Below are 55,761 nucleotides of genomic sequence, written 5' to 3'. Positions count from 1 at the left end.
CGGGCGACGATCGTCGTTGCGGGGGCCGCGATTGCCAAAGCTCGGGCGGGAGTCGTCGCCGCGTGGTTTGGACGGGCGCCGTTCGTCGCTGCGAGGGCCGCGATCGCCGAAGCTCGGGCGCGAGTCGTCACCGCGCGGTTTGAACGGGCGACGTTCTTCACCACGCGGACCGCGATCACCGAAGCTCGGGCGGGAGTCGTCGCCGCGTGGCTTCGATGGGCGTCGTTCTTCGCTGCGCGGACCGCGATCGCCGAAGCTCGGACGCGAATCCTCGCCGCGCGGTTTGAACGCGCGACGTTCGTCGCCACGCGGACCGCGATCACCGAAACTCGGGCGCGAGTCATCGCCGCGCGGTTTGAACGGGCGTCGCTCGTCACCACGCGGACCGCGATCGCCGAAACTCGGACGCGAATCATCGCCGCGCGGTTTGAACGGACGGCGCTCATCATCACGCGGACCGCGATCACCAAAACTCGGGCGCGAATCATCGCCACGCGGCTTGAAGGGGCGACGTTCTTCGCCACGCGGACCGCGATTGCCAAAGCTCGGGCGCGCATCACCGCCACGCGGACCGCGATCACCAAAACTCGGGCGCGAATCATCGCCGCGCGGTTTGAACGGCCGTCGCTCATCACCACGCGGACCGCGATCGCCGAAACTCGGACGCGAATCGTCACCGCGCGGCTTGAACGGACGACGTTCTTCACCACGCGGACCGCGATCACCAAAACTCGGACGCGAATCGTCACCGCGCGGCTTGAACGGACGTCGCTCGTCACCACGCGAGCCACGATCGCCAAAGCCCGAACGCGATTCCTCACCGCGCGGCTTAAACGACCCGCGCTCTCCCGACGCATCGCCACGTTTCGCCGATGTCGCCCGCGCTTCCGCAGGCTTTCCGCGCTTGACCAGCGCCTGCTCCGGCGCAGTCTCGCGCACGGTCTTGCGTCCGGTGGAACTGCCGGAACGGACCGGCGATCGCGTCGTCGATGTCGGACGCGGATGTTTGGCTGTCAATTTGACGCGCATAAAGTCTCAGGCTGCGATCGCGCGCAGCAGTTCGGTTTCGACCTGGATCTGGGTACGGTTGGACGAAAGGCTTTTGCCGTCGAGCAAGAACACGTCTTCGACACGTTCGCCGAGCGTGTTGATACGCGCCGCCTGCACGCCGATCCGGTGTTGCGCCAGAACGCGCGCGATCGAATAAAGAAGGCCCTGCCGGTCGTTCGCCGACACGGACAGGATGTAGTACTGGCCACGCTCGTCGGGACGCAAGTCCACGCGCGGCGTGATCGGAAAAGTGCGGACGAGCCGCGATACGCGGCCCTTCGACGGCTCCGGCAAGATGCTTTCGTTCGTCAGCCGTCCGCTCAATTGTTGTTCGACGAGATTGGCGATATCGCGATAACTTCCATCATGGTCCGGATGCGCCACGAGAAAGTTGTCGAGCGCGTAGCCGTGACGCGTCGTGGTAATGCGCGCATCGAGCACGGACAGGCCGTTCTTGTCGAAATAAGCGCAGATGCCCGCAAACAAATCGGGTCGGTCCTTCACGTACACGAGCACTTGCAGCGCCGCGCCGATCGGCGAGGGCCGCGCACGCACGATAGGCTGTTCGCTCTCGACATGCCGATACAACACGCGCGTCTGCCACGCGATATCGGCGGGGTCGTGCCGCAGGAAATAGCCGACGTCGAGTTGCTCCCACAGCCTGCGCTGCGCGCCTTCCGGCACCGTTTCCAGCCGCAGGAGCGCAAGCGCCGATTCCTGTCGCGATTTCAGTTCCGAATGCGCGTCCGGCTGCGCGCCGCCGAGCACCGCGAGCGTCGCGCGGAACAGGTCCTCGAGCAGCTTGCCTTTCCAGTTGTTCCAGACCTTCGGGCTCGTGCCGCGAATGTCGGCAACGGTCAACAGATACAGCGCGGTCAGCCGCCGCTCGGTGCCGACGATCGACGCGAACTGCTTGATGACCTCGGGATCGCTCGTGTCCTGCTTCTGCGCGACGTGACTCATCGTCAGATGCTGCTGCACGAGCCACACGACCAGTTCCGTGTCTTCACCGCCGATGTCGTGCTCGCGGCAGAAGCGGCGGGCATCGACCATGCCGAGCGTCGAATGATCGCCGCCGCGGCCCTTCGCGATATCGTGAAACAGCGCGGCGACGTAGAGAACCCACGGGCGCTCGAAGTTGCCCATCAACTGGCTGCAGAACGGATATTCGTGCGCGTGTTCGGCAATCGCGAACCGGCGCAGATTGCGCAGCACCATCAGGATGTGCTGATCGACCGTGTAGACGTGATACAGGTCGTGCTGCATCTGGCCGACGATGCGCCGGAAGTTGATCAGATAGCGACCGAGCACGCTCGTCTGGTTCATGAGCCGCAGCGCATGCGTGATGCCTTCGGGTTGCTTCAGGATCTCCATGAACAGCCGCCGGTTCTCGGGATCGCGCCGCCAGTTGCGGTTCATCAGCTCGCGCGCGTTGTAGATCGCGCGCAGCGTGCGCGCCGACAGGCCCTTCACGCCGCGCGTCTGTTCGTACAACAAGAAGGCTTCGAGAATGGCGTGCGGCTCACGCTCGAAGACATCGTCGTCGGCGATTTCGAGCATGCCTTGCTTCTCGACGAACCGGTCGGAGAGCACGCGCGTGATGCCCGATGTCGATGGGAAAAGCTGCGCCTCGACGTTCTGAATGAGAATGGTCGCAAGCTGGGTGACCGCCTTGGCCGCCCAGTAGTAGCGGCGCATCATCTGCTCGCTGGCGCGCTTGGCGGCCGTCGCCTTGAAGCCGAAGCTCTCGGCAAGCGGCGTCTGCAAATCGAAAACGAGGATGTCCTGCCGGCGTTTCGCGACCACATGCAGGCGCGCGCGCAAGGTCTTGAGGAACGCTTCGTTGCGGCGCAGTTCGCGCGCTTCGCGTTCGGTGATGAGACCGCGCGCGTCAAGTTCGCGCCAGCTCGAGCCGAAGCCCGCCGCCCGCGTGATCCAGAGAATCAGCTGCAGGTCGCGCAGCCCGCCCGGGCTTTCCTTGATGTTCGGCTCGAGGCTGTACGGCGTATCCTGAAACTTGGCGTGACGCTGCCGCATCTCCAGCACCTTCGCCTGGAAGAATGCGCGCGGATCGAGCGTCTGCCGGTATTTGTCCGAGAAGCGCTGAAAGAGCCGCGTGTCGCCGCAGATGCGCCGCGCTTCGAGCAGGGACGTGAGCACGGTGACATCGTTGCCCGCCTCGGCGATGCATTGCCCCACCGACCGCACGCTGCTGCCGATATCCAGCCCCAAATCCCACGCCATGCCGATGAACCGTTCGACGCGCGCGTTCAGCGCGGCGTTGTCGGTGTGCGCAGGGGCATCGGGCAGCAGCACGAGGATATCGACGTCGGAATAGGGCGCCAGCTCCCCGCGCCCGTAGCCGCCGACCGCGACGAGCGCCGCGTCCGCCGGCATCTCGCAAGCCGACCAGGCGCCTTTGAGGGCGTCGTCGGTGATGCGGGCCAGCGCGTGCATCAGCGGTTCGACTGTCGTCGCAATCTTGAAGCGTTCGATGAGCGCGGCCTTCGCCGTCTTATAGGCGGTGCGCAGCGTTTCGCAGGGCGTGGCGGCGGCGACGGGAACGCTCATGGGTCGATATGATCGGCGTGAAAGAGGAGGCGATTGCGAGGAACAGCGGCAATCAGGCCGTGGCCGCGATGAGTTGCGACGGCGCCTGCGTTCCCGCCGATACCGTCAGCACTTCATAACCCGTCGGCGTGACGAGCACCGTGTGCTCCCATTGCGCCGACAGGCTGCGATCGCGTGTCTTGACGGTCCACTGGTCGGGCATCGTGCGGATATCGCGGCGGCCGGCATTGATCATCGGCTCGACGGTGAAGATCATGCCCGCCTGCAACTCGATGCCCGTGCCCGGACGCCCATAGTGCAGCACTTGCGGCTCTTCGTGAAACACCTGGCCGATGCCGTGGCCGCAATATTCGCGCACGACGCTGTAGCCTTGCGCCTCCGCGTGCTTCTGGATGGCGTGCCCGATGTCGCCGAGATGCGCGCCCGGCCGCACCTGGTCGATGCCGAGCCACATGCAGTCGAACGTCGTCTGCACGAGGCGTTTCGCGAGAATCGACCCTTCACCGACGATGAACATGCGGCTCGTATCGCCGAAATAGCCGTTCTTGATGACGGTGATGTCGATATTGAGCGCATCGCCGTTCTTCAACACCTTCTCGCTCGGGATGCCGTGGCAGATTACGTCGTTGACCGAAATGCACGTAGCCTTCGGATACGGCGGATAACCCGGCGGCTGATAATTGAGCGGGGCGGGAACCGTGCCTTGTTCGTTCACCATGAAGTCATGGCACAGGCGGTCGAGTTCCTCGGTGGTCACGCCCGGGACGATATGCGGCGTGATGAAATCGAGCACTTCGCTGGCGAGCCGGCAGGCGACGCGCATCTGCGCGATATCGTGATCGTTTTTCAGCGTAATGGACATGGGTTGGCTCGTGATGCGCGGATTGCGTGAAGGGCGGGCGGAAGCCGCCAAACCGGCATTATCGCACCTTTGAGATAAGGACCGCAGGGCCATCGGGCGGGGCGCGGCCTGCCTGCCGGGGCGGTGACGAGGCGCGAGCGGGCTTCGCGCGGCTTGAGCCCCGTAATCCTCACATGCTATACTCACGGGCTAAGTCTCGGTCTGTGTCATTCCTGCTTGTCGGCAGGCGATTGACCTGAACCGAAGACTTGGAAGCGTCGGTTGTGGCCGGTACACGGTCATTCACAAACAGCCGACGTTTTTTGAAACTCAAGCCGGCGCACCCAGGGTGTCTCGCGCGTCCAGAGAGGCGCGGGATGCGGCAGCCGGCTTAAGACCCAACCCTCGCGGAGAATTTTCATGGCAGTCACGATGCGTCAAATGCTGGAAGCCGGTGTCCACTTCGGTCACCAAACGCGCTTCTGGAACCCGAAGATGGCCCCCTATATCTTCGGTCATCGCAACAAGATTCACATCATCAACCTCGAAAAGACCCTGCCGCTCTACAACGATGCGCTGAAGTACGTGCGCCAGTTGGCAGCGAACCGCGGCACGATTCTTTTCGTCGGCACGAAGCGCCAGTCGCGCGACACCATCGCGCAAGAAGCAGCGCGCGCTGGCATGCCTTTCGTCAACGCCCGCTGGCTCGGCGGCATGCTGACCAACTTCAAGACGCTGAAGGTTTCGATCAAGCGCCTGAAGGACATGGAAGCGGCCGTGGAATCGGGTGAAACCGAGCGCATGAGCAAGAAGGAAGCGCTTCTGTTCGAACGCGAAATCGCCAAGCTGCAAAAGTCGATCGGCGGCGTGAAGGACATGGGCGGCATTCCTGACGCAATCTTCGTCATCGACGTCGGTTACCACAAGATTGCCGTGACGGAAGCGAAGAAGCTCGGCATCCCGGTCATCGCCGTGGTCGACACGAACCACTCGCCGGAAGGCATCGACTACGTCATCCCGGGTAACGACGACGCGTCGAAGGCTGTTGCGCTGTACGCGGAAGGCGTGGCCGACGCAATCCTCGAAGGCCGTGCAAACGCGGTGAACGACGTCGTTCAGGCCGTGCGCAGCGGCGAAGGCGACGAGTTCGTCGAGGTCAACGCAGAGGCGTAATCGAGCCCTGTGGCCGGTACAAAAGGGGGCTTTGCGAAAGGCCCCTTTTTTTTAAGCCGGCGCGATCCTGAAACACCTCAGCCGTGGGCGCTTTCTGCCGGCGGCACGTATCAAACAGACTCAAGGAGCGAATGATGGCGGCAATTACCGCAAGCATGGTGGCAGAACTGCGCGCGAAGACCGATGCGCCGATGATGGAATGCAAGAAGGCGCTGACGGAAGCCGACGGCGACATGGCGCGCGCCGAAGAGCTGCTGCGCGTGAAGCTCGGCAACAAGGCGAGCAAGGCGGCATCGCGCGTGACGGCCGAAGGCATCGTCGTCGCGCACGTCGAAGGCGGCGTGGGCGCGCTCGTCGAACTGAACTGCGAAACCGACTTCGTCGCGAAGAACGACGATTTCATGGCGTTCGCCAAGGGCATCGCGGCACTGGTCGCGAAGAGCAACCCGGCTGACGTGGCCGCGCTGTCGGCGCTGCCGCTGGAAAGCACGACGGTCGACGCGGTGCGTCTCGCGCTGGTCGGCAAGATCGGTGAAAACCTGTCGATCCGCCGCTTCGTGCGCTTCGAGACCGCGAACAAGCTGGCCGCGTACCTGCACGGCACGCGCATCGGCGTGCTGGTCGAATTCACCGGCGCCGACGAGCAAGTCGGCAAGGACGTCGCCATGCACGTCGCCGCAATGAAGCCGGTCTCGCTGTCGTCGGACGAAGTGCCGGCCGATCTGATCGCGAAGGAACGCAGCATCGCCGAGCAGAAGGCAGCGGAATCGGGCAAGCCGGCTGAAATCGTCGCGAAGATGGTCGACGGTTCGATTCAGAAGTACCTGAAGGAAGTGTCGCTGCTGAACCAGCCGTTCGTGAAGAACGACAAGCAGACGATCGAGCAGATGCTGAAGGCAGCCAACGCGTCGGTGCAGAAGTTCGCGCTGTTCGTGGTGGGCGAGGGCATCGAGAAGCGTCAGGACGACTTCGCGGCTGAAGTCGCTGCGCAAGTCGCGGCGGCCAAGCAGGGCTAATTACTGGCCCGTGGCGCGCGTCGTCGAACGGCGATGCGCGCCGTGCATCACCCGTAGTACCGGCGGCGATTTGTCGCCACATCGAAATTTTGCGATCCGTTCGCAGCGAGGCGGGCGCGGCAAGTTCGGGTTTTCCCGTATGCGCCGCGCCCGTCGACGCGATGCGGGCCGCTTGCGGTAAGTAATGTTTCACCCCTACAGTTCTACGTTGTTGCAACCCTCCTCGGCGCGATCGGAACCTCATATGCCCACAGCCTACAAACGCGTACTCCTCAAACTCTCCGGCGAAGCCCTCATGGGCGACGATGCCTTCGGCATCAATCGCGCAACGATCGAAAGGATGGTGGCGGACGTCGCTGAAGTGGTGCGGTTGGGAACACAGCTGGCCGTCGTGATCGGCGGCGGCAACATTTTCCGCGGCGTCGCGGGCGGTGCAGCCGGCATGGACCGTGCGACGGCCGATTACATGGGCATGCTCGCCACGATGATGAACGCACTCGCGCTGCAGGACGCCATGCGCCACGCGGGCATCGAGGCGCGCGTGCAATCGGCGCTGCGCATGGATCAGGTGGTCGAGCCGTACATCCGGCCGCGTGCGATTCGCCAGCTGGAAGAGGGCAAGGTCGTGATCTTCGCGGCCGGCACGGGCAACCCGTTTTTCACGACGGATACCGCCGCCGCGCTGCGCGGCTCGGAAATCGGCGCCGAAGTGGTGTTGAAGGCGACGAAGGTCGATGGCGTATACTCCGCCGACCCGAAGAAGGATCCGAGCGCCACGCGCTACAGCACGATCAGCTTCGACGAGGCGATCGGCCGCAATCTGCAGGTCATGGACGCCACCGCATTCGCGCTGTGCCGCGACCAGAAGCTGCCGATCCGCGTGTTCTCGATCACGAAGCCGGGCGCGCTGAAGCGCATCGTGCAGGGCGACGACGAAGGTACGCTCGTCCACGTGTAAACTCTTGCGTAACCGGGCGCCGCCCGCACCCGGCGTGAATCGCGCCGGAAGATCGCGAAGGCGTCTGCATTACCAGTAAACCAAGGTTTGGAGGTTCAAATGAGTGTGGCTGACATTAAAAAGGGCGTCGACCAGAAGATGCAGCGGTCGATCGAAGCATTCAAGGCCGATCTCGCCAAGATTCGAACGGGCCGCGCGCACACCGGCCTGCTCGACCACATCCAGGTCGACTACTACGGCTCGAACGTGCCCATCTCGCAAGTCGCGAACATGACGCTCGTCGATGCCCGCACGATCGGCGTGCAGCCGTGGGAAAAGAAGATGGTGCCGGTCGTCGAGAAGGCGATCCGCGAATCGGATCTGGGCCTGAATCCGGCGACGCAGGGCGACCTGATCCGCGTGCCGATGCCCGCGCTGACCGAAGAGCGCCGTCGCGAACTGACGAAAGTCGTCAAGAGCGAAGGCGAGTCCGCGAAGATCGCCGTGCGCAATCTGCGCCGCGACGCGAACGAGCAACTCAAGAAGCTCGTGAAGGACAAGGAAATCTCGGAAGACGACGAGCGCCGCGCAAGCGACGACGTCCAAAAGTTCACCGACAAGTTCGTCGCCGAAATCGACAAGCTCGTTCAGACGAAAGAAGCCGAAATCATGACGGTGTGAGGCCGTAGCCGGTCCTGCCAGCTCGTGTCCTCATGACTCAGGGCTGGCGTTTCACCCCCGTCGATAACAAGATTCAGCGGCCATGACCTATACCAGCTCTACCGTTCGCGTGCCCGATGTCGCGGCTGTCCCGCGCCACGTCGCGATCATCATGGACGGCAATGGCCGTTGGGCGACCGAACGGCGTCTGCCGCGCGTCGCCGGTCACACGCGCGGCGTCGATGCGGTGCGCGCCACCGTCGAAAGCTGCGCGCGGCGCGGCGTCGAATTCGTCACGCTGTTCGCATTCAGTTCGGAAAACTGGCGCCGTCCCACCGACGAAGTCTCTTTCCTGATGCGCCTGTTCGTCACCGCGCTCGAGCGCGAGATCGGCAAGCTGCACGCGAACGGCATTCGTCTGCGCGTGGTCGGCGATGTCTCCATGTTCGACGACCGCATCCGCGCGCTCATCCAGCGCGCCGAGACCAAGACCGCACGCAATACGCGCCTCACGCTGACCATCGCTGCGAATTACGGCGGACGGTGGGACATCATGGAGGCGACGAAGAAGCTCATCGCGCAGTCGCTCGAACAAGGCGCTCCGGCGCGCGTCGACGACGAATCGTTCGCCGAACATCTCGCGATGGCCTATGCGCCCGAACCGGATCTCTTTATCCGCACGGGCGGCGAGCAGCGCATCAGCAACTTTCTGCTGTGGCAACTCGCGTACACCGAGTTCTATTTCACCGATATTTACTGGCCCGACTTCGATGCCGCCGCGCTGGACCGCGCGATCGCATCGTATGGCGGCCGTGAGCGCCGCTTCGGACGCACGAGCGCGCAACTCGCTTCCCAATCGCAGAAGGCCGACACCCTTTCATGCTAAAGACCCGTGTCATCACGGCAATCGTCCTGCTTGCGGTCCTCGTGCCGGTTACGTTGTTCGCGCCCATCGGGGCGTTTGCGGCGCTCATCGGCTTCGTCGTCGTGTTTGCGGCGTGGGAGTGGGGCCGCCTCTTGAAGCTCAACGGCGCCGGTCCGGTCGCGTATGCGCTCGTCGCGGGACTCGCGCTCATTTTCAGCGCCTACGTCGTCGTTCCGAAACCGCTCTTTCAGATGGCCGCGATCTTCTGGGTGCTGGCGGGGCCGTATGCGCTGATCCGCAAGCCGGTCCTGGCGGCCGGCGCGTGGCGCGGGTTTCTGCTGTTCGCGGGAATCGTCGTGTTCGTCGCCTGCTGGCATGCGGTCGTTCAGGCGCGCATGCAGGGCGTGGCGTTCGTGCTATCGCTTCTCCTAGTCGTCTGGCTGGCCGACATAGGCGCATACTTCGCCGGAAAAGCACTGGGCCGTCATAAACTCGCACCGTCGATCAGCCCCGGCAAAACCTCGGAAGGCGCACTCGGCGGCTGGGTCGCCGTGATGGCGATCGGGTCCATCGCCGCCGCGACCGGCGTCTACGCACCGACGCTGTTCACGGCTTTCGTCGCACATCTCGGCTGGGTCCGCGCGCTCGCCGCGCTGACCGTGCTCGTCGCGTTCAGCGTCGTCGGCGATCTGTTCGAATCGCTGCTGAAGCGTCAGGCGGGCGTCAAGGATTCGAGCGGGCTGCTGCCGGGTCACGGCGGCGTTCTCGATCGTATCGACGCACTGTTGCCTGTATTGCCGATTGCCTTGCTCATGCTGGGCTGATTGGCCAGAGAAGATTCCATGCAAAAACGTCTTACATTGCTCGGCTCCACGGGCTCGATCGGCGACAGCACGCTCGACGTCGTCGCGCGGCATCCGGACCGGTTCTCGGTCTATGCGCTCACCGCTCACCGCAACGGCGACAAACTCGTCGCCCAATGCCTGCGCTTTCAGCCGGAAGTCGCCGTCGTCGGCGATGCCGACACGGCTTCGCGCGTCGCTGCCGCGTTGCGCGCGGCGGGCAGCAAAACCGAGGTGACGCACGGCCCCGACGCGCTGGTGGACGTCGCTCGCGCCGCGCAATGCGATACGGTCGTCGCGGCGATCGTCGGTGCGGCGGGCCTTGCGCCCACGCTGGCCGCAGCGCGCGCCGGCAAGCGCATCCTGCTCGCGAACAAGGAAGCGCTCGTCATGTCCGGCCAGATTTTCATGGACGCGGTGCGCGACAACGGCGCGATCCTGCTGCCGGTCGACAGCGAGCACAACGCCGTGTTCCAGTGCCTGCCCGTTTGCACGGACAGCGAGGCGCAACTGCATGGCGGGGTGTCGAAGATCATTCTGACCGCGTCGGGCGGGCCGTTCCGCACCCGCGAACCCGCGACGCTCGTCGATGTCACGCCCGACGAAGCCTGCAAGCATCCGAACTGGGCGATGGGCCGCAAGATCTCCGTCGATTCCGCGACGATGATGAACAAGGGCCTCGAAGTGATCGAAGCGCACTGGCTCTTCAATTTGCCGGGCTCGCGCATCGAAGTGCTGATTCATCCGCAGAGTGTGATCCATTCGATGGTGTCCTACGCGGACGGCTCGGTGCTCGCCCAACTCGGCAATCCCGACATGCGTACGCCGATCGCGCATGCGCTCGCGTATCCGGAGCGCGTCGATTCCGGCGTCGCGCCGCTCGACCTGGCGCAGATCGCGTCGCTCACGTTCGAAAAGCCCGACTTCGCGCGCTTCCCGTGCCTTGCGCTCGCCATCGACGCGCTCGAGGCGGGCGGCATCGCCAGCGCGGCGTTGAACGCGGCGAACGAAATCGCCGTGGAAGCGTTCCTGGCGCGCCGTATCGGCTTCATGGCGATCAGCGGCGTGGTCGAGCGGGTGCTGAGCGCGCTGCCGAACGCCAGCGCCGCGTCGCTCGACGACGTGCTCGCCGCCGATGCGGACGCGCGCCGTCTCGCGTCCGGCTTCGTCGAAGCGCTCACCGCGCGCGCGCCGGGCGCCGAACCCATCGCCCATTGAGGCCGTCATGAACTTCCTGACCGAAATCGTCGCCTTCGTCGTCGCGATTGGCGTGCTCGTCGTCGTCCACGAATTCGGTCACTACAGCGTCGCACGAATGTGCGGCGTCAAGGTGCTGCGTTTCTCGGTCGGCTTCGGCAAGCCGCTGGTGCGCTGGGTCAGCAAGAAGACCGGCGTCGAATGGACCATTTCCGCGCTGCCGCTCGGCGGCTACGTGAAGATGCTGGACGAGCGGGAAACCGAAGGCAGCATTCCGTCGGAAGACCTGCCGCGCGCGTTCAACCGTCAGCCGGTGCTGAAGCGCATCGCGATCGTCGCGGCGGGGCCGATCGCGAACTTCCTGCTGGCCATCGCGTTGTTTGCGGCTGTGTTCGCGGGCGGCGTCACCGAGCCGCGGGCCATCGTCGCCACGCCGGCGTCCGGTACGGCGGCCGCCCGCGCCGGCTTCGAGGGCGGCGAGCAGATCCTTTCGATGCGCAATTCGCAGGGCGGCGACACGCAGGCGATTCGTTCGTGGTCCGATCTGCGCTGGAAACTGCTCGATGCGTCGTTCGATCATCGGCGGATCGTGCTGACGGCGAAGACTCACGAAGGCACGTTCGATTTTCCGCTGACCGTCACAGGCATCACGGAAGCAGACGCCGAGCAGGACTTCATGGACAAGCTCGGCTTCACGCCGGGCGGCGGCACGCTGACGGTGGCGGGCGTGGAGGCGGGCAGCGCGGCGCAGAAGAGCGGGCTCGTCGCCGGCGACAAACTGCGCGCCATCGACGGCCGCCCGGTCGACAATGCGACGCGCTTCATCGACTACGTGAAGGCGCATGGCGGCAAGTCTGTCGCGCTCGTCATCGAGCGCGGCGACGGCAGCCAGACCAAGCGCGATACGGTGCAGATCGTGCCGGACGTCAAACGCGATGCATCGACGGGGCGGGACATCGGCCGCATCGGCGCTGCGCTCGCCAATCAGTTGCCGACCGTCGACGTGCGCTATGGTCCGGTCGAAAGCCTTCGTCTCGGCGTGAACCGCACGTGGGACATCAGTGTCTATTCGCTGCGCATGTTCGGGCGGATGATCGTCGGCGAAGCGTCGCTCAAGAACCTGTCGGGGCCGGTGACCATTGCGGACTACGCCGGCAAGAGCGCGCGTCTCGGCGCGACGGCATTTATTTCTTTCCTTGCCCTCGTAAGCATCAGCCTCGGTGTGTTGAACTTGTTACCGATTCCCGTTTTGGACGGTGGGCATCTGTTATATTATTTGGTTGAAGCCGTTACCGGCAAGGCGGTGTCCGATCGCTGGCAGCTGGTTCTGCAACGGGCGGGCCTCGTCTGCATCGTCGCTCTGTCGATGATCGCGCTGTTCAACGACCTGACTCGCCTCATCCGTTTTTGATCCACTTTGATAATCTCTGGCGTCGCGACACGAGCGACCGCCGGAACGAATGCAGCTTTAAATACTGGGGAAGCACGTTGTTCAAACCTCATCGCTTTGTTCCTAAGTCGGCTGTGGCCGCGGCGCTCGCCGCAACGGGCATGGCGGCACACGCCACCACGCCGTTCGTCGTCCAGGATATCCGTATCGAAGGTCTCCAACGGATCGAGCCGGGCTCCGTATTTGCCTATTTGCCGATCAAGCAAGGCGACACGTTCTCTGACGACAAGGCCTCCGAAGCGATTCGCGCGCTGTACGCAACGGGCTTCTTCAACGACGTGCAGATCGCCACTGAGGGCAACGTGGTGGTCGTGCAGGTGCAGGAACGTCCGGCCATCTCGAACATCGAGTTCTCCGGTCTGCATGAGTTCGACAAGGACACCATCACCAAGGCGCTGCGCTCGGTCGGTTTGTCGCAGGGCCGCTCGTACGACAAGTCGCTGCTCGACAAGGCCGAGCAGGAACTGAAGCGCCAATATCTGACGCGCGGCTATTACGCGGCGGAAGTCACCACGACGGTCACGCCGGTCGACCGCAATCGCGTGTCGATTCTCTTCTCGGTGGCCGAAGGCCCGAGCGCGAAGATTCGCCAGATCAACTTCGTCGGCAACAAGGCGGTCAGCTCGGGCACGCTGCTCGGCGAAATGCAGCTGTCCACGCCGAACTGGTTCTCGTGGTACACGAAGAGCGATCTTTACGCGAAGGAAAAGCTGACCGGCGACCTCGAAAACGTCCGCTCTTACTATCTGAATCACGGTTACCTCGAGTTCAGCATCGATTCCACGCAGGTGTCGATCTCGCCGGACAAGAAAGACATGTACCTGACGGTCGCCGTGCATGAAGGCGAGCCGTACAAGGTCAGCAGCGTGAAGCTGTCGGGCAATCTGCTCGACCGTGAAGCGGAACTGAACAAGCTGATCACGGTGAAGCCGGGGCAGCTGTTCTCGGCAGAAAAGCTTCAGGCCACCACGAAGGCGATCGTCGACAAGCTCGGCGAATATGGTTACGCGTTCGCGCAGGTCAACGCGCAGCCGGAAATCGACCAGGCGCATCACACCGTTGCGCTGACGCTGAACGTCGAGCCGAGCCGCCGCGTTTACGTGCGGCGTGTGAATATCGTTGGCAATACGCGCACTCGCGACGAAGTGGTGCGCCGCGAAATGCGCCAGCTCGAAAGCTCGTGGTTCGACTCGAGCCGCCTCGCGCTGTCGAAGGACCGCGTCAATCGTCTCGGCTACTTCACGGACGTGGACGTCACCACGACGCCCGTCGAAGGCACGAACGACCAGGTCGATGTCGACGTCAAGGTGGCCGAAAAGCCGACCGGCGCAATCACGCTGGGCGCGGGCTTCTCGTCGACGGACAAGGTCGTGCTCTCGGCGGGCGTCTCGCAGGACAACGTGTTCGGCTCGGGCACCAGCCTCGCGGTCAACGTGAACACCGCGAAGACCTACCGCACGCTGACGGTCACGCAGGTCGATCCGTACTTTACGATCGACGGCATCAAGCGCATTACCGACGCGTACTACCGCACGTATCAGCCGCTTTACTACTCGACGGATTCGAGCTTCAAGATCGTGACGATGGGCGCGGACACGAAGTTCGGCATCCCGTTCTCCGAGCAGGACACGGTGTTCTTCGGCGTCGGCGCTGAACAGAATACGATGGACGTCGATTCGTCCACGCCGCAGTCGTACATCAACTACGTGAAGGAATTCGGCCGGGTAGTGAACAACTATCCGCTGACGATCGGCTGGTCGCGCGACAATCGCGACAGCGCGCTCGTGCCTAGCCGCGGCTACTATTTGCAGTCCAATGCGGAATACGGCACGCCGCTCGGCAACACGACGTACGCGAAGTTCGACGCGCAGTTCCAGTATTACTACTCGTTCGCACGCGGCTTCGTGCTCGGCTTCAACTTGCAGGGCGGCTACGGCAAGGGCCTGCAACGGCAGACGTACCCGATCTTCAAGAACTACTATGCGGGTGGTATCGGCTCGGTGCGCGGCTACTCGCCTAGCTCGCTGGGCCCGCGCGACACCAAGACGAACGACCCGATCGGCGGGTCGCGCATGGCGGTCGGCAATATCGAGTTGACGTTCCCGCTGCCGGGCACGGGCTATGACCGCACGCTGCGCGTCTTCACCTTCCTCGACGCCGGTAACGTCTGGGGCGATCCGAACCAGGGTGGCACGAGCGGCGGCGCGAACGGTCTGCGCTACGGTTACGGTGTGGGTCTTGCATGGATTTCGCCGATCGGCCCGCTCAAGCTGAGCCTCGGCTTCCCGCTGCAGAAACACGATGGCGACCAGTATCAGAAGTTCCAGTTCCAGATCGGTACGGCCTTCTAAGCGCCTGCACCAGGCTGCGAACGCGGACTTCATTCATTTCGACGTAACGTGAGGAACACTTTGCGAACCGGTAAGCTCTCGAAACATATGGCGCTGGCGCTTGCGTTGTCGATGTTTCTCGGCCTCGGTGCGGTCGCGAAAGCGGACGCGCAGGAAGCGCGCATCGCTGCGGTCAACTCCGACCGCATCCTGCGCGAGTCGTCGGCGGCGAAGGCGGCCCAGTCCAAGCTGGAGCAGGAATTCTCCAAGCGCGACAAGGCTTTGCAGGACATGGCGCAGCGGCTCAAGTCGATGTCGGACAACATCGACAAGAACGGCCCGTCCATGGCCCCGACCGACCGCGCAGCGCGTCAGCGCGATCTCGCACAGCTCGACGCGGACTTCCAGCGCAAACAGCGCGAATTCCGCGAAGACCTGAACCAGCGCCGCAACGAGGAACTCGCGGCGGTGCTGGATCGCGCGAACAAGGTCATCAAGCAGATTGCGGAACAACAGCACTACGATCTGATCGTGCAGGAAGCGGTGTACGTGAGTCCGCGTATCGACATCACGGATCAGGTGCTGAAGGCGCTCGCGGCGGCGAGCCAGAGCGGCGGCACGAGCTCGAACTGACGAGGAGTCTTCACACGCATGGCATCAGGCATGGCGATCACGCTCGACGAACTGGTCAGGCGCTTTGGCGGCGAGGTGGTGGGTGAAGGCGCGTATCGCGTCGAAGGCCTCGCACCGCTCGACAAGGCAGGCCCGGCGCAACTCGCGTTTCTAGCGAATCAGAAATACCTGCCGCAGGTCGAGTCGACCCGCGCGGGCGCGGTCCTCATTTCGCGGGCGGATCTGGACAAACTCACGGCGCCGCGTGAAGGCAGCAATTTCATCGTGACGCCGAATCCTTACGCGTACTTTGCGCGCGTGGCGCAGGCGTTTATCGAACTGTCGGCGCCGAAGGCGAAGCCGGGCGTGCATCCGAGCGCGTACGTCGATCCGGCCGCCAAGGTCGCGGCGAGCGCGGTGATCGGGCCGCACGCGACGGTAGAGGCGGGCGCGGTCGTCGGCGAACGCGCCAGGCTGGATGCCGGCGTGTCCATCGGCGCGGGCGTTACGCTCGGCGACGACGTCCATCTGTATCCGAACGTCACGGTCTATCATGGTTGCAGGCTCGGCGCGCGCGTGATCGTGCATGCCGGCGCGGTGATCGGCGCGGATGGTTTCGGTTTCGCGCCCGATTTCGTCGGCGAGGGCGATGCGCGCACCGGAAGCTGGGTGAAGATCCCGCAAGTCGGCGCGGTGCAAATCGGCGACGACGCGGAAATCGGCGCGAACACGACGATCGATCGCGGCGCAATGGCCGATACCGTCATCGAAGAATGCGTGAAGATCGACAACCTCGTGCAGATCGGCCATAACTGCCGCATCGGCGCTTATACGGTCATCGCGGGTTGCGCGGGCATCGCGGGCAGCACGAACATCGGCAAGCATTGCATGATCGGTGGGGCAGTGGGAATCGCGGGTCACGTGACGCTGGCGGATTACGTGATCGTCACGGCGCAATCGGGTGTATCGAAGTCTCTGACGAAGCCCGGCATGTACACGAGCGCGTTTCCGGCCGTCAGCCACGCGGACTGGAACAAGAGCGCCGCGCTGGTACGCAATCTGGACAAGCTGCGCGACCGGATCAAGGCACTGGAAACGGCGCTGGCCGACAAGAAAAACGGCGAGGCCTGAACGCCCGGCAGCATCGAGTTGCAACCGAATGGCTGTTCGAACCGAACGGCCCTGGAAGCACGAATTCAAAGCGGGCGTCTGACGCCCGCAGTCACTACCGCGCGGGACACGCGCGCGAGCAGAACGACCATGAGCACAGAAAAAATCAACCTCGACATCCACAAGATCCTCACGCTGCTGCCGCATCGGTATCCGATCCTGCTCGTGGATCGCGTGCTCGAACTCGAGCCGCACAAGAGCATCAAAGCGTTGAAGAACGTGACAATCAACGAGCCGTTTTTTCAGGGACATTTCCCGACGCGGCCCGTGATGCCCGGCGTGCTGATTCTCGAAGCACTCGCGCAAACCGCCGCGCTGCTGACGTTTGCCGAAGAGCCGCACGACCCGTCGACGACGCTGTACTACTTCGTCGGCATCGACGGCGCGCGCTTCAAGCGTGTGGTGGAGCCGGGCGATCAACTGATTCTGAACGTCAACTTCGAGCGGTACATGCGAGGCATCTGGAAGTTCAAGGCGCGCGCCGAAGTGGATGGCGTGACCGCCGCCGAAGCGGAACTCATGTGTACCGTGAAGAACACGGACGCCAGCGCATAAGCGGCGCAGGCGTAGGAAACGCAGCACGTTCGCAACACGGCGTGGCGACACACAGCATTCAGAGGCGAGGCGCATGACCACCATTCACCCCACCGCGATCATCGAGCCGGGCGCTCAAATCGACGATTCCGTCGAGATCGGGCCGTACGCGATCGTCGGCGCGCACGTCGTCATCGGCGCGGGCACGACCATCGGTTCGCACAGCGTGATCGAAGGTCACACGACGATCGGGCGCGACAACCGCATCGGACATTACGCGTCGATCGGCGGGCGGCCGCAGGACATGAAGTACAGGGACGAGCCGACTCGTCTCGAGATCGGCGACCGCAACACCATCCGTGAATTCACGACGCTGCATACGGGCACGGTGCAGGACCAGGGCCTGACGTCCATCGGCGACGATTGCTGGATCATGGCTTACGTTCACGTCGGCCACGACTGCCGGCTGGGCAACAGCGTCATCATGTCGAGCAACGCGCAACTGGCGGGGCACGTGACGGTCGGCGATCACGCGATCGTCGGCGGCATGTCGGGCGTGCATCAGTTCGTGCGCATCGGCGCGCATTCGATGCTGGGCGGCGCTTCCGCGCTCGTGCAGGACGTGCCGCCGTTCGTGATCGCCGCCGGCAACAAGGCAGAGCCGCACGGCATCAACGTCGAAGGCTTGCGCCGGCGCGGTTTCACGCCCGAGGCGATTTCCGCGCTGCGCACCGCATACCGGATCGTCTACAAGAGCGGCCTGTCGCTCGAAGACGCGAAGGCGCAGCTTCGCGACCTGAGCGTGGCGGGTGGCGAAGGCGACGCGCCCGTGAAAGCCTTCACCGACTTCATCGCGGCGTCGCAGCGCGGCATCATCCGCTGAACGCGCATTTCGATGACGTTGATCACCACTGCCCCGCGCATCGCGATGGTCGCGGGCGAACCCTCCGGCGATCTGCTCGCGGCATCGCTGCTGAAAGGTCTGCAAGCCCGCCTGCCCGCTGACACGCGCTATAGCGGCATCGGCGGGCCGCGCATGACATCGGCGGGCTTCGAGGCGCACTGGCCGATGGACAAGCTGACCGTGCGCGGCTACGTCGAAGCGCTGCGGCACATCCCCGAGATTCTCGGCATTCGCAACGAACTGAAGCGCCAGTTGCTGGCGGAGCCGCCGTCGATGTTCATCGGCGTCGACGCGCCCGACTTCAACTTTGGCCTCGAGCAGCCGCTGCGCGAGGCGGGCATTCCGACCGTGCACTTCGTGTGTCCGTCCATCTGGGCGTGGCGCGGCGGGCGCATCAAGAAGATCGTGAAGGCCGTCGATCACATGCTGTGCGTGTTTCCGTTCGAGACCGCGTTGCTGCAAAAAGCGGGCGTCGCATCGACTTACGTCGGCCATCCGCTTGCCGACGACATTCCGCTCGAACCGGATGTCGCGGGCGCGCGCCGTGAACTGGGTATCGCGGAAGGCGGTCCGGTGATCGCCGTATTGCCCGGCAGCCGGCGCTCGGAAATCGCGCTGATCGGGCCGACGTTTTTCGATGCCATGGAGCTGATGCAGCTTCGCGAACCGGGCGTGCGCTTCCTGATGCCCGCGGCGAACCCGGCGCTGCGTGAATTGCTGCAGCCGCTCGTGGACGCGCATCCGCATCTGTCGCTCACCATCACCGATGGCCGCGCGCAAACCGCGATGACCGCCGCCGACGCCATCCTCGTCAAAAGCGGGACCGTGACGCTGGAAGCGGCGCTGCTCAAGAAGCCGATGGTCATCTCGTACAAGGTGCCGTGGCTCACGGGCCAGATCATGAAGCGGCAGGGCTATCTGCCCTATGTCGGCTTGCCCAACATTCTGGCGGGGCGCTTCGTCGTGCCGGAAATCCTGCAGCATTTCGCGACGCCCGAAGCGCTCGCCGAGGCGACGTTGAAACAGTTGAACGACGACGCGAACCGCCGTACCCTGACCGAAATTTTCACCGACATGCACATCGCGCTGCGCCAGAATACGTCGCAGCGAGCGGCCGAAGCGGTCGCGCGGGTGCTGGAAACACGAGGGGCGCGGTAATGGCGCGTCAGGCCAGTCAACAGAAGGTGCAAAACGGGCTCGATTTTAGCTCGCCGCTGGACATCATCTGCGGCGTCGATGAAGCCGGGCGCGGCCCGCTGGCGGGGCCGGTCGTGGCGGCGGCGGTGATCTTCGACCCTGCCAGGCCGCGCATCAACGGCCTCGACGATTCCAAGGCGCTGAGCGCGAAGAAGCGCGAAGAGTTGTACGAGAAGATCGTAGATCGCGCGCTGGCTTACTGCATTGCATCCGCAAGCGTCGAGGAAATCGACACCATCAACATCCTGCACGCGACCATGCTCGCGATGAAGCGCGCCGTCGAAGGGCTGGCCGTCGCGCCGACGCTCGTGAAGATCGACGGCAACCGCTGCCCGACGCTGTCGATCCGTAGTGAAGCTGTAATTGGCGGCGACGCGCTCATCAAACAAATCTCGGCCGCGTCGATACTCGCGAAAGTCACGCGTGACCGCATGCTGGTCGAACTGCACGAGACGTATCCCGTGTACGGTTTCGCCACGCATTCGGGCTACGGCACGCCACAGCATCTAAAGGCGCTGCGCGAGCATGGGCCGTGCGAGCATCATCGCCGGTCGTTTGCGCCGGTGCGGGAAGCGCACACCTTGTTCTTCGGCTCCGTGCTGCCGGACATCGCGCCCGAGGTGCTGCACGCGGCCGAGACGCTCGGCGGCGACTCGGACGCGCTCGCGTTCTGACCGCCGACCGCACCGAACCAACGTGAAATCCATCACTTCGCGGGACAACCCGCTCTACAAGCGCCTGAAGGCGCTCGCCGGATCGACCGCGCAGCAGCGGCGAAGCGGCCACGCACTGCTCGAAGGGCTGCATCTCGCAGCCGCTTATTTGGATACCGCCGGTCAGCCGGAAACCTGCGTCGTCACGGAAGGCGCGCTGACGCATGCCGAAGCGCGCGAGATCGTCGCGCGCATCGAGGAAAGGCGTGTGGTCGTCTTGCCCGATGCGCTCTTCGGCCAGCTATCGAGCGTCGTGCACGGAGTCGGCATGCTGCTGCTGGTGGAGAAGATCGGCGCGGCGCTGCCCAACCGCGTGAGCGAAACGTGCGTGGTTCTCGACGGCGTTCAGGACGCGGGCAATGTCGGCTCCATTCTGCGCAGCGCGGCGGCGGCAGGCGTCACGCGCGTGTTCTGCGCGCCGGGGACGGCGTATGCATGGTCGTCGAAGGTGCTGCGCTCGGGGATGGGCGCGCACTTTCTGCTCGATATCTTCGAGGACGTCGAACCGTCCGATCTCATCGCGCGCCTGAACGTGCCGGTGACCATCACCGATTCGCACGGCGCCGTGGCCATCTACGATTGCGATCTCTCGTCGCCGCTTGCGTGGGTCTTCGGAAACGAAGGCGCGGGCGTGTCGCAGGTCTGGCGCGATGCCGTGACGCATCGCGTGACCATCCCGCAACCGGGCGGCATGGAATCGCTCAATGTGGCGGCTGCGGCGGCAATCTGTCTGTTCGAGCAGTGCCGCCAGCAGCGCGCCTGATCGCCTGATCAGTAGTAGGAAGGCCGCTCCGGCTTGATTTCCTGCAGGATCGTCGTGGCGATTTCCTCGATGGACTTGTGGGTCGACGACAGCCACTTCACGCCCTCGCGCTTCATCATGCTTTCCGCTTCGTTGATTTCGTAGCGGCAATTCTCCAGCGCGGCGTACTTGCTGCCCGGCCGCCGCTCGTTGCGGATTTCGGCCAGGCGCTGCGGGTCGATGGACAGCCCGAACATCTTTTCCCGATGATCCAGCAGCGGCGTCGGCAGCTTGCCGCGCTCGAAGTCTTCCGGAATCAGCGGGTAGTTCGCCGCCTTCACGCCGTATTGCATCGCCAGATAGAGGCTCGTCGGCGTCTTGCCGCTGCGCGACACGCCGACCAGAATCACATCGGCTTCGGTGAGATTGCGATTCGACTGCCCGTCGTCGTGAGCGAGCGAGAAGTTGATCGCCTCGATCCGATTCTTGTATTCCTCGGTATCGGCGTTCTGGTGGACGCGGCCCATCGCGTGCGTCGACTTGATCTCCAGCTCGTGCTCGAGCGGCTCGATGAAGGTCTGGAACATGTCCAGCACGAGCGCATTGCAGCGCTTGACGATCTCATTGGACGCGCTGTCGACGAGCGTCGTGAAGACGATCGGCCGGCGGCCGTCGAGCGATACGGCCTCGTTGATCTTCTCGACGGTCGCATGCGCCTTGTCGATGGAATCGACGAACGGCACGCGCACGAGCCGGAATTTTTGGTCGAACTGGGCGAGGATCGAATGCGCGAAGGTTTCGGCAGTGATCCCGGTACCGTCGGAAACGATGAATACGGAGGGCGGCATCGGCGGGTGATCAGAAGGGAACGTGTTGCATTGAACGTGCTCAAACGGTAACGCCGGCGACGCGGCGCGGGTGCAAGCCGCTGTGTTACATTGAGCGGCCCGTGCATGTGCGCAGGCGAACCAAGAGGCGTGAAACACCTCGATTTTGCCGTGGAATTACTGTCCCTGCTAAGACAAATTCGATAATCGACACGGTAGAATAGCGGCAACCTGTTCGATAAGCAATTGCGGACAATTTGAGTCGGATTTTGGTCGAATCGCGGTCATTTCGTGGAATTTGCGGCAGAAAACCACGTTTTAGAGCACATTCGGACGGCCGCTTCTCTTTGCCCCGTGCGTGGTCCGCACGAGCGCATGTCTTTCGCGAAGGCTTATCAAACAGGTTGTACGAGATGCGGCGGTGCTTCCAATGAGCGCCGCCGCATGTGAGCCCACTCGTGCGATCGTGAATTCCATCCACCTTAGGGGCTTGTATGACTAACGCAGTCAATGTTGCGAACGATGTCGCAAAGGATCAGGCGTATGTAGTTCCATTCGAGCAGTTGCGAATGACCGACGTGGAAATCGTCGGTGGCAAGAATGCGTCGCTCGGCGAAATGATCAGCCAGCTTTCCGAAGCCGGTGTCAGCGTGCCGACGGGCTTTGCCACGACCGCGCTCGCATTCCGCGACTTCCTCCAGCACAACGACCTGACCGATCGCATCGCCAAACGTCTCGAGACGTTCGACGTCGACGACGTGAAGGCGCTTGCCGAAGCGGGCAAGGAAATCCGCCAGTGGATCGTCGACGCGCCGATGCAGCCGCGTCTCGAAGACGAAATCCGCCGTCAATTCGAAGTCCTGCAAAAGGGCTCGCCCGAAGAGCTTTCGTTCGCCGTGCGTTCGTCCGCGACCGCCGAGGACTTGCCCGACGCATCGTTCGCGGGCCAGCAGGAAAGCTATCTGAACGTGGTCGGCATCGAAGACGTGCTCGATCGCATGAAGCACGTTTTCGCGTCGCTCTATAACGACCGCGCCATCTCCTATCGCGTCCACAAGGGTTTCACTCACGCCGAAGTCGCGCTGTCGGCGGGCGTGCAGCGCATGGTCCGCTCGGACGTCGGCGCGGCTGGCGTCATGTTCACGATCGACACCGAGTCGGGCTTCAAGGACACCGTCTTCATCACGTCGAGCTACGGCCTCGGCGAGACCGTCGTGCAGGGCGCGGTGAATCCGGACGAATTCCACGTTTTCAAGACCACGCTCGCGCAGGGCAAATATCCGATCATCCGCCGGTCCATCGGCTCGAAGCTCGTCAAGATGGAATTCACGCAGCCGGGCGAGCCGGGCCGCGTGAAGACCGTCGACGTCGCGCACGAGCAGCGCAACCGCTTCTCCATTTCGGACGAAGACGTGATCGAGCTCGCGAAGTATGCGGTGATCATCGAGAAGCACTACCAGCGTCCGATGGACATCGAGTGGGGCAAGGACGGCCGCGACGGCAAGCTGTTCATTCTGCAGGCGCGCCCGGAAACGGTGAAGAGCCAGGCTGCGGGCAAGGCCGAGATGCGCTTCAAGCTCAAGGGCCAGTCGAACGTCATCGCCACGGGCCGCGCAATCGGCCAGAAGATCGGCGCGGGCCCCGTGCGCGTGATCCACGATCCGTCGGAGATGGAACGCGTGCAGCCGGGCGACGTGCTCGTCGCGGACATGACCGACCCGAACTGGGAACCGGTGATGAAGCGCGCAGCGGCCATCGTCACGAATCGCGGCGGCCGCACGTGTCACGCGGCGATCATCGCGCGTGAGCTGGGCGTGCCGGCGGTGGTCGGCTGCGGCGACGCCACCGACCTCCTGAAGGACGGCGCGCTCGTCACGGTGTCGTGCGCGGAAGGCGACGAAGGCAAGATCTACGACGGCCTGCTCGAAACCGAAGTGACCGAAGTCCAGCGCGGCGAACTGCCGAAGATTCCGGTCAAGATCATGATGAACGTCGGCAATCCGCAACTCGCGTTCGACTTCGCGCAGTTGCCGAATGCGGGCGTCGGCCTCGCGCGGCTTGAGTTCATCATCAACAACAACATCGGCGTACACCCGAAGGCGATTCTGGAGTACCCGAATATCGACGCCGACCTGAAGAAGGCAGTCGAAAGCGTGGCGCGCGGTCATGCGTCGCCGCGTGCGTTCTACGTCGACAAGCTGACGGAAGGCATCGCGACGATCGCGGCGGCGTTCTATCCGAAGCCCGTCATCGTGCGTCTGTCGGACTTCAAGTCGAACGAGTACAAGAAGCTGATCGGCGGTTCGCGCTACGAGCCGGACGAAGAGAATCCGATGCTCGGTTTCCGTGGCGCGTCGCGGTATATCGCGGAAGACTTCGCCGAGGCGTTCCACATGGAATGCATCGCGCTGAAGAAGGTCCGCGAAGAGATGGGCCTCGACAACGTCCAGATCATGGTTCCGTTCGTGCGGACGCTGAAGCAGGCGGATCGTGTGGTCGAACTGCTGAAGAAATTCGGTCTGGAGCGCGGCGTCAACGACCTCAAGCTCGTGATGATGTGCGAAGTGCCGTCCAACGCAATCCTCGCTGAAGAGTTCCTGCAACGCTTCGACGGCTTCTCAATCGGCTCGAACGATTTGACGCAGTTGACGCTGGGTCTCGACCGCGACTCCGGCATGGAACTGCTCGCCGCCGATTTCGACGAGCGCGACCCGGCAGTGCAGTTCATGCTGAAGCGCGCCATCGAGACGTGTCTGCGGCTGAACAAGTACGTCGGCATCTGCGGTCAGGGTCCGTCGGATCATCCGGATCTCGCCGAGTGGCTGGCGAAGCAGGGCATCGAATCGATGTCGCTGAACCCGGACACGATCATCGACACATGGCAGCAGTTGGCGAAGACCTTGTCAAAATGAGTCGTAACCGCGCCTTTCCGCTTGCTTACGGATAAGTGCGGCATGCTATAAAAAACACCCCGGACCTTTTCGTCCGGGGTGTTTTCGTTTGGAGACTGGCATGGCGTTGAATGGACTGATCTGGTGGATCGCGGCGGGCGTGTTGATCGTCACGGAGTTGTTCACCGGCACGTTCTATCTGCTGATGATCGCGCTGGGGCTGCTGGCGGGAGGCATCGCGTTCGCCGTGGGGCTTGAGTTGCACGTGCAGCTGGGCGTCGCGGCGCTCGTGGCGTTGGTGGCGGTCGTCCTGCTGCGGCGTTCGCGCTTCGGAAGCTGGAAGCGGCGCGACGCTTCACGCGATACAGCCGTCAACCTCGACATCGGCGCGACAGTGGAAGTCGCGCAATGGCATGACCGCCGCGCCCGGGCGATGTATCGCGGGGCGGAGTGGGACGTCGAACTGGCGCCGGGCGAGTCCGAAGGCGCTCGCTTGTACTGCATCACGGCGCTGGAGGGCAGCCGGCTCGTCGTCGCGGCCAAGCGATGAACACCGTTTTATCGACAAGAATTGAAGGAGCCACACCATGATTTTCGCTGCCATCCTGCTGGTGATCGCCATCGTGATCGTTGTAAACACGGTCAAGATCGTTCCACAGCAGCACGCCTGGGTGCTCGAGCGGCTGGGCCGCTATCACGCGACGCTCACGCCGGGTCTCAATATCGTGCTGCCGTTCGTCGATCGCATCGCGTACAAGCACATTCTCAAGGAGATTCCGCTCGACGTGCCGAGTCAGGTCTGCATCACGCGCGACAACACGCAGCTTCAGGTGGATGGCGTGCTGTACTTTCAGGTCACCGATCCGATGAAGGCGTCGTATGGATCGTCCAACTTCGTGATCGCCATCACGCAGCTTTCGCAAACGACGCTGCGCTCGGTCATCGGCAAGCTCGAACTGGACAAGACCTTCGAGGAACGCGAGTACATCAATCACAGCATCGTGAATGCGCTCGATGAAGCCGCGTCGAACTGGGGCGTGAAAGTGCTGCGCTACGAGATCTAGGACCTGACGCCGCCGAAGGAGATTCTCCACGCGATGCAGGCGCAGATTACCGCCGAGCGCGAGAAGCGCGCGCTGATCGCGGCATCGGAAGGACGCAAGCAGGAGCAGATCAATCTCGCGTCGGGTGCGCGCGAAGCCGCGATTCAGAAGTCCGAGGGCGAGCGTCAGGCGGCGATCAATCAGGCGCAGGGAGAAGCGTCGGCCATTCTTGCGGTCGCCGAAGCGAACGCGCAGGCCATCGAGAAGATCGGCGCGGCGATTCAGACGGCGGGCGGCATGGAGGCCGTGAACCTCAAGGTGGCGGAGCAATATGTCGGGGCGTTCGCGAACATCGCGAAGACGGGCAACACGTTGATCGTGCCCGGCAACATGTCGGACATGAGTTCGATGATTGCGTCGGCGCTGGCGATCGTGAAGGGCGAGGGCGGCGGCCTTATTCGAAATAACTGAAGGAGCCTAAAAGCAATCGGGGCGCTCGACAGCGCCCCGATCTGTATTACCGCGCTGCCGTTCGCATCAGACGGGCGCGTTCGCGTTCCCAGTCGCGCTTCTTTTCGGTTTCACGCTTGTCGTGCAGCTTCTTGCCCTTGGCCAGGCCGATCTCGCATTTGACGCGGCCTTCCTTGTAATGGAAGTTGAGCGGCACGAGCGTGTGACCGCGCTGCTCGACCTTGCCGATGAGCTTGTCGATCTGCTCGCGATGCAGCAGCAGCTTGCGGGTGCGCACCGGATCGAGATTCGCAAACTTCGAAGCTTCGGGCAGCGGGCTGATGTGCGTGCCGATCAGGAACAGTTCGCCGTTCTTGATGACGACATAGCCTTCCTTGATCTGCCCGCGGCCCGCGCGCAGCGCCTTGACTTCCCAGCCTTCGAGCACGAGACCGGCCTCGTAGCGTTCTTCGATGAAGTAATCGAAGAACGCTTTTCTGTTGTCAATGATGCTCATGAATGGAAAGTGCCCAACTCGTTTAAAATCACGATTTTAGCAGCGCGCCGCCTGACAGACGAAGCCGTCTTCGCGGGCCGCATTCGCCGCCACCCCAACAAGCCACCCGCTGCGCCCTTATGGCCGACGTCCAGAAAACCGTGTTGATCCGTCATTCGGCGGAAGAAATGTTCGACCTCGTCACCGATGTCGCCGACTACCCGAACTTCCTGCCGTGGTGCGGCGGCGTCGAGATTGGACGCCAGGACGAGAACGGCATGGAGGCAAAGATCGACATCAGCTTCAAGGGCATCAAGCAGCACTTCGCAACGCGCAATGTGCAGAAACGCCCGACGCACATTGATATGGAGTTCCTGAGCGGCCCTTTCAAGAAGTTCACGGGCTACTGGCGCTTCACGCCGTTGCGCGCGGACGCATGCAAGATCGAATTCGCGCTGCACTACGAGTTCTCGAACCTGATTCTCGAGAAGCTCATCGGGCCGGTGTTCAGCCATATCGCGAACACCTTCGTGGACTCCTTCGTCAAACGCGCGGACCAGCGCTACGGCAAGAAATGAACCTGCGTATCGATGTTTGCTACGGCTTGCCCGGCGGCGACAGCTTCTATGCGCACGTCGATATCGGCGACGGCGCGACGCTGCGCGAGGCGATCGAGGCGAGCGGCGTGCTGAAGCAACACCCGGAAATCGATCTGGGGACGCAGAAGGTCGGCGTGTTCGGCAAGCTGAAGCCGCTGGACGCCACGCTCGCGGATCTGGATCGCGTGGAGATTTATCGGCCGCTCAAGGTCGATCCGAAAACCGCGCGCCAGCGCCGCGTCGACAAGGCGCGCAAGTCGGGATCGATCGAAGGCCGCAAATGGCAGTCGAAGGATTCGCGCTGATCGACCGCCGCTTCAATGCGCCGGCGCTTCCTTGGGCGCGGCAGCCGGCTCGACGCTATGTTGCCGCACCGACCAGCTCACGCCCGCGACCAGCAGCACGATAGCCAGCAACTCCGGCACACGCGGCCACCGGCCGTCGTAGATAAAAGCGTAGAGCAGCGCGAACAGCGTTTCGAACACGATCATCTGGCCGGACAGCGTCAGCGGCAGGCGTTTCGCTGCCGCGTTCCACAGCATGTTGCCGAGCCACGAACCCCCCGTCGCGAGCGCGAAGCATACGATCCAGAACACATGCCAGCGCGTATCCGGCACGCTTGCCTGAACCGTGCCCGCGGGCAGCATCCACATGACCGCGCCGAGCATCGCCCCGAGCAGCCCCGTCACGATGCCCCACAGCACGGACCATTCGTTGCCGTCGAAGTGATGATTTGCCTGCAGATAGCGCGCGTTGACGACCGCATACCACGTCCACGAAGCCAGCGCGCCGACTGCGCACGCAAGCCCGGCGAGGCGCGTCAGCACGCTCGTGGCTGGCGCGTCGGTGTGATGGAGAAGCACGTCGCTGAAGACGTCGAGGTTGATGCACGCGATGCCCGTAACCACCAGCGCAAGCGGTGCGACGAGGCGCTTCAGTTCGATCGCGCCGTGATCGCGCCGTCCGGCGAGCGTGACCGTCACCGGCAAAATCCCGACGATCAGCGACGACGGCGCCACGCCCACGAGTTGCACCGCGGTCGCGAGCAGCATGTAGTAGAGCAGGTTGCCGACGAGCGCGAGCTTGACGAGGGCGATGAGATCGGCCCGCGTCAGCTTGGCGAGCAGCCGCCGCGCGAACGGCAGCGCAACGGCGAGCGACACCGCGCCGTACATCAGGTAGCGCCCGACGCTCAGCGTCAGCGGTGAAAAGTCCGGCAACAGGCGCGGCGCGAGAAAAATGAAACCCCAGATGGCCCCTGCCAGCATTCCGTACATCACACCGCGCTGCATTGCCCGACTCCCTGCCTTGATCCGATCGACGGCGCAGGTTAGCACGCACCCCCGGCGCGGCGTCTTGTCGAAAGCTGCACCGCGACGCCCCGCATCGAGGCCCGATCTTTGCAGGGGAATCACGTAAGCTGCTGTCCAGACAGTGAAAACCCGGGGAACTATCGGTATAATCTGCTTTTGCGCCCATAGGATTTGCCATGCGTCTGATCCAGAAAGCACTCACGTTCGATGACGTGCTCCTCGTGCCCGCGTTCTCCAGCGTTCTCCCGCGCGACACCAGCCTGAAATCCCAGCTGACTCGCAACATTTCCCTGAATATGCCCCTCGTGTCCGCAGCCATGGACACGGTCACCGAAGGCCGGCTCGCCATCGCAATGGCGCAGATGGGCGGCATCGGCATCGTCCACAAGAATCTGACCGCGAAAGAACAGGCGCGCGAAGTCGCGAAGGTCAAGCGTTTCGAATCCGGCGTCGTCCGCGATCCGATTACCGTGCCGCCGCAAATGCGCGTGCGCGACGTGATCGCGCTGACGCAGCAGCATGGCATCTCCGGCTTCCCGGTGGTGGAGGGCGCGCAACTCATCGGCATCGTCACGAACCGCGACCTGCGTTTCGAAGAGCGGCTGGACGAGCCGGTGCGCAACATCATGACGCCGCGCGAGCGTCTCGTGACGGTCAAGGAAGGCACGTCGCTCGCCGAAGCCAAGGCGCTGATGCACAGCCATCGCCTCGAGCGCGTGCTCGTGGTCAACGACGCATTCGAGCTGCGCGGCCTGATGACGGTCAAGGACATCACCAAGCAGACCGAAAACCCGGACGCGTGCAAGGACGAAGACGGCAAGCTGCGCGTCGGCGCGGCCGTGGGCGTGGGTCCGGACAACGAAGAGCGCGTCGATCTGCTCGCGCAGGCGGGCGTCGATGTCATCGTGGTCGATACCGCGCACGGTCACAGCCAGGGCGTGCTCGAGCGCGTGCGCTGGGTGAAGCAGAACTATCCGCGCGTGCAGGTCATCGGCGGCAACATCGCGACGGCGGCGGCGGCCAAGGCGCTCGTCGAATACGGCGCGGATGCGGTGAAGGTCGGCATCGGGCCGGGCTCCATCTGCACGACGCGAATCGTCGCGGGCGTGGGCGTGCCGCAAATCACGGCCATCGCGAACGTGTCGGAAGCCCTGCGCGGCAGCGGCGTGCCGGTCATCGCGGATGGCGGCGTGCGCTTCTCGGGCGACGTCTCGAAGGCGCTCGCGGCAGGCGCGAACGTCGTGATGATGGGCAGCATGCTCGCAGGCACCGAAGAATCGCCGGGCGACGTGTTCCTGTTCCAGGGCCGCCAGTACAAGGCGTATCGCGGCATGGGCTCGGTCGGCGCGATGAAGGACGGCGCGGCGGACCGCTACTTCCAGGACAACTCGGCAAACATCGACAAGCTCGTGCCGGAAGGCATCGAAGGCCGCGTGGCCTACAAGGGCTCGGTGAACGCCATCCTGTTCCAGGTCGTCGGCGGCGTGCGCGCGAGCATGGGTTATTGCGGCTGCCGCACCATCGCGGAATTGCACGAGAAGGCAGAGTTCGTGCAGATCACGGCGGCCGGCATGCGTGAATCGCACGTGCATGACGTGCAGATCACGAAGGAAGCGCCGAATTATCACGTCGATTAATGCGCAGGCTCATTCGTCGGTGAGTGCGTCGATAACCCTGGTGGACCCATCATGAAACCGTTGCTGCGCGCCGTGCTGGTCGTCAATGCCCTGATTTTCGTGGTGTTCGGCGTGCTGTTCCTGCTGACGCCCTGGGCCGGTCTTTTCGATGCGCTGCAACTCGGCGCGATGCGCGTCGAACCCGCGTTCGCCGGGCAGTTGCTGGGCGTCGCGCTGATCGGGTTCGCGTGGCTGTCGCTGCACGCGGCGATCGACGGCGCGTTGACCGCGGCGGCCGCGAAGGCGTCGGGCCATGTGGAGTGGCTCTCGGGCGTCATCGCGCTGGTCTGGCTCCTCGGACTGCGTACGCCCCAGGTCGACGGCTTCGGCCAGGTGAGCGCGGCGCTCATCGGCATCGTGCTCGTCGTGTTGGGGCTCGGCAGTGTGCGGCTGGCGTCGGCGGTGCGGCGGCGCGAACGTGCGGCGGCGGTCGGCGCGGCATCGGCGGAACGCGCGGAGAAGAAGGCCGCGCAAACGCGTGATGCAACGCGTCCGCCTGTCGTCACCGTCCCGACGCCGCCGGATACCGCGGCTCGCCCGATGGCACGCGCTCCCGACGTCACCGCAATCGATCCGGTCACCGGCCGCACGGTCGATCCGGCGGGCCGTCCCGTGGATGCCGCCGCGCCAGCTTCGGCCACGCGCATGCGAACCGAGGCCGGCATGGTCGATCCGGTGACGGGCCGCACGCTCGATCCGCAGACGGGCCGCGAGATCGATCCGGTCACGGGAAAGCGCATTGATCCGGTCATCAGCGGGGAAATCGATCCGGCCACGGGCCGGCGCGTCGATCCGCTGACGGGGCGCGTCGTTCCCGATCCGGCGAGCGGAGCACCGCGCTGAACGCGCGCACGCACAGACTCACGGCGCGGACGGCCAGGCTGTCGAATCGACGCGCGCAAGCAGGAAACACAAGTACGGTCGGCCTTCGCGCCGGCCGTCGATTTATTGGCGACGAGCCGCGCGAACGCACGGCTCGTCGGCACACACCTCATTCGTTCACTTAGCCTTTGCCCGCAGCCATGCACGACAAAATCCTGATTCTCGATTTCGGCTCTCAAGTCACCCAGCTGATCGCCCGGCGCATCCGCGAGTCGCATGTCTATTCGGAGATTCATCCGTACGACGTCGACGAAACCTTCATCCGCGAGTTCGCGCCGAAGGGCATCATCCTGTCGGGCGGGCCGAACTCGGTCACCGAGGCGAAGTCGCCGCGTGCGCCGCAGATCGTCTTCGACCTCGGCGTGCCGGTGCTCGGCATCTGCTACGGCATGCAGACGATGGCCGACCAGCTCGGCGGCAAGGTCGAACTCGGCAAGGTGCGCGAATTCGGCTATGCGGAAGTGCAGGCGCTGAACCACACGGGCTTTCTGGAAGGCATCGAAGACTTCAAGAGCGCTGAAGGCGAGGCGATGCTCAAGGTCTGGATGAGCCACGGCGACAAGGTCGCGGACCTCCCGGCCGGCTTCAAGCTGATGGCGTCGACGCCCGCATGCCCGATTGCCGCGATGGCCGACGACGATCGCCGCTTCTACGGCGTGCAGTGGCATCCGGAAGTCACGCATACCGTGCAGGGCCGCGCGATGCTCGACCGCTTCGTGCTCGAACTGTGCGGTGCGCGGGCCGATTGGGAGATGGGCCATTACATCGACGAAGCCGTCGAGAAGATTCGCGCGCAAGTCGGCAATGAGCACGTGATTCTCGGTTTGTCGGGCGGCGTGGATTCGTCGGTGGCGGCGGCGCTGCTGCATCGCGCGATCGGCGATCAGCTGACGTGCGTGTTCGTGGATCACGGCCTGCTGCGTCAGAACGAAGCCGAGCAGGTGATGTCGACGTTTGCGGATCACCTGGGCGTGAAGGTCATTCACGTCGATGCCAGCGAAGCGTTCCTGCAGAAGCTCGCCGGCGTCACCGATCCGGAAGCGAAGCGCAAGATCATCGGCGCGGAGTTCGTCGAAGTGTTCCATGCGGAGTCCGAGAAGCTGACCGATGCGAAGTGGCTCGCGCAGGGCACGATCTATCCGGACGTCATCGAATCGGCGGGCAAGGGCAAGAAGGGCGCGCATACGATCAAGAGTCACCACAACGTCGGTGGCTTGCCCGAGACGCTCAATCTGAAGCTGCTCGAGCCGCTGCGTGAGCTTTTCAAGGACGAAGTGCGCGAACTGGGCGTGAAGCTCGGACTGCCGCCGGCGATGGTGTATCGCCATCCGTTCCCCGGCCCGGGTCTCGGCGTGCGCATTCTCGGCGAAGTGAAGCGCGAGTTCGCGGACCTGCTCCGTCGTGCGGATGCGATTTTCATCGAGACGCTGCGCACTACCATCGATCCGGAGACGGGCAAGTCGTGGTACGACCTGACGAGCCAGGCCTTCGCGGTGTTCCTGCCGGTGAAGAGCGTCGGCGTGATGGGCGACGGGCGGACTTATGAGTACGTCGTCGCGCTGCGCGCGGTGCAGACGCTGGACTTCATGACGGCGCATTGGGCGCATCTGCCGCACGAATTGCTCGGGAATGTGAGCAATCGGATCATCAATGAGGTGCGGGGCGTGAATCGCGTCGTTTATGACATTTCGGGGAAGCCGCCGGCGACGATCGAGTGGGAGTGAATTGGCGTCCTTCGAGGACTATCGTCAGCTATCGAGAAACTGACGTAACGCATTGATTTAAAATGACGCTGCGAGCTTGAATCGTACCCAATGGACTACGCGCAACTTCGCTCGCTGTTGACTCCGCTCATCATGGCGTTAAAGGACGTCGGCACGCATACCACGCTGCCGACGCTTTGCGAGGCATTGGGGTTGCCCGTGCCCGCCACTGACGGTTCCAAGCGTGACCGCATGACCTCCAGCTTCGAGGCGGCCGCCGACGCTGATCTGCCTACGGTTGCACGCAAGCTGTTGGTTCGCCATCCACCCGATGCCACGACGCGCAACCAGCTTCAGGACATTCTCTGGGGTGACAGCGGGTGTCCGCCGATCCCGAAGCGATATCGGCGCGAGGTTGCTCGAAGACTCAACAGCCAAGAGCTGTATGGGGATGCTCGGAGGTTCGATGACCTTCTGGAGCGGTTGTGGATCTTGGATGCCGATGACTGGCTTAGCTTGCTGGGCGGCAAGCCCAGCGGGTTGCGCGCGGACATTCAGCAGCACGTCCATCGGAATCCGGAGGACTGGCCTGCTGAAACGCTGTTCGACCAGTTGGGCGCCTATGATGCGTCCGATCGGCGCTTTGCGCTGTTTCTAGAGGGGCTGGCTTCGGCCGACGTGCGACCCGACGAGGCAGCGCAACGCCACTTCGTTGCTTGCGTCAACGAGTCGCTGCGCAATTGCGGTGTCGAGCTGCGCGAGACGGATTCGGAGGGGGGTTACCCGGTCTTCTCGATGGTCTCGTTGCACGCGGCCGTCAAAGGCCGACCGAAGAATCTCATCTTCGCCTCACCCGACAAGCCTGACCTACGTTTCCGCGACGCGCTGGACAACGACGTCGAGATTGTCACCAATGCCGATAAGGTGCTTGTCTATGACCGTCCCATCGGCAACGACGGACTGCGCTGGAACGATCTGCAGCAGTGGTGGGGTGATACAGAGCGGATTGCTGATGCCACGCAAGCCAAGCGCTCGCTGTACGCGCGTCTCAGGGCCAGCTTGCCCCGCAACTCCCCGCCGCAGTCCTTGCTATTCGATGCCTTCTTCGAGGGGTTCCGCGGTGCCGTGCCGAACCTGCCCGCACTGTTGCCGGAAGTATGGCTTCACTGGGACCCACGCACGGTCAAGGAGCGCGGGCCGGATGCGCTGCTGCGCTTTCGCATGGACTTCCTGTTGCTGCTCCCACAGGGCGTGCGGGTCGTCATCGAAGTGGACGGCAAGCACCACTATGCGGACGGCGCCGGGTGCGCCGACGTGCAACGCTATGCGCAGATGGTCAAAGGCGACCGCGAACTCAAGCTCGCGGGATATGAAGTCTTTCGCTTTGGGGCAGCGGAGCTGCAGGAACCTACAGCCAAGGCGGATGTGAAGGCCTTCTTCGACGCGCTATTCAAGCGCTACGGTGTTCCGACGAGCTGACAGCGCAACCTCGTGCTAACACCGGCATTTCTTGGAGAACAATGCAGAAGAGCCTGAAGTCATGCTGCTTATTCGGTATGATTGAGGATGGGTCGGCGCTCCGCAAATTGTTCCGAATCCCGCGCCAGAAAAGAGCATGTTTTCCTGACGGTAAGAGCGACGGTAAAGACCCATGTCGATCACTGCAATCCCTTCAACCGTGTGAACTTGCGAGCGGCATTGACGATCGAGTGGGAGTAAGGGCGTAGCCCAAAGATGAACGCGAGTCCGTGACATGAGCCTCTCCCATCTCACCGACTCGCTCTTCCTCGCCATCTACCCCGACGAAGCCGCCGCCTCGCGCATCCACGACGAGGCGGCGCGCATCCGTATCGAACACAAGCTGCGGACGCCGCCGATCCCCGCTCATCGCCTGCACATCACGCTGCATTACCTCGGCGCGTTCGCGGGCCTTCCTGCCGACGTCATCGGACAGGCGCGAGCCGCGGCGTCATCCATCGAGACCCCCGCCTTCGACCTCCAGCTCGACCGCCTCGAGACCTTCGCTTCACGCCGCCCGAAACGTCCGCTCGTCATCGCCGGCGACCCTACAGAAGCCTGCTCCGCCTTCGTCGATACGCTCGATAAAGCGCTGCAAACCGCCGGCATCTTCGTCAAATCGCATCCGCGATTCATCCCGCACGTGACCTTGCTCTACGACGAGCATCGCATCGCGCGGCGAAGCATCGAGCCTATCAAATGGACCGTGCGCGAGTTCGCGCTCGTACGCAGCCTGCTCGGGCGGTCGCAGCACATCGTCCTCGCGCGCTGGCCGCTCACGTCCTAGCCGACGCGAAACAATCGCCGGAAACTGTTTCGCGGATTTTTCGTCCGGGTTATGGTTAGCGTTGTCCGCATCGATCGCTGCGACAAAGACGTACAAAAAACGCCAGGATTCCGATTACATGACTCGAGCCCGTCTGCTGCACGTCACTCCGGAAACGCATCACGTTCACATCGATCTCGTCTACGCGACCGATCGCAATTTCACCGGCAAGCCTATCTACAAAGCGCAGCACTGCCTGCTGCTCGAACCCGCCGAAGCCACGCTGCGCCGCGCGGTCGGCATCGCGCGGAGCTTCGGCATGACGCTGAAAATCTTCGACGCCTATCGCCCGCCGCAAGCGCAAAAAGTGCTGTGGGACTTTCTGCCCGATCCCAACTTCATCGCCGAACTCGGCCGCGGCTCGAACCATAGCCGCGGCACGGCAGTCGATCTGACGCTCGTCGACGAACACGGCAACGATCTCGACATGGGCACCGGCTTCGATGCGATGGTGCCCGAGTCCGGCCACTTCCACGCCGGCTTGCCCATCTACGTGCAACGCAATCGCACGTTGTTGCTCGGCGTGATGCACGGCGCGGGCTTCACGCACATCGCCAGCGAGTGGTGGCACTACGAATTGCCGGGCTCGCGCGAACTTCCGCTCATCGACAACGAAGCAAGCGGCCCCTTGCGGCTGATGTAATCCCGACAGGAGACGAAATGAAAAACGGCGCGCGAAAAATTCTGGCGATGGCTACGCTCGCGGCGGCGCTGACGGCCACGCACACGCTTCCGACTCAGGCCGCCACGCCGAAAGACATGTTCGTGATGGCGACGCTGCTCGACGAATTCACCACGCTCGATCCCGGCGAAGTCTACGAACTCGTGCCCGAGGAATACGTCGCGAACACGTATGACCGGCTGGTGCGCGTCGATCTGAAGGACCCGTCGAAATTCAACGGCGATGTCGCGCAGTCGTGGACCGTCAGCCCCGATGGCCTCACGTTCACCTTCAAGCTGCGCTCGGGCCTCAAGTTCCACTCGCGCAATGCGCTCACCGCCGACGACGTCGCGTGGTCCATCCAGCGTACCGCGCTGCTCGACAAGGGCGCGGCGGCGGTGCTCGCGGGCATCGGCATCACGAAGGCCAACGCGCTGCAGAACGTGAAGAAAATCGACGACACGACCGTCTCGATCACCACCGACCAGCGCTACGCCCCGACCTTCGTGCTCAACGTGCTCGGCGCGTGGCCGGCGTCGGTGGTGGATCGAAAGCTGGTGGAGTCGCATCAGAAGGGCAACGACTACGGCAACGAATGGCTCAAGACCAACGAGGCCGGATCGGGCGCGTACAAGCTCGTCAAGTGGACCGCGAACGACAGCATCGTGCTGCAACGCTTCGAAGGCTATCGGCTGCCGCTCGCGATGAAACGCATCGTGCTGCGCCACGTGACCGAAGCCGCGAGCCAGCGGCTGATGATCCAGAACGGCGATATCGACGTGGCCCGCGACCTCAGCCCCGACGATCTCGACACGCTCTCGAAAAACGGCGTCATCAAGGCGACGGCCGTGCCGCAAGCGACGCTGATGTATCTCGGTCTGAACAACAAGAACCCGAACCTCGCGAAGCCCGAAGTCTGGGAAGCGATGAAGTGCCTGATCGACTATCAGGGCATTCAGAAGAACGTGATCCGCACGACCTACAAGGTCCACGAGACGTTCCTGCCAGAAGGCTTTCTCGGCGCGCTCAACGAAAATCCGTATCACCAGGACGTGGCGAAGGCGAAGGCGCTGCTCGCGAAAGCCGGTCTTGCCGATGGCTTCACCGTGAAGATGGACGTGCGCAACGACTATCCGTATAGCGAAATCGCGCAGGCGGTGCAGGCGAATCTCGCGCTCGGCAACATCAAGGTTCAGCTCGTGCCGAGCGACAACAAGCAGACGCTCGGCCGCTATCGCGCGCGGGCGCACGACATTTACATCGGCGAATGGTCGGCGGATTACATCGATCCACACAGCAATGCGCAGGGCTTCGCGTGGAATCCGGACAACTCGGATGCGTCGAGCTACAAGATGCTCGCATGGCGAAACGCTTGGAATATTCCGGATCTCACCAAGGGAACCAACGCGGCGCTCGCGGAAAGCTCGACGGCCAAGCGCGCCCAGCTGTATGAAAAGATGCAGCGCGAGATGCTCGCGAAGTCACCGTTCGTCATCATGTTCCAGAAAGTGTCGCAGGTGGCGGCGCGGCCGGGCGTGACCGGGCTCGAGGTCGGCCCGATCAACGACCTCGTGTCGTATCGCAATCTGAAGAAGCAGTGAGCGTGACCGGGTTCGCCGATCGCCTGAGAGCTGCGAGTGCGCAGCGCGGCGGCGTGCGCCTGGCGCTTGTCCTCGCACGCTGGATCGCGATGCTCGCCGTCACGTTCACGGGCTTGCTCGCCATCACGTTTTTTATCGGCCGCAAGATTCCGATCGATCCGGTGCTCGCGATCCTCGGCGATCGCGCGTCCGCGGCGGCGTATGCGGCGGCGCGCGTGCAACTCGGCCTCGACAAGCCGCTCATCGAGCAATTTCTGATCTACGTCCGCGACGTGCTGCATGGCAATCTCGGCGTATCGCTTTTGACGGCGAATCCCGTCATCGACGATATCCGCCGCGTGTTTCCCGCGACGCTCGAGCTCGCGACGCTGTCGACGTTCATCGGCGTGATGGCCGGCGTGCCGCTCGGCGTGATCGCGGCGGTGCGGCATAACCGTATCGTCGATCACGTGGCGCGGGTGATCGGCCTCGCGGGCAGTTCCGTGCCGGTGTTCTGGCTCGCGCTGATGGGGCTCTTGCTGTTCTACGCGCGGCTGCATTGGGTGTCGGGGCCGGGCCGTATCGATCCGCTCTACGACGGCATGGTCGATACCCACACCGGCAGTCTCCTGGTCGATGCGCTGATTGCCCGCGAGTGGGACGTGTTCGCCAACGCGTTCTCGCATATTGCGCTGCCGGCGGGCGTGCTCGCGTTCTATTCGATCGCTTATCTGTCGCGCATGACGCGCTCGTTCATGCTCGAACAACTGAGCCAGGAATACGTGACGACCGCGCGCGCGAAAGGCCTGCCGGAGCGCCGCGTGATCTGGCGTCATGCGTTCGGCAACATCGCGGTTCCGTTGCTGACCGTGATCGCGCTCGCTTATAGCTATCTGCTGGAGGGATCGGTGCTGACGGAGATCGTGTTCTCGTGGCCGGGCATCGGCTCGTATCTGACGGGCGCGCTGCTCAACGGCGACATGAACGCCGTGCTGGGCAGCACGCTTGTGATCGGCGCGACGTTCATCGCGCTGAACCTTTTGACCGATGCGCTCTACCGCGTATTCGATCCCCGCGATTCCCGCGCCCGCTGACATGGAGGACGTTGTCGCATGCACACGCCAGCCGGCCGCACGCCGATGAAGCCTTCGCCGATGCGATGGCGCGCATGGCTTCTGACCGATACCCCCGCGTCGCCGCGGCAGGCGGCGCTTGGCCGCGCGTATCGGCGGTGGCGGCGGTTTGCGTCGAATCCGCTCAGCATGCTCGGGCTTCTGATTCTGCTGCTGCTCGTCGCGGCGGCGGCGTTCGGGCCGCTGCTGGTCACGCAAGACCCGTTACGTCAGGTGCTGGCCGAACGTCTTACGCCGCCGAACGCCGCGCACTGGCTCGGCACGGATCAGCTTGGCCGCGACATCCTGTCGAGGCTCGTGCACGGCGCGCGGCTCACGCTGTGCATCGCGATGCTGGTCGTCGTGCTGGTGGTGCCCGTGGGCCTGCTGATCGGGACCGTCGCGGGCTACTGCGGCGGTTTCGTCGATACCGTGCTCATGCGCCTGACCGATGTCGCGCTCGCGTTCCCGAAGATCGTGCTCGCGCTTGCGTTCGCGGCGGCGCTGGGGCCGGGCGTGCTGAACGCGGTCATCGCGATCTCGATCACCGCTTGGCCGCCTTACGCGCGGCTCGCCCGCGCCGAATCGCTGCGGCTGGCGGGCGCGGACTTCATCCACGCCGCGCGGCTCGCGGGTGCATCGCATACGCGGATTCTGCTGCGGTATATCGTGCCGCTGTGTTCGTCGTCGGTGATCGTGCGCGCGACGCTCGACATGGCGGGCATCATCCTCGCCGTCGCGGGACTCGGCTTTCTCGGACTGGGCGCGCAGCCGCCGAGCCCCGAGTGGGGTTATATGGTGGCCTCGGGCCGCAACGTGCTGCTCGATGCCTGGTGGGTCGCGACGATCCCCGGTCTCGCGATTCTCGCGGTCAGCCTCGCGTTCAATCTGCTCGGCGACGGTCTGCGCGATGTGTTCGATCCGCGTCATGGAAACTGACATGGACACGCCGCTCGTTGAAATCGACGGACTTGAAGTGGCCTTCGCGGGTCACGACGGCGCGCTCACGCCGGCCGTGCGCGGTGTCTCGCTGACGCTGCGTCGCGGCGAGCGGCTCGGCATCGTCGGAGAATCGGGTTCGGGAAAGTCGCTCACCGGGCGCGCGCTGCTCGGCCTCCTGCCGCCCGAAGCGCGATGGTCAGCGAAGGCGTTGCGCTTCGACGGCCACGATCTGCTCGCGATGACGCCCAGGCAGCGCAGACGCCTGTGCGGCACGCAGATGAGCATGATCCTGCAAGACCCGAAGTACTCGCTCAATCCGGTGATGACCGTCGCGCAGCAGATGCGCGAGACCATCGCGCGGCAGGGCGAGCGGCTCGGCAGGCGGGCGATGCGCGCTCGCATCGTCGACTTGCTTGCGGCCGTGCATATCCGCGATCTGGAGCGCGTGGCCGACGCGTATCCGCACGAGCTTTCCGGCGGCATGGGGCAGCGCGTGATGATCGCGATGATGGTCAGCGCCGGGCCGCGCCTCCTGATCGCCGACGAGCCGACGAGCGCACTCGATGTGCTCGTGTCGATGCAAGTGCTCGCCGTGCTCGACGAGATGATCGAGCGCCATCACACGGGGCTCGTGTTCATCAGCCATGATCTGCCGCTCGTGATGTCCTTCTGCGATCGCGTCGCGGTGATGTACGGCGGCCGCGTCGTCGAAACGTGCGCCGCGCGGGATCTTGCGAATGCGCGTCATCCGTACACGCGCGGGCTGCTCGCGGCCAATCCGCCGCTCACGAATCCGCCCGCCGAATTGCCGACCTTGCGGCGTGATCCGGCGTGGCTCACGGACACCACGCGATGATCGACATCGACCGCGCGCAGATCCGTTTCAAGACCCGGACCGGTCACGTCGATGCGGTGCGCGACGTATCGCTGCAAGTTCAGGATGGCGAAGTATTCGCGCTCGTCGGTGAATCGGGCAGCGGAAAGTCGACGCTGCTGCGCGCGCTCGCCGGTCTCGTGCCGCTGGCGGGGGGCGCCATGCGCATCGACGGTGAAGACGCGCGGCGCCGTCCGGTGCGCGACGTGCAGATGGTGTTTCAGGACCCGTATGGTTCGCTGCATCCGCGCTTCACGGTCGACAGGACGCTGCGCGAGCCGCTCGCGATCAACGGCATCGGCGAGCAGGACGCGCGCATTATCGATGCGCTCGCCGAAGTCGGACTGGGGCCGGCGTATCGCTTCCGGTATCCGCATCAACTGTCGGGCGGGCAGCGGCAGCGCGTGTCGATTGCGCGCGCGCTGATCGTCGAGCCGCGCGTCTTGTTGCTGGACGAGCCGACCTCTGCGCTCGATGTGTCCGTGCAGGCTGAAATCCTCAACCTGCTGCGGCGCCTTCGCGACGATCGCAAGCTCACGATGATCGTGGTGAGCCATAACCTCGCGGTCGTCGGTTTCCTATGCCAGCGGGTCGCGGTGATGCGCAATGGGGAAGTCGTCGAGCAGGCCGGCATCGAAGCGGTGAGGGCGCGTGACGTGAAGCACGAGTACACGCGCCGGCTGCTGGAGGCAACCGAAGGCTATAGGCGCGGCTGAAGCAACTTGCAACCGCCGTTTTGCGCAAAATGTAGACGCGTCGAACGCCCGTGCGCGACGCCGATGGCAACAGGCGGCCACTGTTAGAATACGAAATGGATTGTCGAGATGTGCCGAACAACGCGCGAACGCGTCATTCCGGCTGCCGTCCGACTTCAGGCTAACCACGCAAATCGCGACAGACCGCACCCGTATCGGATGAAAGCCGGTCGAAATCCCCGATGAAATTGCTAGATGCTTTAGTCGAACAGCGGATCAACGAAGCTGCGGCTCGCGGCGAGTTCAATGACTTGCCCGGCGCAGGCGCTCCGCAACAGCTCGACGACGATCTCCTCGTGCCCGAGGAAGTGCGCGTCGCCAATCGAATTGTTAAGAACGCGGGTTTTGTCCCGCCCGCCGTCGAACAACTCCGCGCGCTGCGCGGTCTCCAGGATGAACTGGACAAGGTGACCGATCCCGCCGCCCGCTGCCGAATTCAGGTGAAGATGCTCGCGCTCGACATGGCGATCGAATCGCTGCGCGGCGGCGGCTGCGTGCCGCATGAATATCGCCGGCGCATCGCCGAGCGGCTTTCCGAGCGCGCCGCGGCACAGGGCGAGACGGAGTCGAAGGAATCTTGACGGTCATTCCCACGCCCGATACGGCCGATAGGGCCGATACGGCCGCCGATCCCGCGAGCGAGCGCGACCGCCGGTTCATGGCGCTGGCGCAACGCGCCGCCGACGAAGCGCGCCGCGCGGGCGAAGTGCCGGTCGGCGCGGTCATCGTGCTGGGCGAAGACGTCATTGCGACCGGATTCAATCATCCGATCGGCGGTCACGATCCCTCCGCGCACGCCGAAATGGCCGCGCTGCGCGAAGCGGCCCGGACGCTTCAGAATTACCGCTTGCCCGGCTGCGAATTGTACGTGACGCTCGAGCCTTGCCTGATGTGCGCCGGCGCGATCATGCATGCACGCATCGCGCGGGTGGTGTTCGGCGCGGCGGACCCGAAAACGGGCGCGTGCGGCAGTGTCGTCGACATGTTCGCGAACGAGCAGCTCAATCATCACACGAGCGTGACTGGCGGCGTGCTCGCCGACGAATGCGGTCATGCGCTCAAGAATTTCTTCGCCGAACGCCGCCGCCTCGCACGCGAGGAGCGTGCCGCGCGTCAGGCGCACGAGGCCCAGGCATCACTCACCAACACACCATAAAAACCGTGAAATCACGCACCATCGATCTCGTCGCGCCTTCTGGTTATCCGCAGGATCCGGCAGCCGTGGAGCGGGGCATCGGGCGATTGCGGGCGCAGGGGCATCGCGTGGAGAACGTCGAAGCGACGCGCCGGCGCTTCCAGCGCTTCGGCGGCACCGACAGCGAACGCGCTGCCGATCTGAACCGCCTCGCGGACCCGTCGCGGCGGCTGCCGGATATCGTCCTCGCCGTGCGCGGCGGATACGGCGCATCGCGCATCCTGCACGGCCTCGATTACGACGGTCTGCGACGGCTCGCCGATCAGCCCGTCGCGCTCGTCGGTCACAGCGATTTCACGGCGATCCAGTGCGCCCTGTACGCCCGGGCCGCCGTGAAAAGCTTTGGCGGCCCGATGTTCGCCGGCGATTTCGGCGCGGAGAACGTCAGCACGTTCACCATGCACAACTTCTGGCACGCGATCTCGCGTCCGAATTTCACCGTGACGAGCCACACGCCGCAGCGCCAGTCCGTCGACGTGACCGGCATGTTATGGGGCGGCAATCTCGCGATGCTCGCGGCGCTGGTTGGCACGCCGTACCTGCCGCCTGTCGATGGCGGCATTCTCTTCATCGAGGATGTGAACGAGCATCCGTTTCGCATCGAACGGATGATCTATCAGCTTCATCAGGCGGGCGTGCTCGGACGGCAACAGGCAGTCGTGATGGGTGAATTCTCAGGCGGCCGGCTTTCGGAGTACGACAACGGCTACACACTGGAGGCGATGATCGAGCAGGTGAGGGCGGTCACCGGCGTGCCGTTCGTGACCGGTTTGCAATTCGGACATGTCGAGAACCTGCTGACGCTACCCTTCGGTGCGACGGCGCATCTCGTGTCGACTGAGCGCGGCTTCAAGCTGACGATGAGCGACTATCCCCATCTGGTTTGACGGTTTGCACGAGGCGCTCTGCGTGAGCGCCTTTCTTTGATCGTCATCGTGCAACTAACGGTCTTTTTATTCAATCGCCACGGACAGCACGACCGTCGAGGCGGCAAAATTATTGTCGACAAAAAAGTGCCGGCAATGCTGACAAAGGTTTATGGAATCCAGCGGGAAGGCCGTCGATAAAGGCGTTGAAGCGAGATCGTGCTGCCCCAAACAACATCCCGCACTCAAAAATCAAATTGAATTGTTGACAATCTTTATGTCGATTCTAAGATGCTTAACATGCAAGCGAGCACATCATGTCCGACACTAAACCGAGTGCTGCATCGAATGCTTTAGCCGGTGGCAATGCCGAGTCGATCGCCGAGAGCATCCGCGCCGCGATCCTCGAGCATCGCCTCGCGCCCGGTGCGAAGCTGACGGAAGCGCAGTTGTGCGAAGTGTTCGATGTGAAGCGTGGTCCGGTCCGTCAGGCGCTCGCGCAACTGGCGAACGAACGGCTCGTCGACCTCGAACCGAATCGCGGCGCGTTCGTCGCAAGTCCGTCTTTGCAGGAAGTGCATGAAGTGTTCGAAATGCGCCGCATCATCGAACTGGCAGTCGTCGAACGGATCGGGAAGGGGCACGGCACGCGCCGGCTCAAATCGATCAGCGCGACGATCGGGCGCGAACGGCGCGCATTCGAGAACCACGACTTTTCCGCGTGGATTCGGCTGTCAGGCGACTTCCATACGGAACTCGCGGCGCTCACCGGCAACACGGTGCTATGCGATTGCCTCGCCGGACTGGTCGCGCGCTCGACGCTGATTTCGGCGCTGTACGAATCGCTCGGCAGGAGTTCGTGTTCCTTCGAGGACCACGAAGCGATTCTCGCCGCACTCGATGCCGGCGACGCCGCCAAAGCGGCCGCATTGATGGCGCAGCATCTGCGCGATGTCGAACTGAAGATGCTCGAGCGGCCCGCGCGCGGCGCCGTCGATCTGAAGGAAGTATTCGCACGTGCCGGCGAACGCGAGAAAGCGTTCGGCGCGTGACGCGTTGTAGCAAGACATAACTCACCGGAGGCCGCGCTCGCAAGCAGAGCGCGTGGAGAGACGCATGCGCGGCACACGCAGCATGCGCAGCACTGAACGAAACGCTCGCCTGAGCGTGCAATGAAAACGTCCATCGGCGGGCGAACGGGCACGAGTCCCGTTCGCTCTTGGCACGACGCCGTGAGACCTGAGCAAATCCGAAGAATGCCGCGCGTGGTCCGGGCGCTTGCCCGGACCGCAGAAGGTATCCGATAGACGCATGTCGTCCGAGCTTTTGCCGCTTTTCATTCCGCAAGCCGCCCATCCAAGGAGATGTCATGGCTCAGTTCAGTGCAACGCCCGGCAGTTCCGCGCTGCCGCCGTACGAGAACCAGTACGACGGACAATCCCCCGCGCATGAAACCGGCATGCCCGCCGGCTACAGCGATCGCCTCTATAACGAAGACCTCGCGCCCCTGAAGAACCAGACCTGGGGTGCATACAACATCTTCGCGTTCTGGATGTCGGACGTGCACAGCGTCGGCGGCTATGTGTTCGCGGGCAGTCTCTTCGCGCTGGGTCTCACGAGCTGGCAAGTGCTCGTGTCGCTTCTGATCGGCATCGGGCTCGTGAACGTGCTGTGCAATCTGATCGCGAAGCCGAGCCAGGTGGCGGGCGTGCCGTATCCGGTCGCGTGCCGCGCGACCTTCGGCGTGCTCGGCGCCAACATTCCCGCTGTGATTCGCGGATTGATCGCGGTCGCGTGGTATGGCATTCAGACGTATCTGGCGTCGAGTGCGCTCGTCATCGTCGTGCTGAAGTTCGTGCCTTCGCTCATGCCATATGCCGATGTGCATCGCTTCGGCTTCGTCGGGCTGTCGGCGCTCGGCTGGGCCGGCTTCATGCTGCTGTGGGTACTGCAGGCCGTGGTGTTCTGGCGCGGCATGGAGATGATCAAGAAGTTCATCGACTTCGCCGGTCCCGCCGTCTATGTCGTGATGTTCATTCTTGCTGGCTATATGGTGTGGCGCGCGGGCATCGGCAATATCGGCTTGAATCTCGGCGGCGTGAAGTATCACGGCATGGAAGTCGTGCCGGTGATGATCACCGCCATCTCGCTCGTCGTGTCCTATTTCTCCGGGCCGATGCTGAACTTCGGCGACTTCTCGCGCTATTGCAAGAGCTTTCGCAGCGTGAAGCGGGGCAACTTCTGGGGCCTGCCGGTCAACTTCCTGGCGTTCTCGCTCGTGACCGTCATCACGACCGCTGCAACCTTGCCGGTGTTCGGACAACTGATTACCGATCCGGTCGAAACCGTGGGCCGCATCGATCACCCGACGGCGGTGATTCTCGGCGCGCTGACGTTCACCATCGCGACCATCGGCATCAATATCGTGGCCAACTTCGTGTCGCCGGCTTTCGATTTCTCGAACGTCGCACCGCGTCTCATCAGCTGGCGCATGGGCGGCATGCTGGCCGCGACCGCGTCGATTTTCATCACGCCGTGGAATCTGTTCAACAATCCGGCCGTGATTCACTACACGCTCGACATTCTGGGCAGCTTCATCGGGCCGTTGTACGGCGTGCTGATCGTCGACTTCTATCTGTTCAAGCGCGGCAAGCTGGCGGTGGACGATCTCTATACGACCTCCGAAAGCGGCCGGTACTGGTACACGAAGGGCGTGAATCGCCGCGCGGTGATGGCGCTCCTGCCGGCCGCCGTCATCGCGATTCTTTGCGTGATGCTGCCGTCGCTGGAAGGCGCCGCGAACTTCTCGTGGTTCATCGGCGCGGGTCTGGGTGCGGTGTTTTACTGGGTGCTGGCGGACCGCAAGCGCGCAGCGTAAGACGAAGAGAGCAAGGAGACAGCAATGCGCATCAAACTCATCAACCCGAACACGACGCAGCGCATGACCGATTCGATGGCCCGCTGCGCCCGGGAAGTCGCCGCGCCCGGCACGGAAATCATCGCCGTCAGTCCGACAATGGGCCCGCCGTCCATCGAAGGCTATTACGACGAGGCGCTCGCCTCGCTCGGTCTGCTCGCAGAAGTGGAAGCGGGCGAGCGGCAGGGCGTCGATGCCTACGTGATCGCGTGCTTCGGCGACCCGGCGTTGTATGCGGCGCGCGAGCTGGCGCGCGGCCCGGTAATCGGCATCGCGGAAGCGGCGATGCACGCGGCGAGCGTCATCGCGCCCGGGTTCTCGGTCGTGACGACGCTGCGGCGCACCTGCGGCATGGCCTGGCATCTGGCCGAGCGCTATGGCATGTCGCGCTTCTGCAAGAACGTGCGTGCGACGAACGTCGCCGTGCTGGAGCTCGACGAGCCGGGATCGGCGGCGCGGGCGACCATCATCGACGAATGTCGGCGCGCGCTCGACGAAGACGGCTCGGACGCGATCGTGCTCGGCTGCGCGGGGATGGCCGAGTTCTGCCGCGAAGTCGAGGCTGCGATCGGCGCACCGGTCGTCGAAGGCGTGACGGCGGCGGTCAAGTGGGCGGAGGCGCTGGCCGCGCTCAAGCTGCATACGGCAAAGCGCGGCGATTACGCCCGTCCGCTCGCAAAACGCTACGACGGCGTGCTCGCCGATTTCAGTCCGCGCTGATTGCCACTATCTGCGCCGCTGTATGGGCGCGTGCGGGCCTTTTCGCTACACTGAATCGTCGACAATCCGTTCTTCAACGCCCAGCTTCCTGATCCAGCCATGTCTCTTGATCCGAACTATCCGCGCGATCTGATCGGCTACGGTCGCCACCCCGTGCAGGCGAACTGGCCGGGACGCGCGCGCGTCGCCGTGCAATTCGTGCTCAATTACGAAGAAGGCGGCGAAAACTGCGTGCTGCACGGCGATCCCGGCTCGGAGCAATTCTTGTCGGAGATCGTGGGCGCGGCGTCGTATCCGTCGCGTCACATGAGCATGGAATCGATCTACGAGTACGGATCGCGCGCCGGCGTCTGGCGCATTCTGCGCGAGTTCGAGAAGCGCGGTTTGCCGCTGACGGTGTTCGGCGTCGGCATGGCGATCGAGCGGCATCCGGAACTGGCGAAGGCGTTCGTCGAACTGGGGCATGAAATCGCGTGTCACGGGTATCGATGGATCCACTACCAGGACATGTCGCCCGAGCGCGAAGCGGAACACATGCGGCTCGGCATGGAAGCGATCGAGCGCGTCACCGGCGTGCGTCCGCTCGGCTGGTACACCGGGCGCGACAGCCCGAACACGCATCGGCTGGTGGCGGAGCATGGCGGCTTTCTATACGACTCCGACTACTACGGCGACGACCTCCCGTTCTGGATGGACGTCGAAGTGACGGGCGGCAAGACCACGCCGCAACTCATCGTTCCGTACACGCTCGATACCAACGACATGCGCTTCGCCACGCCGCAGGGCTTCAACACGGGCGATCACTTCTTCACGTATCTGCGCGATGCGTTCGACGTCCTCTACGAAGAAGGCGAGGACACGCCGAAGATGCTTTCCATCGGCATGCATTGCCGGCTGCTCGGGCGTCCGGGGCGCTTCCGCGGACTGCAGAAGTTTCTGGATCACATCGAGCAGCACGATCGCGTGTGGGTGACGCGGCGTGTCGATATCGCGCGGCACTGGCGCGAGCATCATCCGTATCAGGGGAACAGCGAAACCAACCACGGGACGGCGGCATGAAAGCGATGCAAACCACACTCGACCAGCTCAACGCCATGCCCGCCGATGCGTTCGTGACCGTGCTCGCGGGCATCTTCGAACACTCGCCGTGGGTCGCGGAGATCGCGGCGCAGCAGCGGCCGTTCGAGAGCATCGACGCGCTGCACGCGGCAATGTCGAAGGCGGTCGAAACGGCCGGCGACGAGAAGCAGCTTGCACTCATCAACGCGCACCCGGAACTGGCGGGCAAGGCGGCGGTGCGCGGCGAACTGACGGCCGAATCGACGCGCGAGCAAAGCGGCGCGGGCCTGAACCTCTGCACGCAGGAAGAGTTCGACAAGCTGCAGTCGCTGAACGCGGCGTATCGGCAGAAGTTCGGCTTCCCGTTCATCCTCGCTGTGCGCGGCTACGACCGTCACGGCATCATCGCGAACTTCGAAGAGCGGGTGAATCACGACCGCGCCGAAGAGCTTCGCACGAGCCTCGATCAGATTCACCGGATCGCCCGCTTCAGGTTGGACGACCTCATCGCGGCCTGATCCATTCACCCGTAAATTCCAAGGACGAAGACAATGGCAATTCCGACACTCGATCCCAACGCGCCCGACTTCACGCGCCGCTATGTGAACCTCGCGGACCCGCGTCTCGGCGCGCAGGCGCTTGAGGCGAGCGACGATTTCTTCGCGCCGAAAGAACGCATGCTGAACCCCGAGCCGGCCGTGTTCATCCCCGGCAAGTACGACGATCACGGCAAGTGGATGGACGGCTGGGAAACGCGCCGCAAGCGCACGACGGGCTACGACTGGTGCATCGTCAAGCTGGCGCGGCCGGGCGTCATCAAGGGCATCGATCTGGATACGAGCCACTTCACCGGCAACTTCCCGCCGGCCGCGTCGATCGAAGGCGCGCATGTCGCCGACGGCGCGCCGAACCAGTCGACGCAATGGAGCGAAGTCGTGCCGTCGACGACGCTGCAAGGCAATAGCCACCACTATCTCGACGTCAGCACCGAGCAGCCGTTCACACACTTGCGCGTGAATATCTATCCGGATGGCGGCATCGCGCGTCTGCGTGTGTACGGCCAGCCGCAACTCGACTGGCGCAACGCGGATCGCAACGAGCTGTTCGACCTCGCCGCGATGGAAAACGGCGCGTACATGGTGGGCGCGAACAACCAGCACTTCGGGCTCGCCTCGACGCTTCTGATGCCGGGCCGCGGCGTCAACATGGGCGATGGCTGGGAGACCCGCCGCCGTCGTGAACCGGGCAACGACTGGTGCATCGTCGCGCTGGCGCAGCCGGGCATCATCAAGAAAGTCGAAGTGGACACCGCGCACTTCAAGGGCAATTTCCCCGACCGGTGTTCGCTGCAGGCCGCGTACGTCACAGGCGGCACGGACAGCTCACTGGTTACGCAGGCGATGTTCTGGCCGGTCCTGCTCGGCGAACAGAAATTGCAGATGGACAAGCAGCATTTCTTCGAATCCGAACTCGCCGCGCTCGGCCCGGTGACGCACGTGCGCTTCAACATCTACCCGGACGGCGGCGTGTCGCGGCTGCGTCTTTTCGGAACGCTCGCATGAAGAAGCTCGCCATCGAACCGCTGACGCGCGCTGCGTTCGAGCCTTTCGGCGATGTCATCGAACTGGAAGGCGCGAAGCAGATTCCGATCAACCTCGGCACCACGGTTCGCTTTCACGACCTCTGCAACGTCGACGTGACCGACGAAGGCGGCCGCGCAATCGTCAATCTGTTTCGCGGGCAGCCGCGCACGTTGCCGTTCGAAGTGAAGATGCTGGAGCGTCATCCGCTCGGCAGCCAGGCGTTCGTGCCGCTCGACGACCGGCCGTATCTCGTCGTCGTCGCGCCTGCAGGCGATCTCGACGAATCGAAGATCCGCGCCTTCGTCACGCGCGGCTGGCAGGGCGTGAACTACGCGAAGGGCGTCTGGCATCATCCGTTGCTCGCGCTGGACAAGGTCAGCGATTTCATCGTTGTCGATCGCAGCGGGGAAGGACGCAATCTGAACGAGCAGGATTTGAGCGAATCGGTGTGGCTGACGGACGAGGCGCTGAGATAGCGTCATCGGCATTGAAGTTGACCTGAAAGACCGGCGCGCGAAACGCCGGTCTTTTTGTTTGCGATGTCCGAAACGGCTACCATAGACGACTCCTTCCCGACGAGCGATTCCTACATGCCCACGATGCCCGAACGCATGATCGACCTGCGCAGCGATACCGTCACCCGCCCGAGCCAGGCGATGCTCGCGGCCATGTCCGCCGCCCGGGTCGGCGACGACGTGTGGGGCGACGATCCGACCGTCATCGAGCTTCAGTCGACGCTCGCCGGGCGTACCGGCAAGGAAGCGGGCCTGTTCTTCCCCAGCGGCACGCAAAGCAATCTCGCCGCGCTGATGGCGCATTGCGCGCGCGGCGACGAGTACATCGTCGGCCAGGCGGCGCATACGTACAAGTACGAGGGCGGCGGCGCGGCGGTGCTCGGCAGCATCCAGCCTCAGCCGCTCGAAAACGCGCCCGATGGATCGCTCCCGCTCGAGAAGATCGCGGCGGCGATCAAGCCGATCGACAATCACTTCGCGCGCACCAAGCTGCTCGCGCTGGAGAACACCATCGGCGGAAAAGTGCTGCCGGCTTCGTATGTGGAAGCGGCGGCGAAGCTCGGCCGCGATCGCGGACTGTCGATGCATCTCGATGGCGCTCGCGTGTTCAATGCGGCGGTGGCCTCCGACCGTCCGGTGAGCGAACTGTGCGCGCCGTTCGATACGGTTTCCATCTGTTTCTCTAAGGGGCTCGGTGCGCCGGTCGGTTCGGTGCTCGTGGGTCCGGAGGCGCTGATCGACGTCGCGTCGCGCTGGCGCAAGGTGCTCGGCGGCGGAATGCGGCAGGCGGGCTTGCTCGCGGCGGCATGTCTTTATGCGCTGGATCATCACGTCGCGGGGCTCGCGCAGGATCACGACAACGCCGCGCGTCTTGCGGCGGGGCTCGCGCAAATCGACGGCATCGTCATTCAGTCGCAGGCGACGAACATGGTGTTCGCGCAGATTCCGCAAGCGCATTGCGAGCGGCTCGAAGCGTGGCTCAAAGAGCGCGGCATTCTCACGCAGATGTTGTATGCGTCGCGGTTCGTCACGCACCGGGATGTGTCGCGCGAGGATATCGATACGGTCATCGACGCGGTGAAGGGTTACTTCGCGGCCCGCTAAAGACAAATGGCCCGAGCGGGCCATTTGCTTTTCTGACGCGACGCCTACTGCACCGCGCCTCCGTTGAACCACGCGGCGATCTTCTGCCGCTCGGCATCGGTCATCTGCGTGACGTTGCCAAGCGGCATCGCCTTCAGCGTCACGGCCTGCTGATGCACGCGCTGCGCGTTCTGCCTGATCTCGGCGGGCGTATCCAGCACGACGCCGGCGGGCGCGCTGCCCATCATCGACGGATGCGCGGAGTGACACGTCGCGCAGCGTTGCTGGATGATCGGCTGAATGTCGGAGACCTTGATCGTCGGGGCGCCAGCGGCTTGCGCGACCGGCACGGTGGGCGCGGGCATCGTCCAGGCAAAGGCGCCGAGCACCAGCACGAGACCCGCCACGGGCATGTACCACAGCACTTGCCCGCGATGCCGCATCACGAAGAACTGGCGGATCAGCGCGCCCGCCAGCATGATGAGCACGAGGATCACCCAGTTGTACTTGTGCGTGTAGGTCATCGCGTAGTGGTTCGACAGCATCGCGAAGACGACCGGCAGCGTGAAGTACGTGTTGTGGACCGAGCGCTGCTTGCCGCGCTTGCCGTAGATCGCGTTCGGCGTTTCACCCTTCAGCATCGACGCGACCATCTTGCGCTGCCCCGGAATGATCACGAAGAACACGTTGGCCGACATGATCGTCGCGAGCATTGCGCCCGTGATCAGATACGCCGCACGGCCCGAAAACACGTGACATGCGACGAAAGCCGCGATCAGCACATAGATGCCGACGCAAATGCCCAGCAACTTGTCCTTCGTGCCCAGCAGACGGCACAGCGAGTCATACACGATCCAGCCCGCCAGCAGAAAGCCGATCGCGGACGCCACGGCGACCACCGGTCCCATGTCGAGCACGTTCTTGTCGATGAGATACGTGCCTGGCGACAGCAGATACAGCACGAGGAAGAGACCGAATCCCGACATCCACGTGGTGTATGACGGCCAGAACGACCAGTGCAGGTTTTCGGGCATGTCCTGCGGCGCGACCGAATACTTCTGCATGTGATAGAACCCGCCGCCGTGGACGTGCCAGAAGTCGCCGAACACGCCGCGCCGGCGCGCGTTCGGGTCCTGCGGCGGTTTAAGGCTGTTGTCGAGTGCGACGAAGTAAAACGACTCGCCGATCCACGCGATCGCCACGATCACGTGCAGACAGCGCAAGGCCAGATTGAGCCAGTCGGTGATAAAGCCTTCCATGAACTCCTCCACTACCGATTCGTTATATGCACGCGTGCTGTTCCATGCCGTGTGTTTCGCCGGTCATCAACTGCCGCGATAGGTGCTGTACGCCCACGGCGAGACGAGCAGCGGCACGTGGTAGTGCGCCGCCGCATCGGCGATACCGAAGCGCAGCACCACGCGATCGACGAAGCGCGGCTCGGGCACTGTCACGCCGAACGCCGCGAAATAATCGCCTGCATGGAAGACGAGTTCGTATTCGCCCGTTTCGAGTTCCGCGCCTTCGAGCAGCGGGGAATCGCAGCGGCCGTCGTCGTTGGTGAGGGTGGTCTTGATCGCGCGGCGGGTGTCGCCGGTGAGCGCGAACAGCTCGACTTTGATGTTCGCGCCGGGGCGGCCGTGCGCGGTGTCGAGGACGTGGGTGGTGAGCTTGCCCATTCGCATGTTCCTTGTGTTGTGCGATGTCCGGCTCGCGCATCGATCCAGATCCGCACCAGGAAAGCGTGCGGCGGCGGCGGATCGAGGCTCCACGTCAGTGGCTACATACCCGTCGGCGTTGTCAGATGCGCGCCGTGTACAGCATTGTAGAAATTTGAGATGCGCCGTGCGCCCGCGATAGGAAAGATAATGCCGGGCGCATGTTTTCGCATGACGGCACACGCGGCGCTCGTCAGGCGATGCTACCTTCGCCAAAAATCGCGCCCATATCGCAGGACTGAAGACGACTATGACACCTGCCTGATTGCGGCGATGTTTTTGGCTGCGGACAGTGCCAAAGCACGCAGCAATGCGCGTCCCGAAGACGGCGATCGACGCTGGGTAACCGGGATTTTTTGCGGGATATCTGGTCCTTTACTCATTGATCGAACCGTCGACGGAGAATCATCGATGCACACACTGCTGGTCAAGAACGCTCACATGCTCGTCACGATGGACGCGAATCGCCGCGAAATCGCCGATGGCGGGCTTTATATCGAAGACAACCGCATCGTCGCCGCCGGACCGACGAGCGAACTGCCTGACACGGCCGACGAGGTGCTCGACATGCGCGGCCATCTCGTCGTGCCGGGCCTCGTCAACACGCATCACCACATGTATCAAAGCCTCACGCGTGCGATTCCCGCCGCGCAAAACGCCGAGCTGTTCGGCTGGCTCACGAATCTCTACAAGGTCTGGGCGCATCTGACGCCCGAGATGATCCACGTATCGACGACGACCGCGATGGCCGAACTGCTGCTCTCGGGCTGCACGACATCCAGCGATCATCTTTACATCTATCCGAACGGCAGCCGGCTCGACGACAGCATCGCGGCCGCGCGCGACATCGGCATGCGCTTTCATGCGGCGCGCGGCAGCATGAGCGTCGGACAGAAGAATGGCGGGTTGCCGCCGGATTCGGTCGTCGAGAAAGAAGACGCGATTCTGAAGGACTCGCAACGCCTGATCGAGACGTATCACGACGAAGGCCGCTACGCGATGCTGCGCGTGGTCGTCGCGCCGTGCTCGCCGTTTTCGGTCAGCCGCGAACTGATGCGCGACAGCGCGGCGCTCGCGCGTGAATACGGCGTGTCGCTGCACACGCATCTGGCGGAAAACGTAAACGATGTCGCATACAGCCGCGAGAAGTTCGGCATGACGCCCGCCGAATACGCGGAAGACCTCGGCTGGGTCGGTCACGACGTATGGCACGCGCACTGCGTCCAGCTCGACAAGCCGGGCATCGAGCTTTTCGCGCGCACGGGGACGGGCGTCGCGCATTGTCCGTGCTCGAACATGCGGCTCGCGTCCGGCATTGCGCCGATCCGTGCGATGCGCGACGCCGGCGTGCCGGTCGGCCTCGGCGTGGACGGTTCCGCGTCGAACGATGGCGCGCAGATGGTCGGCGAAGTGCGTCAGGCGCTGCTGTTGCAGCGCGTCGGCTTCGGCCCCGGCGCGATGACGGCGCGCGAAGCCCTCGAAATCGCGACGCTGGGCGGCGCTAAAGTGCTCAACCGCGACGACATCGGCGCGCTGGCGCCCGGCATGGCGGCGGACTTCGTATCGTTCGATCTGTCACAGCCGGCGTTTGCGGGCGCGTTGCACGATCCGGTCGCGGCGCTCGTGTTCTGCGCGCCGTCGCAGGTCGCGACGAGCGTCATCGATGGAAAAGTGGTCGTGAAGGAAGGGCGGCTCGCGACGGTGGACTTGCGCGCGGTCGTCGAGCGGCATAACACGCTCGCGCGCGATCTCGCGGACCGCGCGCGATAACGCGCTGCACCGTCAGGGCTGATCGATCAGCGACCGCGTGGCTTCCGCGACGAGGCCGCGCAGCCAGCGGACTTCATCCGAATAATGGCAGCGCTCGTGCCACAACTGGTAGTACTGCATCGGAGGAAAGTCGAGCGGCGCGGGCACGACCGCGAGCGGCAGGAACTTCGCGTAGTGATCGGCGAAGAGGCGCGTGGTCGTAAACACGAGGTCCGACTTGATGAGCACGTAAGGCGCGAGATTGAAGTACGGCAGCGTGACGACGACATGGCGCTTGAGCCGCTCGCGCGCCAGATGCACGTCGATTGCTCCGCGTTGTCCGACGGAGTAGGGCGTCGGTGCGAGATGCGGCGCGTTGAGGTATTGATCGAGCGTGAGACCGCCGCGCTTGGCGAACGGATGCGTGTTGCTGACGAGACACACGATCTTGTCGACGAACAGATTCGACAGATGCAGTTGCTCGGGCGGCTCGGGCCAGTTGCCGACGACGATATCGAGCTTGCCGTCTTCCAGCGCGAGTTCGTAGTCGAAAGCCGGCCCGAGCGAATGGAACTCGAGCGTCGCGTTCGGCGCGGCCAGGCGGAAGCGTTCGACGACGGTCGGCACGAACAGCACGTTCAGATAGTCCGGGCAGCCGATGCGATAGCAGCGCACGGACGTCGACGGATCGAAGTTATGTTGCTGAACCTTGATGCGCTCGATTTCGCGCAAGGCGTTTTGAGTCGGTTCCAGGAGGCGCAGGCCGTATTCGGTCGGCACCATGCCGGACTTGCCGCGCACGAGAAGCGGGTCGCCGGTGATGTCGCGCAGCCTTCGCAGCGCGGCGCTGATGGCGGGTTGTGACTGGTTGAGCTTGACGGCCGCGCGGGTGACGCTGCGCTCCATCAGCAAGGTATGCAAGACGCGCAATAAGTACGTATCGATCGCCTCGCGTTGCTGACTCATGTTATCTCCACTATATGTTCTGGCTGATCGATGCAGGGGTGCACCATATGTTTTTTAATATGACAGAAACATGGCGTCAAGGTGTGACTAACCCGCGATGATGGGCTGGGCGGGGAGCCGCGTGTATTTTGAGTGATCGACTTCGTGTCTCGAATTCTGTAAATTCTGCCCGCGGCATGAAACTGCGCGACGTTCCCAGGGGTCGTTCGCTGTCGCGGTAATTTTTCCAGTCCGGCCTGCTCGGTGGCCGGGCGCACTCTCTGAACTCAATGGGCGACGCCATTTCGAAGTCGATGACGCCACCGCGCCTGGCGTTGTCCGGCATCAGCAAGCAGTATCCGTCCGTGCGGGCGAACGACGGCGTGAACCTCGTCGTCATGCCGGGCGAGATCCACGCCGTGCTCGGCGAGAACGGCGCGGGCAAATCCACGCTGATGA

53 protein-coding genes and 1 pseudogene are annotated in these 55,761 nt (G+C 63.7%); 45 read left to right on the top strand and 9 right to left on the bottom strand.

The features are described 5' to 3' along the window. From BG57_RS25785 to map, 3 genes are all read right to left on the bottom strand, one after another. Positions 1 to 800: hypothetical protein (locus BG57_RS25785; RefSeq protein ID WP_206539433.1), on the bottom strand; the 800-nt coding region annotated here is incomplete at its 3' end. 235 nt (positions 801 to 1,035) lie between these two features. Continuing rightward, the gene (locus tag BG57_RS25780; RefSeq protein ID WP_035969513.1) at positions 1,036 to 3,621 is read right to left on the bottom strand and encodes a [protein-PII] uridylyltransferase; all 2,586 of its coding nucleotides are present in this window, start codon (positions 3,619 to 3,621) and stop codon (positions 1,036 to 1,038) included. 52 nt (positions 3,622 to 3,673) lie between these two features. Beyond that, entirely contained in the window at positions 3,674 to 4,483 is an 810-nt protein-coding gene (map, locus tag BG57_RS25775; protein ID WP_035969511.1) for a type I methionyl aminopeptidase, read from the bottom strand. Positions 4,484 to 4,882: 399 nt separating this feature from the next. Here map and rpsB point away from each other — a divergent pair, with 399 nt between their 5' ends. From rpsB to BG57_RS25695, 16 genes are all read left to right on the top strand, one after another. Further along, positions 4,883 to 5,635 (top strand): 30S ribosomal protein S2, encoded by a 753-nt coding sequence (gene rpsB, locus BG57_RS25770; protein ID WP_035969508.1) that lies wholly within the window; start codon positions 4,883 to 4,885, stop codon positions 5,633 to 5,635. Positions 5,636 to 5,769: 134 nt separating this feature from the next. Continuing rightward, entirely contained in the window at positions 5,770 to 6,651 is an 882-nt protein-coding gene (tsf, locus tag BG57_RS25765; RefSeq protein WP_035969527.1) for a translation elongation factor Ts, read from the top strand. 244 nt (positions 6,652 to 6,895) lie between these two features. Continuing rightward, complete coding sequence (gene pyrH, locus BG57_RS25760; protein WP_035969505.1) at positions 6,896 to 7,609, top strand: UMP kinase; 714 nt, start codon at positions 6,896 to 6,898, stop codon at positions 7,607 to 7,609. A gap of 99 nt (positions 7,610 to 7,708) precedes the next feature. Then, positions 7,709 to 8,269: a ribosome recycling factor gene (gene frr / locus BG57_RS25755; protein WP_035969503.1), complete on the top strand. Its 561-nt coding sequence runs from the start codon at positions 7,709 to 7,711 to the stop codon at positions 8,267 to 8,269. Positions 8,270 to 8,351: 82 nt separating this feature from the next. Next, entirely contained in the window at positions 8,352 to 9,134 is a 783-nt protein-coding gene (gene uppS, locus BG57_RS25750; protein WP_035969502.1) for a polyprenyl diphosphate synthase, read from the top strand. Then, the gene (locus tag BG57_RS25745) at positions 9,128 to 9,937 is read left to right on the top strand and encodes a phosphatidate cytidylyltransferase (RefSeq protein ID WP_035969500.1); all 810 of its coding nucleotides are present in this window, start codon (positions 9,128 to 9,130) and stop codon (positions 9,935 to 9,937) included. Before uppS ends, BG57_RS25745 begins: the two co-directional genes overlap by 7 nt. 18 nt (positions 9,938 to 9,955) lie before the next feature. Further along, positions 9,956 to 11,173 carry a 1-deoxy-D-xylulose-5-phosphate reductoisomerase gene (locus BG57_RS25740; protein WP_035969498.1) on the top strand — a complete coding sequence of 406 codons (1,218 nt, stop codon included), beginning with the start codon at positions 9,956 to 9,958 and terminating at the stop codon, positions 11,171 to 11,173. A 7-nt stretch (positions 11,174 to 11,180) separates the two neighbouring features. Beyond that, positions 11,181 to 12,563: an RIP metalloprotease RseP gene (gene rseP, locus BG57_RS25735; protein WP_035969525.1), complete on the top strand. Its 1,383-nt coding sequence runs from the start codon at positions 11,181 to 11,183 to the stop codon at positions 12,561 to 12,563. A gap of 77 nt (positions 12,564 to 12,640) precedes the next feature. Then, complete coding sequence (bamA, locus tag BG57_RS25730) at positions 12,641 to 14,953, top strand: outer membrane protein assembly factor BamA (protein ID WP_035969523.1); 2,313 nt, start codon at positions 12,641 to 12,643, stop codon at positions 14,951 to 14,953. Between the two features lie 87 nt (positions 14,954 to 15,040). After that, positions 15,041 to 15,565, top strand: coding sequence for an OmpH/Skp family outer membrane protein (locus tag BG57_RS25725; protein ID WP_035969496.1), 525 nt, complete (start codon positions 15,041 to 15,043; stop codon positions 15,563 to 15,565). Positions 15,566 to 15,595: 30 nt separating this feature from the next. Beyond that, positions 15,596 to 16,675: a UDP-3-O-(3-hydroxymyristoyl)glucosamine N-acyltransferase gene (gene lpxD, locus BG57_RS25720; RefSeq protein ID WP_035969495.1), complete on the top strand. Its 1,080-nt coding sequence runs from the start codon at positions 15,596 to 15,598 to the stop codon at positions 16,673 to 16,675. 129 nt (positions 16,676 to 16,804) lie between these two features. Continuing rightward, entirely contained in the window at positions 16,805 to 17,269 is a 465-nt protein-coding gene (fabZ, locus tag BG57_RS25715; RefSeq protein ID WP_035969493.1) for a 3-hydroxyacyl-ACP dehydratase FabZ, read from the top strand. A gap of 73 nt (positions 17,270 to 17,342) precedes the next feature. Beyond that, positions 17,343 to 18,131, top strand: coding sequence for an acyl-ACP--UDP-N-acetylglucosamine O-acyltransferase (gene lpxA, locus BG57_RS25710; protein ID WP_035969491.1), 789 nt, complete (start codon positions 17,343 to 17,345; stop codon positions 18,129 to 18,131). Positions 18,132 to 18,143: 12 nt separating this feature from the next. Beyond that, the gene (gene lpxB / locus BG57_RS25705) at positions 18,144 to 19,310 is read left to right on the top strand and encodes a lipid-A-disaccharide synthase (RefSeq protein WP_035969488.1); all 1,167 of its coding nucleotides are present in this window, start codon (positions 18,144 to 18,146) and stop codon (positions 19,308 to 19,310) included. Further along, positions 19,310 to 20,023, top strand: a complete 714-nt coding sequence (gene rnhB / locus BG57_RS25700) for a ribonuclease HII (protein ID WP_035969486.1) — start codon at positions 19,310 to 19,312, stop codon at positions 20,021 to 20,023. Before lpxB ends, rnhB begins: the two co-directional genes overlap by 1 nt. A gap of 22 nt (positions 20,024 to 20,045) precedes the next feature. Then, the gene (locus BG57_RS25695; protein WP_035969483.1) at positions 20,046 to 20,825 is read left to right on the top strand and encodes a TrmH family RNA methyltransferase; all 780 of its coding nucleotides are present in this window, start codon (positions 20,046 to 20,048) and stop codon (positions 20,823 to 20,825) included. 8 nt (positions 20,826 to 20,833) lie between these two features. Here the strand turns inward: BG57_RS25695 and ppsR are convergent, their stop codons facing one another. Continuing rightward, positions 20,834 to 21,652, bottom strand: coding sequence for a posphoenolpyruvate synthetase regulatory kinase/phosphorylase PpsR (gene ppsR / locus BG57_RS25690; protein ID WP_035969481.1), 819 nt, complete (start codon positions 21,650 to 21,652; stop codon positions 20,834 to 20,836). Between the two features lie 473 nt (positions 21,653 to 22,125). Between ppsR and ppsA the strand changes: the two genes are divergently transcribed. From ppsA to BG57_RS25675, 3 genes and pseudogenes are all read left to right on the top strand, one after another. After that, positions 22,126 to 24,543, top strand: coding sequence for a phosphoenolpyruvate synthase (gene ppsA, locus BG57_RS25685; protein WP_035969479.1), 2,418 nt, complete (start codon positions 22,126 to 22,128; stop codon positions 24,541 to 24,543). Between the two features lie 100 nt (positions 24,544 to 24,643). Next, complete coding sequence (locus BG57_RS25680; RefSeq protein ID WP_035969477.1) at positions 24,644 to 25,072, top strand: NfeD family protein; 429 nt, start codon at positions 24,644 to 24,646, stop codon at positions 25,070 to 25,072. A 37-nt stretch (positions 25,073 to 25,109) separates the two neighbouring features. Next, positions 25,110 to 26,036 (top strand): annotated as a pseudogene (locus tag BG57_RS25675) (SPFH domain-containing protein). A gap of 46 nt (positions 26,037 to 26,082) precedes the next feature. Here the strand turns inward: BG57_RS25675 and smpB are convergent. Next, positions 26,083 to 26,532, bottom strand: a complete 450-nt coding sequence (smpB, locus tag BG57_RS25670; RefSeq protein WP_035969475.1) for an SsrA-binding protein SmpB — start codon at positions 26,530 to 26,532, stop codon at positions 26,083 to 26,085. Between the two features lie 119 nt (positions 26,533 to 26,651). On the opposite strand from smpB, the gene BG57_RS25665 reads away from it, so the two are divergent. Beyond that, the gene (locus tag BG57_RS25665) at positions 26,652 to 27,089 is read left to right on the top strand and encodes a type II toxin-antitoxin system RatA family toxin (protein ID WP_035969473.1); all 438 of its coding nucleotides are present in this window, start codon (positions 26,652 to 26,654) and stop codon (positions 27,087 to 27,089) included. Further along, positions 27,086 to 27,415, top strand: a complete 330-nt coding sequence (locus BG57_RS25660; RefSeq protein ID WP_035969469.1) for an RnfH family protein — start codon at positions 27,086 to 27,088, stop codon at positions 27,413 to 27,415. The genes BG57_RS25665 and BG57_RS25660 overlap by 4 nt, the downstream gene beginning before the upstream one ends. 12 nt (positions 27,416 to 27,427) lie before the next feature. Here BG57_RS25660 and BG57_RS25655 read toward each other — a convergent pair whose 3' ends face one another. After that, positions 27,428 to 28,402, bottom strand: a complete 975-nt coding sequence (locus BG57_RS25655) for a DMT family transporter (protein ID WP_035969467.1) — start codon at positions 28,400 to 28,402, stop codon at positions 27,428 to 27,430. 197 nt (positions 28,403 to 28,599) lie between these two features. Here BG57_RS25655 and guaB point away from each other — a divergent pair, with 197 nt between their 5' ends. The 22 genes from guaB (at position 28,600) to ltaE (ending at position 50,911) form a co-directional block, all read left to right on the top strand. Continuing rightward, positions 28,600 to 30,060: an IMP dehydrogenase gene (gene guaB, locus BG57_RS25650; protein WP_035969465.1), complete on the top strand. Its 1,461-nt coding sequence runs from the start codon at positions 28,600 to 28,602 to the stop codon at positions 30,058 to 30,060. A 51-nt stretch (positions 30,061 to 30,111) separates the two neighbouring features. Beyond that, on the top strand, positions 30,112 to 30,942 hold the full coding sequence (locus BG57_RS25645) for a hypothetical protein (protein ID WP_035969463.1): 831 nt from the start codon (positions 30,112 to 30,114) through the stop codon (positions 30,940 to 30,942). 179 nt (positions 30,943 to 31,121) lie between these two features. Further along, positions 31,122 to 32,705, top strand: a complete 1,584-nt coding sequence (gene guaA, locus BG57_RS25640) for a glutamine-hydrolyzing GMP synthase (protein ID WP_035969461.1) — start codon at positions 31,122 to 31,124, stop codon at positions 32,703 to 32,705. Between the two features lie 90 nt (positions 32,706 to 32,795). Continuing rightward, positions 32,796 to 34,163, top strand: a complete 1,368-nt coding sequence (locus tag BG57_RS25635; protein ID WP_035969460.1) for an AbiJ-related protein — start codon at positions 32,796 to 32,798, stop codon at positions 34,161 to 34,163. 274 nt (positions 34,164 to 34,437) lie between these two features. Next, a complete protein-coding gene (gene thpR / locus BG57_RS25630) occupies positions 34,438 to 34,989 on the top strand; it encodes an RNA 2',3'-cyclic phosphodiesterase (RefSeq protein WP_035969458.1) in 552 nt (183 codons plus the stop codon). A gap of 118 nt (positions 34,990 to 35,107) precedes the next feature. After that, complete coding sequence (ddpX, locus tag BG57_RS25625) at positions 35,108 to 35,671, top strand: D-alanyl-D-alanine dipeptidase (RefSeq protein ID WP_035969521.1); 564 nt, start codon at positions 35,108 to 35,110, stop codon at positions 35,669 to 35,671. A 47-nt stretch (positions 35,672 to 35,718) separates the two neighbouring features. Next, a complete protein-coding gene (locus BG57_RS25620) occupies positions 35,719 to 37,290 on the top strand; it encodes an ABC transporter substrate-binding protein (protein WP_229753834.1) in 1,572 nt (523 codons plus the stop codon). Next, positions 37,287 to 38,363, top strand: coding sequence for an ABC transporter permease (locus BG57_RS25615; RefSeq protein WP_035969452.1), 1,077 nt, complete (start codon positions 37,287 to 37,289; stop codon positions 38,361 to 38,363). Before BG57_RS25620 ends, BG57_RS25615 begins: the two co-directional genes overlap by 4 nt. A gap of 18 nt (positions 38,364 to 38,381) precedes the next feature. Next, positions 38,382 to 39,320 (top strand): nickel transporter permease, encoded by a 939-nt coding sequence (gene nikC, locus BG57_RS25610; RefSeq protein ID WP_229753810.1) that lies wholly within the window; start codon positions 38,382 to 38,384, stop codon positions 39,318 to 39,320. 1 nt (position 39,321) lies between these two features. Then, entirely contained in the window at positions 39,322 to 40,179 is an 858-nt protein-coding gene (locus BG57_RS25605; RefSeq protein ID WP_035969450.1) for an ABC transporter ATP-binding protein, read from the top strand. Next, positions 40,176 to 40,913: an ABC transporter ATP-binding protein gene (locus tag BG57_RS25600; protein ID WP_035969448.1), complete on the top strand. Its 738-nt coding sequence runs from the start codon at positions 40,176 to 40,178 to the stop codon at positions 40,911 to 40,913. Before BG57_RS25605 ends, BG57_RS25600 begins: the two co-directional genes overlap by 4 nt. A gap of 221 nt (positions 40,914 to 41,134) precedes the next feature. After that, positions 41,135 to 41,533, top strand: a complete 399-nt coding sequence (locus BG57_RS25595; RefSeq protein ID WP_035969446.1) for a DnaJ family domain-containing protein — start codon at positions 41,135 to 41,137, stop codon at positions 41,531 to 41,533. Next, positions 41,530 to 42,108 (top strand): tRNA adenosine(34) deaminase TadA, encoded by a 579-nt coding sequence (gene tadA / locus BG57_RS25590; RefSeq protein WP_052005992.1) that lies wholly within the window; start codon positions 41,530 to 41,532, stop codon positions 42,106 to 42,108. The genes BG57_RS25595 and tadA overlap by 4 nt, the downstream gene beginning before the upstream one ends. 5 nt (positions 42,109 to 42,113) lie before the next feature. Continuing rightward, a complete protein-coding gene (gene ldcA / locus BG57_RS25585; protein WP_035969444.1) occupies positions 42,114 to 43,034 on the top strand; it encodes a muramoyltetrapeptide carboxypeptidase in 921 nt (306 codons plus the stop codon). Positions 43,035 to 43,330: 296 nt separating this feature from the next. Continuing rightward, entirely contained in the window at positions 43,331 to 44,065 is a 735-nt protein-coding gene (locus BG57_RS25580) for a GntR family transcriptional regulator (RefSeq protein ID WP_035969442.1), read from the top strand. A gap of 317 nt (positions 44,066 to 44,382) precedes the next feature. Beyond that, the gene (locus BG57_RS25575) at positions 44,383 to 45,891 is read left to right on the top strand and encodes an NCS1 family nucleobase:cation symporter-1 (RefSeq protein ID WP_035969440.1); all 1,509 of its coding nucleotides are present in this window, start codon (positions 44,383 to 44,385) and stop codon (positions 45,889 to 45,891) included. Between the two features lie 24 nt (positions 45,892 to 45,915). Next, positions 45,916 to 46,650, top strand: a complete 735-nt coding sequence (locus BG57_RS25570; protein WP_035969439.1) for an aspartate/glutamate racemase family protein — start codon at positions 45,916 to 45,918, stop codon at positions 46,648 to 46,650. 99 nt (positions 46,651 to 46,749) lie between these two features. Continuing rightward, positions 46,750 to 47,709 (top strand): allantoinase PuuE, encoded by a 960-nt coding sequence (gene puuE / locus BG57_RS25565; RefSeq protein ID WP_035969437.1) that lies wholly within the window; start codon positions 46,750 to 46,752, stop codon positions 47,707 to 47,709. Then, positions 47,706 to 48,227: a 2-oxo-4-hydroxy-4-carboxy-5-ureidoimidazoline decarboxylase gene (gene uraD, locus BG57_RS25560; protein ID WP_035969435.1), complete on the top strand. Its 522-nt coding sequence runs from the start codon at positions 47,706 to 47,708 to the stop codon at positions 48,225 to 48,227. The genes puuE and uraD overlap by 4 nt, the downstream gene beginning before the upstream one ends. Positions 48,228 to 48,260: 33 nt before the next feature. After that, entirely contained in the window at positions 48,261 to 49,271 is a 1,011-nt protein-coding gene (alc, locus tag BG57_RS25555) for an allantoicase (protein ID WP_035969433.1), read from the top strand. Continuing rightward, the gene (locus tag BG57_RS25550) at positions 49,268 to 49,768 is read left to right on the top strand and encodes an ureidoglycolate lyase (protein WP_035969431.1); all 501 of its coding nucleotides are present in this window, start codon (positions 49,268 to 49,270) and stop codon (positions 49,766 to 49,768) included. The genes alc and BG57_RS25550 overlap by 4 nt, the downstream gene beginning before the upstream one ends. A 135-nt stretch (positions 49,769 to 49,903) precedes the next feature. Continuing rightward, positions 49,904 to 50,911, top strand: a complete 1,008-nt coding sequence (gene ltaE, locus BG57_RS25545) for a low-specificity L-threonine aldolase (RefSeq protein ID WP_035969515.1) — start codon at positions 49,904 to 49,906, stop codon at positions 50,909 to 50,911. A 44-nt stretch (positions 50,912 to 50,955) separates the two neighbouring features. On the opposite strand, the gene BG57_RS25540 is transcribed toward ltaE, so the two are convergent. Further along, positions 50,956 to 52,149: a urate hydroxylase PuuD gene (locus BG57_RS25540; RefSeq protein ID WP_035969429.1), complete on the bottom strand. Its 1,194-nt coding sequence runs from the start codon at positions 52,147 to 52,149 to the stop codon at positions 50,956 to 50,958. Positions 52,150 to 52,215: 66 nt separating this feature from the next. After that, complete coding sequence (gene uraH, locus BG57_RS25535) at positions 52,216 to 52,569, bottom strand: hydroxyisourate hydrolase (protein ID WP_035969426.1); 354 nt, start codon at positions 52,567 to 52,569, stop codon at positions 52,216 to 52,218. A gap of 450 nt (positions 52,570 to 53,019) precedes the next feature. Between uraH and BG57_RS25530 the strand changes: the two genes are divergently transcribed. Next, positions 53,020 to 54,378 (top strand): 8-oxoguanine deaminase, encoded by a 1,359-nt coding sequence (locus tag BG57_RS25530; RefSeq protein WP_035969424.1) that lies wholly within the window; start codon positions 53,020 to 53,022, stop codon positions 54,376 to 54,378. 12 nt (positions 54,379 to 54,390) lie between these two features. On the opposite strand, the gene BG57_RS25525 is transcribed toward BG57_RS25530, so the two are convergent. After that, positions 54,391 to 55,323: a LysR substrate-binding domain-containing protein gene (locus BG57_RS25525; protein ID WP_035969423.1), complete on the bottom strand. Its 933-nt coding sequence runs from the start codon at positions 55,321 to 55,323 to the stop codon at positions 54,391 to 54,393. Positions 55,324 to 55,592: 269 nt separating this feature from the next. Here BG57_RS25525 and BG57_RS31815 point away from each other — a divergent pair. Then, on the top strand, positions 55,593 to 55,761 hold a 169-nt coding region (locus tag BG57_RS31815; protein WP_152562701.1), incomplete at its 3' end, for an ATP-binding cassette domain-containing protein.

This window comes from Caballeronia grimmiae, from assembly GCF_000698555.1.
Lineage (GTDB): Bacteria > Pseudomonadota > Gammaproteobacteria > Burkholderiales > Burkholderiaceae > Caballeronia > Caballeronia grimmiae.
Note: the sequence above shows the minus strand (reverse complement) of the source record. Positions and strands in the feature narration are given on the sequence as shown.

Bases quoted from the DNA above. Each gene is read 5' to 3' on its own strand.
- fabZ (WP_035969493.1), top strand. From the start codon at position 16,805: ATGAGCACAGAAAAAATCAACCTCGACATCCACAAGATCCTCACGCTG.
- BG57_RS25680 (WP_035969477.1), top strand. From the start codon at position 24,644: ATGGCGTTGAATGGACTGATCTGGTGGATCGCGGCGGGCGTGTTGATC.
- BG57_RS25645 (WP_035969463.1), top strand. From the start codon at position 30,112: ATGAAACCGTTGCTGCGCGCCGTGCTGGTCGTCAATGCCCTGATTTTC.
- lpxA (WP_035969491.1), top strand. From the start codon at position 17,343: ATGACCACCATTCACCCCACCGCGATCATCGAGCCGGGCGCTCAAATC.
- smpB (WP_035969475.1), bottom strand. From the start codon at position 26,532: ATGAGCATCATTGACAACAGAAAAGCGTTCTTCGATTACTTCATCGAA.
- thpR (WP_035969458.1), top strand. From the start codon at position 34,438: ATGAGCCTCTCCCATCTCACCGACTCGCTCTTCCTCGCCATCTACCCC.
- uraH (WP_035969426.1), bottom strand. From the start codon at position 52,569: ATGGGCAAGCTCACCACCCACGTCCTCGACACCGCGCACGGCCGCCCC.
- BG57_RS25725 (WP_035969496.1), top strand. From the start codon at position 15,041: ATGGCGCTGGCGCTTGCGTTGTCGATGTTTCTCGGCCTCGGTGCGGTC.
- puuE (WP_035969437.1), top strand. From the start codon at position 46,750: ATGTCTCTTGATCCGAACTATCCGCGCGATCTGATCGGCTACGGTCGC.
- BG57_RS25530 (WP_035969424.1), top strand. From the start codon at position 53,020: ATGCACACACTGCTGGTCAAGAACGCTCACATGCTCGTCACGATGGAC.
- BG57_RS25580 (WP_035969442.1), top strand. From the start codon at position 43,331: ATGTCCGACACTAAACCGAGTGCTGCATCGAATGCTTTAGCCGGTGGC.
- ppsA (WP_035969479.1), top strand. From the start codon at position 22,126: ATGACTAACGCAGTCAATGTTGCGAACGATGTCGCAAAGGATCAGGCG.
- BG57_RS25575 (WP_035969440.1), top strand. From the start codon at position 44,383: ATGGCTCAGTTCAGTGCAACGCCCGGCAGTTCCGCGCTGCCGCCGTAC.
- guaA (WP_035969461.1), top strand. From the start codon at position 31,122: ATGCACGACAAAATCCTGATTCTCGATTTCGGCTCTCAAGTCACCCAG.
- rpsB (WP_035969508.1), top strand. From the start codon at position 4,883: ATGGCAGTCACGATGCGTCAAATGCTGGAAGCCGGTGTCCACTTCGGT.
- ddpX (WP_035969521.1), top strand. From the start codon at position 35,108: ATGACTCGAGCCCGTCTGCTGCACGTCACTCCGGAAACGCATCACGTT.
- BG57_RS25570 (WP_035969439.1), top strand. From the start codon at position 45,916: ATGCGCATCAAACTCATCAACCCGAACACGACGCAGCGCATGACCGAT.
- BG57_RS25665 (WP_035969473.1), top strand. From the start codon at position 26,652: ATGGCCGACGTCCAGAAAACCGTGTTGATCCGTCATTCGGCGGAAGAA.
- BG57_RS25620 (WP_229753834.1), top strand. From the start codon at position 35,719: ATGGCTACGCTCGCGGCGGCGCTGACGGCCACGCACACGCTTCCGACT.
- BG57_RS25540 (WP_035969429.1), bottom strand. From the start codon at position 52,149: ATGGAAGGCTTTATCACCGACTGGCTCAATCTGGCCTTGCGCTGTCTG.
- BG57_RS25600 (WP_035969448.1), top strand. From the start codon at position 40,176: ATGATCGACATCGACCGCGCGCAGATCCGTTTCAAGACCCGGACCGGT.
- BG57_RS25740 (WP_035969498.1), top strand. From the start codon at position 9,956: ATGCAAAAACGTCTTACATTGCTCGGCTCCACGGGCTCGATCGGCGAC.
- rnhB (WP_035969486.1), top strand. From the start codon at position 19,310: ATGGCGCGTCAGGCCAGTCAACAGAAGGTGCAAAACGGGCTCGATTTT.
- uppS (WP_035969502.1), top strand. From the start codon at position 8,352: ATGACCTATACCAGCTCTACCGTTCGCGTGCCCGATGTCGCGGCTGTC.
- nikC (WP_229753810.1), top strand. From the start codon at position 38,382: ATGCACACGCCAGCCGGCCGCACGCCGATGAAGCCTTCGCCGATGCGA.
- lpxB (WP_035969488.1), top strand. From the start codon at position 18,144: ATGACGTTGATCACCACTGCCCCGCGCATCGCGATGGTCGCGGGCGAA.
- BG57_RS25595 (WP_035969446.1), top strand. From the start codon at position 41,135: ATGAAATTGCTAGATGCTTTAGTCGAACAGCGGATCAACGAAGCTGCG.
- BG57_RS25635 (WP_035969460.1), top strand. From the start codon at position 32,796: ATGGACTACGCGCAACTTCGCTCGCTGTTGACTCCGCTCATCATGGCG.
- BG57_RS25660 (WP_035969469.1), top strand. From the start codon at position 27,086: ATGAACCTGCGTATCGATGTTTGCTACGGCTTGCCCGGCGGCGACAGC.
- BG57_RS25780 (WP_035969513.1), bottom strand. From the start codon at position 3,621: ATGAGCGTTCCCGTCGCCGCCGCCACGCCCTGCGAAACGCTGCGCACC.
- pyrH (WP_035969505.1), top strand. From the start codon at position 6,896: ATGCCCACAGCCTACAAACGCGTACTCCTCAAACTCTCCGGCGAAGCC.
- BG57_RS25525 (WP_035969423.1), bottom strand. From the start codon at position 55,323: ATGAGTCAGCAACGCGAGGCGATCGATACGTACTTATTGCGCGTCTTG.
- BG57_RS25655 (WP_035969467.1), bottom strand. From the start codon at position 28,402: ATGCAGCGCGGTGTGATGTACGGAATGCTGGCAGGGGCCATCTGGGGT.
- frr (WP_035969503.1), top strand. From the start codon at position 7,709: ATGAGTGTGGCTGACATTAAAAAGGGCGTCGACCAGAAGATGCAGCGG.
- tsf (WP_035969527.1), top strand. From the start codon at position 5,770: ATGGCGGCAATTACCGCAAGCATGGTGGCAGAACTGCGCGCGAAGACC.
- map (WP_035969511.1), bottom strand. From the start codon at position 4,483: ATGTCCATTACGCTGAAAAACGATCACGATATCGCGCAGATGCGCGTC.
- BG57_RS25550 (WP_035969431.1), top strand. From the start codon at position 49,268: ATGAAGAAGCTCGCCATCGAACCGCTGACGCGCGCTGCGTTCGAGCCT.
- ppsR (WP_035969481.1), bottom strand. From the start codon at position 21,652: ATGCCGCCCTCCGTATTCATCGTTTCCGACGGTACCGGGATCACTGCC.
- BG57_RS25605 (WP_035969450.1), top strand. From the start codon at position 39,322: ATGGACACGCCGCTCGTTGAAATCGACGGACTTGAAGTGGCCTTCGCG.
- BG57_RS25745 (WP_035969500.1), top strand. From the start codon at position 9,128: ATGCTAAAGACCCGTGTCATCACGGCAATCGTCCTGCTTGCGGTCCTC.
- alc (WP_035969433.1), top strand. From the start codon at position 48,261: ATGGCAATTCCGACACTCGATCCCAACGCGCCCGACTTCACGCGCCGC.
- lpxD (WP_035969495.1), top strand. From the start codon at position 15,596: ATGGCGATCACGCTCGACGAACTGGTCAGGCGCTTTGGCGGCGAGGTG.
- ltaE (WP_035969515.1), top strand. From the start codon at position 49,904: ATGATCGACCTGCGCAGCGATACCGTCACCCGCCCGAGCCAGGCGATG.
- guaB (WP_035969465.1), top strand. From the start codon at position 28,600: ATGCGTCTGATCCAGAAAGCACTCACGTTCGATGACGTGCTCCTCGTG.
- uraD (WP_035969435.1), top strand. From the start codon at position 47,706: ATGAAAGCGATGCAAACCACACTCGACCAGCTCAACGCCATGCCCGCC.
- rseP (WP_035969525.1), top strand. From the start codon at position 11,181: ATGAACTTCCTGACCGAAATCGTCGCCTTCGTCGTCGCGATTGGCGTG.